The sequence below is a fragment of the Hoylesella timonensis S9-PR14 genome, assembly GCF_000762405.1.
Taxonomy (GTDB): domain Bacteria; phylum Bacteroidota; class Bacteroidia; order Bacteroidales; family Bacteroidaceae; genus Prevotella; species Prevotella timonensis_A.
The window spans coordinates 57,672-115,342 of sequence record NZ_JRPQ01000141.1 but is presented as its reverse complement, the minus strand read 5'-3'; the positions used below and the strand labels follow the sequence as shown (position 1 = coordinate 115,342).

General features: G+C 41.1%; 48 protein-coding genes and 2 tRNA genes (2 of these 50 cut by a window edge). 27 read left to right on the top strand and 23 right to left on the bottom strand.

Annotation, left to right across the window (positions count from 1 at the left end; translation table 11 throughout):
- The 6 genes from HMPREF9304_RS09150 to HMPREF9304_RS09125 form a co-directional block, all read right to left on the bottom strand.
- On the bottom strand, positions 1 to 94 hold the 5' portion of the coding sequence (locus tag HMPREF9304_RS09150) for an ExbD/TolR family protein (protein WP_036928361.1). The gene continues 527 nt to the left of window position 1, outside the view; only the first 94 of its 621 coding nucleotides appear in the window; its start codon is at positions 92 to 94; its stop codon lies beyond the left edge, outside the window.
- 31 nt (positions 95 to 125) lie between these two features.
- Positions 126 to 947 (bottom strand): MotA/TolQ/ExbB proton channel family protein, encoded by an 822-nt coding sequence (locus HMPREF9304_RS09145; RefSeq protein WP_036928358.1) that lies wholly within the window; start codon positions 945 to 947, stop codon positions 126 to 128.
- A 216-nt stretch (positions 948 to 1,163) separates the two neighbouring features.
- Complete coding sequence (locus HMPREF9304_RS09140; RefSeq protein ID WP_036928356.1) at positions 1,164 to 2,357, bottom strand: pyridoxal phosphate-dependent aminotransferase; 1,194 nt, start codon at positions 2,355 to 2,357, stop codon at positions 1,164 to 1,166.
- A 113-nt stretch (positions 2,358 to 2,470) separates the two neighbouring features.
- Positions 2,471 to 3,682, bottom strand: coding sequence for a bifunctional 3,4-dihydroxy-2-butanone-4-phosphate synthase/GTP cyclohydrolase II (locus tag HMPREF9304_RS09135; RefSeq protein ID WP_036928355.1), 1,212 nt, complete (start codon positions 3,680 to 3,682; stop codon positions 2,471 to 2,473).
- A gap of 22 nt (positions 3,683 to 3,704) precedes the next feature.
- A complete protein-coding gene (locus tag HMPREF9304_RS09130) occupies positions 3,705 to 5,612 on the bottom strand; it encodes an LptF/LptG family permease (protein ID WP_036928353.1) in 1,908 nt (635 codons plus the stop codon).
- A gap of 181 nt (positions 5,613 to 5,793) precedes the next feature.
- Positions 5,794 to 6,192 carry an START-like domain-containing protein gene (locus HMPREF9304_RS09125; RefSeq protein ID WP_028900946.1) on the bottom strand — a complete coding sequence of 133 codons (399 nt, stop codon included), beginning with the start codon at positions 6,190 to 6,192 and terminating at the stop codon, positions 5,794 to 5,796.
- Between the two features lie 132 nt (positions 6,193 to 6,324).
- Between HMPREF9304_RS09125 and HMPREF9304_RS09120 the strand changes: the two genes are divergently transcribed.
- Positions 6,325 to 6,401, top strand: a tRNA-Met gene (locus HMPREF9304_RS09120).
- A 1,087-nt stretch (positions 6,402 to 7,488) separates the two neighbouring features.
- Positions 7,489 to 9,636, top strand: a complete 2,148-nt coding sequence (locus tag HMPREF9304_RS09110; RefSeq protein WP_036928349.1) for a M3 family metallopeptidase — start codon at positions 7,489 to 7,491, stop codon at positions 9,634 to 9,636.
- 166 nt (positions 9,637 to 9,802) lie between these two features.
- On the opposite strand, the gene HMPREF9304_RS09105 is transcribed toward HMPREF9304_RS09110, so the two are convergent.
- Genes HMPREF9304_RS09105 through HMPREF9304_RS09090 form a run of 4 tightly spaced genes read right to left on the bottom strand, consistent with a single transcriptional unit; the run spans position 9,803 to position 12,952 of the window.
- Entirely contained in the window at positions 9,803 to 11,032 is a 1,230-nt protein-coding gene (locus HMPREF9304_RS09105; protein WP_036928348.1) for an acyloxyacyl hydrolase, read from the bottom strand.
- A gap of 60 nt (positions 11,033 to 11,092) precedes the next feature.
- On the bottom strand, positions 11,093 to 11,671 hold the full coding sequence (gene rsmD, locus HMPREF9304_RS09100; protein ID WP_036928346.1) for a 16S rRNA (guanine(966)-N(2))-methyltransferase RsmD: 579 nt from the start codon (positions 11,669 to 11,671) through the stop codon (positions 11,093 to 11,095).
- Complete coding sequence (locus HMPREF9304_RS09095) at positions 11,671 to 12,489, bottom strand: DUF3822 family protein (protein ID WP_197061666.1); 819 nt, start codon at positions 12,487 to 12,489, stop codon at positions 11,671 to 11,673. Before HMPREF9304_RS09095 ends, rsmD begins: the two co-directional genes overlap by 1 nt.
- A complete protein-coding gene (locus tag HMPREF9304_RS09090; RefSeq protein WP_036928343.1) occupies positions 12,470 to 12,952 on the bottom strand; it encodes a hypothetical protein in 483 nt (160 codons plus the stop codon). Before HMPREF9304_RS09090 ends, HMPREF9304_RS09095 begins: the two co-directional genes overlap by 20 nt.
- Before the next feature lie 186 nt (positions 12,953 to 13,138).
- On the opposite strand from HMPREF9304_RS09090, the gene HMPREF9304_RS09085 reads away from it, so the two are divergent.
- The 3 genes from HMPREF9304_RS09085 to HMPREF9304_RS13815 all read left to right on the top strand — a co-directional run bounded on the left by HMPREF9304_RS09085 (position 13,139) and on the right by HMPREF9304_RS13815 (position 16,523).
- Complete coding sequence (locus HMPREF9304_RS09085; protein WP_036928341.1) at positions 13,139 to 14,593, top strand: ATP-dependent DNA helicase; 1,455 nt, start codon at positions 13,139 to 13,141, stop codon at positions 14,591 to 14,593.
- Between the two features lie 37 nt (positions 14,594 to 14,630).
- Positions 14,631 to 15,293, top strand: coding sequence for a SprT-like domain-containing protein (locus tag HMPREF9304_RS09080; protein ID WP_036928339.1), 663 nt, complete (start codon positions 14,631 to 14,633; stop codon positions 15,291 to 15,293).
- 657 nt (positions 15,294 to 15,950) lie between these two features.
- The gene (locus tag HMPREF9304_RS13815; protein WP_197061665.1) at positions 15,951 to 16,523 is read left to right on the top strand and encodes a WG repeat-containing protein; all 573 of its coding nucleotides are present in this window, start codon (positions 15,951 to 15,953) and stop codon (positions 16,521 to 16,523) included.
- A 315-nt stretch (positions 16,524 to 16,838) separates the two neighbouring features.
- On the opposite strand, the gene cls is transcribed toward HMPREF9304_RS13815, so the two are convergent.
- Entirely contained in the window at positions 16,839 to 18,263 is a 1,425-nt protein-coding gene (gene cls, locus HMPREF9304_RS09070) for a cardiolipin synthase (RefSeq protein ID WP_008122877.1), read from the bottom strand.
- 145 nt (positions 18,264 to 18,408) lie between these two features.
- On the bottom strand, positions 18,409 to 20,385 hold the full coding sequence (gene dnaG / locus HMPREF9304_RS09065) for a DNA primase (RefSeq protein ID WP_036928338.1): 1,977 nt from the start codon (positions 20,383 to 20,385) through the stop codon (positions 18,409 to 18,411).
- A 561-nt stretch (positions 20,386 to 20,946) separates the two neighbouring features.
- On the opposite strand from dnaG, the gene HMPREF9304_RS09055 reads away from it, so the two are divergent.
- The 3 genes from HMPREF9304_RS09055 to HMPREF9304_RS09045 all read left to right on the top strand — a co-directional run bounded on the left by HMPREF9304_RS09055 (position 20,947) and on the right by HMPREF9304_RS09045 (position 24,758).
- Positions 20,947 to 21,816, top strand: a complete 870-nt coding sequence (locus HMPREF9304_RS09055; protein WP_036928335.1) for an electron transfer flavoprotein subunit beta/FixA family protein — start codon at positions 20,947 to 20,949, stop codon at positions 21,814 to 21,816.
- Between the two features lie 122 nt (positions 21,817 to 21,938).
- Positions 21,939 to 22,961 (top strand): electron transfer flavoprotein subunit alpha/FixB family protein, encoded by a 1,023-nt coding sequence (locus HMPREF9304_RS09050; protein WP_008122873.1) that lies wholly within the window; start codon positions 21,939 to 21,941, stop codon positions 22,959 to 22,961.
- Between the two features lie 69 nt (positions 22,962 to 23,030).
- Positions 23,031 to 24,758 (top strand): acyl-CoA dehydrogenase family protein, encoded by a 1,728-nt coding sequence (locus HMPREF9304_RS09045; protein ID WP_036928333.1) that lies wholly within the window; start codon positions 23,031 to 23,033, stop codon positions 24,756 to 24,758.
- A 76-nt stretch (positions 24,759 to 24,834) separates the two neighbouring features.
- Here HMPREF9304_RS09045 and HMPREF9304_RS09040 read toward each other — a convergent pair whose 3' ends face one another.
- Together HMPREF9304_RS09040 and HMPREF9304_RS09035 are read right to left on the bottom strand one after the other, a co-directional pair.
- Positions 24,835 to 25,770 carry an endonuclease/exonuclease/phosphatase family protein gene (locus HMPREF9304_RS09040; protein WP_036928332.1) on the bottom strand — a complete coding sequence of 312 codons (936 nt, stop codon included), beginning with the start codon at positions 25,768 to 25,770 and terminating at the stop codon, positions 24,835 to 24,837.
- Between the two features lie 185 nt (positions 25,771 to 25,955).
- Complete coding sequence (locus HMPREF9304_RS09035; protein ID WP_036928331.1) at positions 25,956 to 28,118, bottom strand: helix-turn-helix domain-containing protein; 2,163 nt, start codon at positions 28,116 to 28,118, stop codon at positions 25,956 to 25,958.
- A gap of 269 nt (positions 28,119 to 28,387) precedes the next feature.
- Between HMPREF9304_RS09035 and HMPREF9304_RS09030 the strand changes: the two genes are divergently transcribed.
- Both HMPREF9304_RS09030 and mutY read left to right on the top strand, forming a co-directional pair.
- Positions 28,388 to 28,870, top strand: coding sequence for a ferritin (locus HMPREF9304_RS09030; protein WP_036928329.1), 483 nt, complete (start codon positions 28,388 to 28,390; stop codon positions 28,868 to 28,870).
- Positions 28,871 to 29,457: 587 nt separating this feature from the next.
- The gene (mutY, locus tag HMPREF9304_RS09025; RefSeq protein WP_036928367.1) at positions 29,458 to 30,480 is read left to right on the top strand and encodes an A/G-specific adenine glycosylase; all 1,023 of its coding nucleotides are present in this window, start codon (positions 29,458 to 29,460) and stop codon (positions 30,478 to 30,480) included.
- On the opposite strand, the gene HMPREF9304_RS09020 is transcribed toward mutY, so the two are convergent.
- From HMPREF9304_RS09020 to HMPREF9304_RS09010, 3 genes are all read right to left on the bottom strand, one after another.
- On the bottom strand, positions 30,426 to 30,899 hold the full coding sequence (locus tag HMPREF9304_RS09020) for a hypothetical protein (protein WP_036928328.1): 474 nt from the start codon (positions 30,897 to 30,899) through the stop codon (positions 30,426 to 30,428). The two genes, mutY and HMPREF9304_RS09020, sit on opposite strands and share 55 nt — an antisense overlap.
- 318 nt (positions 30,900 to 31,217) lie before the next feature.
- On the bottom strand, positions 31,218 to 32,324 hold the full coding sequence (locus HMPREF9304_RS09015) for an AI-2E family transporter (protein ID WP_036928327.1): 1,107 nt from the start codon (positions 32,322 to 32,324) through the stop codon (positions 31,218 to 31,220).
- Positions 32,325 to 32,394: 70 nt separating this feature from the next.
- Positions 32,395 to 32,976 carry a thymidine kinase gene (locus tag HMPREF9304_RS09010; RefSeq protein ID WP_036928326.1) on the bottom strand — a complete coding sequence of 194 codons (582 nt, stop codon included), beginning with the start codon at positions 32,974 to 32,976 and terminating at the stop codon, positions 32,395 to 32,397.
- 157 nt (positions 32,977 to 33,133) lie between these two features.
- Between HMPREF9304_RS09010 and rsmI the strand changes: the two genes are divergently transcribed.
- Together rsmI and HMPREF9304_RS09000 are read left to right on the top strand one after the other, a co-directional pair.
- Positions 33,134 to 33,835, top strand: coding sequence for a 16S rRNA (cytidine(1402)-2'-O)-methyltransferase (rsmI, locus tag HMPREF9304_RS09005; protein WP_036928324.1), 702 nt, complete (start codon positions 33,134 to 33,136; stop codon positions 33,833 to 33,835).
- A complete protein-coding gene (locus tag HMPREF9304_RS09000; RefSeq protein ID WP_036928323.1) occupies positions 33,832 to 34,689 on the top strand; it encodes a Cbp1 family collagen-binding glycoprotein adhesin in 858 nt (285 codons plus the stop codon). The genes rsmI and HMPREF9304_RS09000 overlap by 4 nt, the downstream gene beginning before the upstream one ends.
- 150 nt (positions 34,690 to 34,839) lie before the next feature.
- Here the strand turns inward: HMPREF9304_RS09000 and HMPREF9304_RS08995 are convergent, their stop codons facing one another.
- Positions 34,840 to 35,295, bottom strand: coding sequence for a nucleoside deaminase (locus HMPREF9304_RS08995; RefSeq protein ID WP_036928322.1), 456 nt, complete (start codon positions 35,293 to 35,295; stop codon positions 34,840 to 34,842).
- Between the two features lie 97 nt (positions 35,296 to 35,392).
- Here HMPREF9304_RS08995 and HMPREF9304_RS08990 point away from each other — a divergent pair, with 97 nt between their 5' ends.
- The 3 genes from HMPREF9304_RS08990 to pyrH are packed head-to-tail and all read left to right on the top strand — an operon-like array spanning position 35,393 to position 37,246.
- The gene (locus HMPREF9304_RS08990; RefSeq protein WP_008122860.1) at positions 35,393 to 35,767 is read left to right on the top strand and encodes a YraN family protein; all 375 of its coding nucleotides are present in this window, start codon (positions 35,393 to 35,395) and stop codon (positions 35,765 to 35,767) included.
- A 5-nt stretch (positions 35,768 to 35,772) separates the two neighbouring features.
- The gene (locus tag HMPREF9304_RS08985; RefSeq protein WP_036928321.1) at positions 35,773 to 36,522 is read left to right on the top strand and encodes a biotin--[acetyl-CoA-carboxylase] ligase; all 750 of its coding nucleotides are present in this window, start codon (positions 35,773 to 35,775) and stop codon (positions 36,520 to 36,522) included.
- Between the two features lie 13 nt (positions 36,523 to 36,535).
- The gene (gene pyrH, locus HMPREF9304_RS08980) at positions 36,536 to 37,246 is read left to right on the top strand and encodes a UMP kinase (RefSeq protein WP_028901284.1); all 711 of its coding nucleotides are present in this window, start codon (positions 36,536 to 36,538) and stop codon (positions 37,244 to 37,246) included.
- Positions 37,247 to 37,416: 170 nt separating this feature from the next.
- Here the strand turns inward: pyrH and HMPREF9304_RS08975 are convergent, their stop codons facing one another.
- The 3 genes from HMPREF9304_RS08975 to HMPREF9304_RS08965 all read right to left on the bottom strand — a co-directional run bounded on the left by HMPREF9304_RS08975 (position 37,417) and on the right by HMPREF9304_RS08965 (position 39,245).
- On the bottom strand, positions 37,417 to 37,707 hold the full coding sequence (locus tag HMPREF9304_RS08975; protein WP_036928319.1) for a DUF4834 family protein: 291 nt from the start codon (positions 37,705 to 37,707) through the stop codon (positions 37,417 to 37,419).
- Between the two features lie 21 nt (positions 37,708 to 37,728).
- Complete coding sequence (gene pssA / locus HMPREF9304_RS08970; protein WP_036928317.1) at positions 37,729 to 38,484, bottom strand: CDP-diacylglycerol--serine O-phosphatidyltransferase; 756 nt, start codon at positions 38,482 to 38,484, stop codon at positions 37,729 to 37,731.
- Positions 38,485 to 38,552: 68 nt separating this feature from the next.
- Positions 38,553 to 39,245 (bottom strand): phosphatidylserine decarboxylase family protein, encoded by a 693-nt coding sequence (locus HMPREF9304_RS08965; RefSeq protein WP_036928316.1) that lies wholly within the window; start codon positions 39,243 to 39,245, stop codon positions 38,553 to 38,555.
- Between the two features lie 128 nt (positions 39,246 to 39,373).
- Here HMPREF9304_RS08965 and dnaE point away from each other — a divergent pair, with 128 nt between their 5' ends.
- Positions 39,374 to 43,081, top strand: a complete 3,708-nt coding sequence (gene dnaE / locus HMPREF9304_RS08960) for a DNA polymerase III subunit alpha (protein WP_036928315.1) — start codon at positions 39,374 to 39,376, stop codon at positions 43,079 to 43,081.
- Positions 43,082 to 43,156: 75 nt separating this feature from the next.
- Complete coding sequence (trxA, locus tag HMPREF9304_RS08955; RefSeq protein WP_036928313.1) at positions 43,157 to 43,471, top strand: thioredoxin; 315 nt, start codon at positions 43,157 to 43,159, stop codon at positions 43,469 to 43,471.
- A 102-nt stretch (positions 43,472 to 43,573) separates the two neighbouring features.
- On the opposite strand, the gene HMPREF9304_RS08950 is transcribed toward trxA, so the two are convergent.
- Together HMPREF9304_RS08950 and HMPREF9304_RS08945 are read right to left on the bottom strand one after the other, a co-directional pair.
- Positions 43,574 to 44,713 (bottom strand): acyltransferase, encoded by a 1,140-nt coding sequence (locus HMPREF9304_RS08950; RefSeq protein ID WP_197061664.1) that lies wholly within the window; start codon positions 44,711 to 44,713, stop codon positions 43,574 to 43,576.
- A gap of 666 nt (positions 44,714 to 45,379) precedes the next feature.
- Positions 45,380 to 45,452 (bottom strand) — tRNA-Pro (locus HMPREF9304_RS08945).
- Positions 45,453 to 45,618: 166 nt separating this feature from the next.
- Here HMPREF9304_RS08945 and HMPREF9304_RS08940 point away from each other — a divergent pair.
- The 10 genes from HMPREF9304_RS08940 to HMPREF9304_RS08895 all read left to right on the top strand — a co-directional run.
- Positions 45,619 to 46,770, top strand: a complete 1,152-nt coding sequence (locus HMPREF9304_RS08940) for a zinc-dependent metalloproteinase lipoprotein (RefSeq protein WP_036928309.1) — start codon at positions 45,619 to 45,621, stop codon at positions 46,768 to 46,770.
- 10 nt (positions 46,771 to 46,780) lie between these two features.
- Positions 46,781 to 48,034 (top strand): 3-phosphoshikimate 1-carboxyvinyltransferase, encoded by a 1,254-nt coding sequence (locus HMPREF9304_RS08935; protein WP_036928308.1) that lies wholly within the window; start codon positions 46,781 to 46,783, stop codon positions 48,032 to 48,034.
- Positions 48,035 to 48,051: 17 nt separating this feature from the next.
- Complete coding sequence (locus HMPREF9304_RS08930) at positions 48,052 to 48,444, top strand: hypothetical protein (RefSeq protein WP_036928307.1); 393 nt, start codon at positions 48,052 to 48,054, stop codon at positions 48,442 to 48,444.
- A gap of 2 nt (positions 48,445 to 48,446) precedes the next feature.
- Positions 48,447 to 49,277 (top strand): metal ABC transporter permease, encoded by an 831-nt coding sequence (locus HMPREF9304_RS08925; RefSeq protein ID WP_036928305.1) that lies wholly within the window; start codon positions 48,447 to 48,449, stop codon positions 49,275 to 49,277.
- Positions 49,258 to 52,629, top strand: a complete 3,372-nt coding sequence (gene porW, locus HMPREF9304_RS08920) for a type IX secretion system periplasmic lipoprotein PorW/SprE (RefSeq protein WP_036928304.1) — start codon at positions 49,258 to 49,260, stop codon at positions 52,627 to 52,629. The genes HMPREF9304_RS08925 and porW overlap by 20 nt, the downstream gene beginning before the upstream one ends.
- A 2-nt stretch (positions 52,630 to 52,631) precedes the next feature.
- The gene (gene porX / locus HMPREF9304_RS08915; RefSeq protein ID WP_036928303.1) at positions 52,632 to 54,215 is read left to right on the top strand and encodes a T9SS response regulator signal transducer PorX; all 1,584 of its coding nucleotides are present in this window, start codon (positions 52,632 to 52,634) and stop codon (positions 54,213 to 54,215) included.
- A gap of 12 nt (positions 54,216 to 54,227) precedes the next feature.
- Positions 54,228 to 54,641, top strand: a complete 414-nt coding sequence (gene tsaE, locus HMPREF9304_RS08910) for a tRNA (adenosine(37)-N6)-threonylcarbamoyltransferase complex ATPase subunit type 1 TsaE (RefSeq protein ID WP_036928301.1) — start codon at positions 54,228 to 54,230, stop codon at positions 54,639 to 54,641.
- A 463-nt stretch (positions 54,642 to 55,104) separates the two neighbouring features.
- Positions 55,105 to 56,649, top strand: a complete 1,545-nt coding sequence (locus HMPREF9304_RS08905; protein ID WP_036928300.1) for an endonuclease — start codon at positions 55,105 to 55,107, stop codon at positions 56,647 to 56,649.
- Between the two features lie 183 nt (positions 56,650 to 56,832).
- Positions 56,833 to 57,339, top strand: coding sequence for a DUF4251 domain-containing protein (locus HMPREF9304_RS08900; RefSeq protein ID WP_036928299.1), 507 nt, complete (start codon positions 56,833 to 56,835; stop codon positions 57,337 to 57,339).
- A gap of 212 nt (positions 57,340 to 57,551) precedes the next feature.
- On the top strand, positions 57,552 to 57,671 hold the start of the coding sequence (locus HMPREF9304_RS08895) for a glycoside hydrolase family 25 protein (protein WP_036928297.1). The gene runs 564 nt beyond the window's last position; the window shows 120 of its 684 coding nt (coding positions 1-120); its start codon is at positions 57,552 to 57,554; its stop codon lies beyond the right edge, outside the window.

The window sequence follows — 57,671 nt, the reverse complement described above, 5'->3', positions numbered from 1 at the left end:
TCAACATAAAGAACGTCAGCAAGAGCACCATCACGTCTGACATAGGAGTCATGTCAATCCAGACGTCATGTTTCTTAACTTTTAACTTACCCATAACTGAATAATTTTTAAAGGGTTAGCAAAAATTAAGCTTCTGTATGCTTTTCTTCGAATGTGTGAGCTATTGTATAACCAATCTCGTCCATTGCAAATGTTAACTTATCAATCTTGTTGGTAAAGTAGTTGTAAGAAACAACAGATACCCAAGATGTAGCAATACCAGATGCTGTATTTACCAATGCCTCTGAAATACCAGTAGAAAGCTGCATAGAGTCAGCACCACCACCAGCAGCCAAGGCTGCGAACGAACGAATCATACCAAGCACAGTTCCGAACAAAGCTGTCAGAGTACCTAATGTTACGACAGTTGCAATGATAGGCAAGTTCATCGTCATGGTTGGCATTTCCAATGCTGTTGCCTCATCGTGTGAGTTCTGGATAGTATTGATTTTCTCTTTCAGTTTGATAGAAGAGTTTTCCATCTCTCTGTAAGATTTCAAGTCAGCCAATACTACATTAGCTACTGAACCTTTTTGCTTGTGGCAAAGTTCTTCAGCTTTAGCGATGTCACCGTTTCTAAGAGCTGCTTTTACGTTTTCTGTAAATTTAATAACACTTCCTTTACCAGAGCAAGCACTGATAGCAAGTAAACGCTCAACAGACATTGCGATAACGGTACACAGCAAACCAAAGATAATAGGCACAACCCATCCTCCTTTGTAAACTGTACCCAACATGTTCAATGGGTGTCCTTCACGGTCGCCGTTAGCGAAGTTAGAGGGGTCTCCAAGGATAAAGTTGTAGAAAGCCCATCCTACAATGAAGGCCAAAATGATGATAATAAACGCATGTCTAACGCCCTGAAATCCTTGTGACTTCTTCTGAGGGGCTGCTTTTGTTGTTGCCATAATTTGAAATTTTAATTTTTGGTTATTAATAATTTAAGTTGTTATAGTTCTTTTGTTTTTCTGGAAGTCCATGTAGATTTGAATTTTCTTGTGGACTTTGTTCTTTATCAACAACGCAAAGATATATAAATTATATATAAATTCTTGTTGAATTAAGAAGTTTTAACGAGTATTCTTTTTAAATGATTGCGCTTTTTAATGCAGAGCTTTGTCATTTTATTGTAGCTGCTCAAGCGCATTTTTTATTCTTCGAAAAGCTTCTTGAATATTCTCGTCGCTTGTTGCATAGCTCATTCTCAAGCAGTTGGGCTCTCCGAACGCATCTCCACCAACGGTTGCAACATGCGCTTTTTCTAATAGGTACATCGATAAATCGGTTGAATTTTTGATGTAATAGCCATCTGTAGATTTGCCAAAGAAATAGTTGCATTTCGGGAAGATATAGAAAGCTCCCTTTGGTTCGATGACTTCCAGTCCATGAATATCCTTTGCTAATTTTACAATAAGGTCTCTTCTTCGCTGAAAGGCTTGTCGCATTTCTTCTACGCACGCTTGACTCTGCGTATAAGCAGCGATTGCTGCTCGTTGACTAATGGAACAGGGTCCACTGGTGTATTGACCTTGCAATTTATTACATCCCTTGACAATCCACTCAGGCGCTGCAATATATCCAATCCTCCATCCCGTCATAGCGTAAGCTTTCGAAATTCCATTAACAATGATGGTGCGCTCTTTCATTCCTGGAAATTGCGCAATACTCTCATGTTTTCCCACATAATTAATATGCTCATATATTTCGTCAGCAATCACATACAAATCCTCATGCTTTAGAATTACATGTGCCAAACCTTCGAGTTCCGATTGAGAATAGACACTTCCTGTCGGATTACTGGGAGAGCAAAGGATAATCACCTTCGTCTTAGGAGTGATTGCTGCCTCTAATTGTTCGGGTGAGATTTTAAACTCTTGAGCAAAACCAGTTTTCACAATGGTAGGATTTCCCCCTGCTAATTTGACCATCTGCGGATAGCTTACCCAGTAGGGTGCAGGTATAATTACTTCATCTCCCTCGTCAACAAGTGCCATAAGCGTATTGCATACACTCTGCTTGGCACCGTTGGACACCAATATCTCAGCAACTTCATAGTCCAGTTGATTCTCCCGATGTAACTTGTCTACAATAGCCTTGCGTAAATCTGGGTATCCGGGAACAGGTGAGTATTTCGAATAGTTTTCGTCAATTGCTTCTTTGGCAGCTGTTTTAATATGGTCGGGCGTGTTGAAGTCTGGTTCTCCAACGCTCAGGTTAATCACGTCAATTCCTTGCGCTTTCATCTCACTGCTCTTTTGTGACATTGCGAGCGTTGCGGATGATGCTAAACGGTTGAGACGTTCTGATAGCTTTGCCATATTATTTTGCTTTTTATTGAGTTGATGTATGCAAAAGTAATATTTTTATTCTTTTATCTGAAATAAAAGTGACATTATTTCATTTATTGTTTTACAATTGTAATATTTTCACACTATTTAATGTGCAATGTGTGTCCCATTCTGTCCTGTTTGGTTTTCAAATAGCGTTCATTATATTTATTAGGTGTGGTTTCGATAGGTACAATTTCTGTAATTTCCAGTCCGTAGGCTTCCAATCCTACTCGTTTCACAGGGTTATTTGTCAATAATCGCATCTTTCTTACCCCCAAATGGCGCAGCATCTGTGCACCGCAACCATAGTCACGTTCATCTGGTTTGAATCCTAAGTGGATGTTTGCGTCCACTGTATCGTAACCTTCTTCTTGCAACTTATAGGCTGCCATCTTATTCATAAGGCCAATGCCCCGACCTTCTTGCTGCATGTAGATAACAACACCTTTCCCCTCTTTCTCAACCAGTTCCATCGACTTGTGCAGCTGCTGTCCGCAGTCACAACGCAAACTTCCCAGGATGTCGCCCGTTGCACAAGACGAATGCACGCGAACCAGCACTGGTTCGTCCCGTTCCCACTTGCCTTTCACCAAAGCCATGTGCTCCAAACCGTTGCTTTGTTGCCTGAAAGGTATGAGGTGAAAATGTCCGTATCGGGTGGGCATGTCTACTTCGACGCCCACTTCGATGATTGATTCCTTTTTCAGTCTGTAGGCGATGAGCTCAGCGATGGTGATGATTTTCACTCCCCATTCCGTGGCTAACTTTTGCAATTCGGGCATGCGAGCCATGGAACCATCTTCGTTCATGATTTCCATCAGGGCTCCGGCGGGGTAAAGTCCAGCCAGCCTGCATAGGTCTATGGTTGCTTCGGTATGTCCACTTCGTCTCAGTACACCGTTGTCTTGTGCATAGAGAGGGTTGATATGTCCAGGACGTCCAAAAGTTTGTGGAGTTGATTTCGGGTCTGTCAGTGCTTTAATGGTGGCAGCTCTATCATGTGCCGATACGCCCGTTGTGCATCCTTCCAGTTTGTCAATGGTAACAGTGAATGGGGTGCCCAGCACAGAAGTGTTGTTAACAACTTGTCTCGGCAGGTCTAACTCTTCACAGCGGGAGAGCGTAATGGGCGCACATAGCACGCCTCTGGCATTCTTCAGCATGAAGTTCACCTTCTCTGGAGTAATCATCTCTGCTGCCATAATGAGATCACCTTCGTTTTCTCTATCTTCATCGTCAACAACTATGACGAATTTACCTTCCTTAAAATCTTTGATAGCTTCTTCAATCGTAGCTAATTTGAAGTTTTCCATATCGCGTATATATTATGATTAATTATTTCTTTTGTAACATTCTGTCAATGCTGTCTATCATGCGATTGTTTGTTTGTACTATCTGTTTTAAGTCTCGCATGAGAGTAAGTCTGAATCGCCACATTCTTAGATAGAAGAACAATCCCAATGGTACGATTACTGCTGACAACACATTGAGCCATTGACGGTCAAAGGGACGTGTGTGAGCTTTTGTCATCAATATGGGATAGTTGTTCAGTTCGTTCAGTATATACTTGTCTCGGGTATTGCTCAAATCCTCTATAATGTTCTCCAACAATTCGCTCAAGTGTTCAATCTCATGATCGGGTTCATACTTAAAGAACACCTTTTGCACATTTGGCGCTGTTCGTAGCTTGTGTTGGCTCACATAGTTTTCAATAGCCTGAGTCATCATTTGCAGTTGATTCTTTGCTGCTATATAGTCAGGGTCATGAATAATTACTTCCTTACCAGTGATGTGACGCTTGGTTTTAATTCCGAAGGCTTTCCTTAGCACACTCTTCCATGTATCAATATTCAGTACCATGGAGTCGTTGTTCGCTTTATAAGTAACGAAGGCTGCTAAAGGAATGAGTACCGCAGGTGCCAATCCTTTGCCAAAATTCACAGTCCATATACCACTTCGAGCCATTCGATATCCTGTGTTTTCAAAAATATAATATATGATAAAGACCAATACGGAGATGATGATAGGAAAACCTAATCCTCCTTTTCTGATAATAGCACCCAAGGGAGCACCGATGAAGAAGAAGATGAGACACGTTAGTGCCAACGTAAACTTACCAATCATTTCTATGCGATGTTCTCGCAGCATCTTATCTCCGTCACTGGTAATCATGCTTTGGAAGTTCAGCTCGCTGATTTCAGACTGAATATTACTCAGTGCCATATTCATCACATTTATCTTCTGATCGTTAGAAAGCTTATTATATATGGTGTCGAATACAAATGTTTTCGCTAATCCTGCTCGAACTGCTTTTACGGAGTCCCGCTTATCAATAGAAGGAATGTAGTAAAACATGCGTTGAGTTTCTTTATAGATGCTCCGCCCAACACTGTCGTAAACGCCGTTCAGTGAATCGATACCAGCAACGAGTTGCGTAAGACTTTTCGAGCGTGCATCTCCAGAGAGAGCGGCAACATCCGTCAAATTGAACCCTCCGTCGTAGTCAAGAACAATCTTTTTGCTGGCAAAAGTCTCTCTGCGATAAGGTATGGCAGCACTACCTCCCAATTCTTGCGATTGCATGTTTTCGAACCATTCGCCACTCCAAAGGCTCAACAGCAAATGTTTCTTGTCGGCTGTAGATTGGAGCATGCCAGAATCTGCCAGTATAATGGCTTGGTCCTCATAGCTTCCTGTCATTCTATAAATCATGATGCCGTAGAGCTTGCCTGTTTCTACATCTTTCTTTTGTACGTACAGGTTGCTGTTAGGAATGCCATCGTAAAAGATACCTTCTGGAATTTCCAACTCCGGACTCTTCTGTTTCATAGATAGTATGAGTTGGGCGAGCTTCATATTGGCTTTAGGTCCTATATAATTCTGAAAGTAAAAGGAACTGAAGCTGATAAAGATAGTAAGAAAGATGAGTGGCTGAAATGTTCTGAACATCGAGATGCCCGACGATTTGATGGCAGTCAATTCGCTGTTCTCTCCTAAGTTTCCAAAGGTGATGAGTGAAGATAATAGTACGGCAAGCGGTAAGGCTTGAGGAACAAGGAAGAGTCCCATGTACCAAAAGAATTGTGCCATGATTTCCATGGACAATCCTTTGCCGATTAAATCATCGACGTAACGCCATAGGAATTGCATCATCAGCACAAATTGACAGATGAAAAATGTGCCAGCGAACAATAATCCAAACTGCTTGGCTGTAAATATATCTAATTTCTTAATTCGAAACATGTAGACTTCTCATTTTGTACGAGTGTACATACAAAATGCAAAATTAGCACAAAAAAACAAGAAAAGGCTCTATTTGTAATTTTTTATATTCCGTAATCGCCCTTCATTTTCTTTCGTCTCCCTTGTCTATGAGGTGTTAGAAAGTAAATCTCCATGAGGGCTTGTGCAAGACCTCTTCGCCCTAAAGCCCACTAAATTGATGTAATCTGTCCAGATTATCAGCCCATAAATCTTCCATGGTATCAATGTCGTCAGGCTCCGCAAAGTCGGTAATGAACAAGACATAATTGTCGGAAATGCTACTTTTCTCCATGCGAAGTTCCAAGAAAGCATTGGGATCTTCTTCGTCTGTCCACTTCAAACGGATATAGTGATATTTCACTTTCTTGGCAATAGTCGCCATCCTACTATCATGGCTGCTCTGTAAGTCTCCCCAAATGAAGTGTAGCTTTTTGCCTTCTTCCTGTATCTCATCGGCTATCCAGCGTGACAGCTTGTCGGTATCACTGATGATGCTCCATATTCTGTCTTTTGAATTGGACTGCAGTTCTCTCTCAATTAGGACTTGTTGTTTTGACATTTTTCGTTGCTTTATAGATAAAAAGTTCACTTGGTACAAATATACTAAAATAATTTGGGATAAAATAAAAACTTATTTTTTTTGTGAGATTAAAAAGATTGTATTATCTTTGCAGCCGAATTGAAAAGACATGGCGGGATAGCTCAGCTGGTTAGAGCGCATGATTCATAATCATGAGGTCACCGGTTCAATCCCGGTTCCCGCTACCAAGTCATAAAATTTATCGTCAGAGGTGTTGCAACAATGTTGTGAACACCTTTATTTTTTTTCTACACTCATCTTCTCTTCTTGCCACGGACACTTGGGCTGCTTGCACTCATTTTATTTGTTCTGCTTGAACATTTCCCTATTTTGTACCCATGACGTACTTTTAACCTGCTCAAAACAACTTGCTAATTGTAATGTTCGACAGTTACTTTTTATGGCATAAAAAGGCTCGATGAATTTAAGAAAATGTAAATATAATATCATAAAAAACGCCTTCTCAAAATCTTTGAAATAGAAAATTTTAGTCCTTTGAAAAGGCACTTCAACGGGTGAATTTGACGAAAAATAGTCCTTTTCTGCGTTACTATCATGCTATAAGTGGCTTGATCCATTGACTTAATCGGCTTGAAACAAACAGTTAGTGTGGCAAAGTTAATGTAACAAGCGGCTTATCTCCATGACTTAATACGACTAAGTAATGCTTTTAGTGTCTTTCTTCGTGCGATTTTTAAGTAGGATTTCTATAAGTTTCTGATATTCAGATGTTTGCTTTCCTTGCTCATTTCTCGCGTATTTGGAGGCGATGGACGTTGTCGTGGAAAATATTTGAGTTTTGAAAGGGCATTTGTCCGTATTTTTCGAATTTTTTTTCTTCTGTTTTTTCGTGATAACGTTGATAGTTTTTTCTTATGAAACAATGCTGTCTGGATGTTTCATCATTAGCCTCGTTGTCATGGACTACTTGCTTTGCTGGTGGTCTTTTCTCTCTCAATGATAGGGAGGATATGTAATAGGTGCAAAAATCAGATGATGCGTAAATGGTGTGGGCATCCAAAAAATATGTTAGTATAAGGGCTGAAATGGCAAACCTAATTTCATTGATGAGCCGTTGTATCATGTTTTTGGTGATTACTTTTACAACTTTTCCTGTAAAAAGTACTTAATAGTTTGAAAAATATAAAAAAGAAAGATTTATTTTCGAATATTATACGTATATTTACCATTCATAAGACTTGCAGACGAGTCATGCTATGCTCATGATTTTTCGAGACATTTACAAGCATTTTTTTACAACTAATAATATCAATTATGCATCACCATTTTAAGAAATCAATATTAAGAATTGGAATGTTATGTGCAGCTGTGTGCGTTGGCACGTTGATGAGCTGTAACGACAAGAAAGGAGCCGATTTGGAAAACAACCCATTGATGACTGAGAGCACACTACCTTTTGGTGCTCCAGACTTTAGTAAGATTAAGGCAGAACACTACTTACCTGCCATAAAAGCTGGTATTGAAGAGCAGCGTAAAGCAATTAAAAGCATTGTGGAGAATAAGGACAGTGCCACATTTGAGAACACTATCTTGGCATACGAAAAGAGTGGCGTTCTTTTAGATCGTGTGACGAGTATCTTCTTCGCTTTGACAAGTGCTGACAAAACGCCCGAAATAGAAAAAGCGGAAGACGAAGCAATCCCATTGTTGACAGCTTTTGAAAATGAAGTCTCATTCAACCAGCCCTTCTTTGAGCGCGTTAAATATGTGTACGATCACGAATACAACCAGCTGAAGGGTGAAGATAAAAAGCTTTTAGAAGAAACCTACAAAGGTTTTGTACGTTCGGGAGCTCTCCTGCCAGCAGATAAGAAGAAGCGAATGGAGGAAATCAACAACCGTATCGCAAAACTTCAGCAAGATTTTGGAAATATGTTGCCCAAGTCTACCAATGAGGCAGCAGTCTGGGTAGATAAGAAGGAAGACTTAGCAGGATTGAGTGAAGCCGACATTGCACAGTGCAAAAAAGATGCAGAAAGTCGTGATAAGAAATCTCCTTATTGTATTGTGATCACCAACACTACGCAACAGCCTATCTTGACCAATCTTGAAAATCGCGCATTACGCGAAAAGGTGTATAACGCATCTATCCATCGTGCGGACGGTACGAACGACTTCAACACGCTGCCGTTAGTTGTCGAAATTGCAAAGTTGCGTGCTGAAAAGGCTGAACTAATGGGGTATAAGAATTATGCAGCCTATTCTTTAGACAATACCATGGCGAAGAATACGGCTCAAGTAGATGCGTTCTTAAAACAACTGATTAGTGCTTATAAGCCGAAGGCAGATGAAGAGACGAAAGCGATAGAGGAATATGCGCGCAAGACACAAGGTACCGACTTTCAATTGCAGCCTTACGATAGATTCTTTTACTCTGCTAAGATGAAGAAAGAGAAGTTTAACTTCTCGGAAGATGAGGTGAAACCTTACTTTAACATCGATAGTGTATTAGTAAACGGGGTGTTCTATGCCGCTCACCGCGTCTACGGCATCTCTTTCAAAGAGCGTACAGATTTGCCTACCTATCACAAGGACATGAAGGTTTTTGATGTGCTTGACAAAGATGGAAAGCAACTTGCCCTTTTTTATGTTGACTACTTCCGCCGTCCAACCAAGCGAGGAGGAGCATGGATGAGTTCATTTTCAAAACAGAGTAAATTGAGAAATCAGTTACCTATTATATATAATGTGTGCAATTATGCTAAAGCTCCTGAAGGAAAACCAACCTTGCTTAGCTGGGACGAAGTAACGACAATGTTCCATGAGTTTGGACATGCCTTACATGGAATGTTATCCAACTGTGAGTATAACACGCTGAGTGGCACTGCCGTGACACGTGACTTTGTGGAGATGCCTTCACAGTTTAATGAGTTTTTTGCGGTGGTTCCTGAGGTTTTTGCCAACTATGCAAAACATTATAAAACTCAACAGCCTATGCCAAAAGAGCTGAAAGAGAAGATGCTCAACTCTATTACTTTCCATTCGGCATACGCATTAGGAGAAAACTTAGCCGCAACCTCTTTGGATTTGGCATGGCATCAGTTAGCTTCCAATCAGATTCCAACTGCCGACAAGGCTTTGGCGTTTGAAACAAAGGCTTTAACTGATATAGGTTTGTTGAATCCGCAGATTCCTCCTCGTTATTCAACTTCCTACTTCAATCATGTGTGGGGTGGCGGCTATGCAGCTGGCTACTATAGTTATCTGTGGTCTGAAGTCTTAGCAGCTAATATTGCAGATTACTTTGAGTCGCATGGTGCATTGAAACCAGAAGTAGGTCAAGCTTTCCGTGACAAAGTGTTGAGCAGAGGTAACACTGGCGACTTGATGCAGATGTTTTGTGACTTTACAGGGTTGAAAGCTCCAGACGCAAAAGCATTGCTCAAGGCAAGAGGTTTGTAACCATTAAAGTTGATATGATAAAAATGAGGTGTGTTCCAGAAAAGAATACACCTCATTTTTATTGGTACGATGAATGGCTTAGTCTAACTCTTCTTGTGAATTGCCTTCTTCATAGAAGATTTTGCTTGTAATTGTTTGAGTTCTGTGTAGAGCTACACTTCGAAAATCAATGTTGTCTCTTCTTTTTCTGGAAATGATAGCCAAGTCCGAGCATTAAATGATTAGGTGTTTGGAAGTTGTAAAGACTGTACCCGATGTTTAGAAACAGTCTGTTCGTGATGTTAGTCTTGAGAGCAAGAACTTGATACCATCCATTTAGTTCGCCTTTCGCATAGATAGTATTTCTACCGATACCTGCTTGAATGGTGAAATACGGCATAACAAATTCGGCTCTTCCTGAAAGTCCTAAAGCGATTTGCTTTGTAAATGTTGGTTGCGCCAAGTGTTCAAAATCATTAGCTGGCTGACCAGCCTCAACGATATAATCTTCTATATATAAATTTGCACTGCTGTCATACACCCCATCGAGCGAAATTCCCACATTCAGCCACGGATTTAGATGATATAGAGGTGTGAAAGAGAAGCCTCCCACTTGATATGTTTTGGGAAGAGCAACCGTTTTATCTCCCAGCATCAACCCTTTTTTGCGCCATGCTCCGTACAACATGAAGTCATAGGTGATATGTCTTTGGAAAGTAGGGCGTGGTATGAGGATGGCTGTCTCTTCAGTTGGGCGGTGAATATAATAGGCTAAACTGATTCTACCGCCTGCAATATTTAAGCCACCGTTAGGTATCGTGGTGTTTCCATTCGAGAAGTGACTCAAAGAGAGTCCTGTATTAAGGTCGAATTGTTTAGATAATTGCCATTTCAAATAAAGGTCTGCGTTCAGATAGGCGGTAATTTTTGAGCCAATGACTCGATTTTCAGGATTGTCTGTTTCATGGTAAGGATGCCAGCCAGCCGTGAGACCAAAGTTCCATTCATAGTTTAACGATAAAGCATTTGTCAGTTGTTTAACTTTAGCACCCTGAAAAATAAAAACAGAAAGTGGATTTCCTAATTGCGGATTGAAATTATGATAAGCCACCCCGATACCTTGGTACACACCTTTGTACATCTGTGCTTGCTGACTTGTTGCCGGGGGCTGAAACGCATACTTCAATTGGGTGGTGAAAGCGTGGTTCATGGTTCGCTTTTCTATATTATCCCCTTTCAAAAAGGCGTTGGTGTGAAGTATGGTGGAAGGGACAACGTCTAATTCTATGCGATGAATGACTTTGCTCTTTTCTTGCAAAGTATCTATCTGGTTTGCAGATACATCTACAAAGGAGAACATCAAGACAAAGAGCGCCAAACATTGCTTGGTTTGTGCAGTAAAATGCCAACTCATCATAAGATTAATGTACTTTAAGTAATTGGCAACGGTTATGATACTGGGAGAATGGAGCGGTTGTCATGGTTGAATCTCATGATTATTTTCTTTTCCTTCAATGTTTTGTACGCATTGAAAGATAGAAAAATTGACACTGCCATAATGACGATGTTCTACAAACTCTGGCAAATTGGTAAACTCGTCCTTTTTCCCATGTTCAAAAACAAAGACGCCATTTTCTTTTAACAGTCCATGTTGTAAAACAAGTTTTGGTATTTCTTTAAGCTCAGGCAGTGCATAAGGTGGGTCCGCAAAAATGAAATCGAATGTCTGATGACAGCTCTTGATGAATCGAAAGACGTCGGTTCTAATCAAAACGTCTTGCTGTGTACCCAGTTTCTCCATACATTGCTGAATAAATTTCGCATGGTCACGGTCTGCTTCTACACTCACAACTTGTGCGCAACCACGAGAGAGTAATTCCAAAGAGATGCTGCCAGTACCAGCAAAAAGGTCAAGTGCTGTCTTTCCCTCTAAGTCAATGTACCTATTTAGCACGTTAAAAATACTTTCTTTAGCAAAGTCTGTGGTTGGACGAGCTTTGAAAGTGTGAGGAATCTCAAAGTGTCTTCCTTTATATTTTCCTGTGATGATACGCATTATTTTCCTTTTAGAAATAGGGTGATTAAGTCAAATGAAATCCCTTTAATCATGGTGATTGGTGTACGATTAAATTCTGCAACGGGGTTCACGTAATACACTTTTTGTAGATATCGTCGTAAGGATTCGCTCAATCTTTCACGTTCGGGAATATCTCCAACAAGGTGTAGCTCATCTTTCTCGCTGTCCAACGCTAATATTTTCCATGTATATAAAATGAAATAGATAGAGTCATTGGCATTCGGAACATGGAACGTGTTGGAAAACTTAAATCTGTTTTGCTTGAAGCAAAAGATGTCGACCTTCTTGTCGTGAAAGTATACATAAAGTTTTTGATGCGAACCTGTGAAGCTACGCTTGTGAAGATAACTCCAAACGGGTTGTGAAACGGGAAAAAATCTCACATCATTGAAATGGTCGGTCATGACCATTTTCAAGTCTTTGTTGACGGAGAAGACAGCTACAGCATTGAGATTAGGTAGTACAGCGTGCAACACAGCCTCGTCTTCACGACCTGTAAAAGTGTGTTGGTACATACATTCCATCTCTTCTTGACGAAACTCTTCGGTGGGAACAAGCATCACTGGCGCATCAATCATCACTTGTGCCCGTTGATAACCTCGATTAAGAAGGTCACTCTCAATGAAGGCTTCACGCAAATTAGCTGCCAATGATATTCCACTTTTAATGACGTATGGCTCAAATGCCAACTGACTTTCTTCGGCATTGTCAACGACTGAAAAACTTAGCGATTGTGGACTGATTCTGAAAACCAATCGTGCTTTTGATATAAGTGTGTTATTCCCAGTTTCCTGCATTGTTATTTGGTGTTTGAAGGTCGCCTATCTTTAATCCTGGATAACGTCCAGCAGAAAGTTCATTCTCTATTAGTTCCTGAACAAATGACTTGTTAAGACCTTGTAAAAAGTCAGTATATTTAGCTCTACATTCCATCAGTGGTATTTGTTTCCCTGATGGAGAGAGCTGCATTGATGTTTCCAATTCAAACTTTTGACGATTTGTAAATGGAATAAATTGTAGTGAGTCTGCCAAATATCCGTACTGTATCAGAGAGTCGAATGAAGCGGTATAGCTGCCTGTCTTCGCACGGTACTTTTCTTCTGCCAGTCTTATTTGCACTAAATAGTGCTTTACGCTGGTTTCTCTTTCAGTCTGTTGGTTGCTGAAAGCAATAGGACTGTAAATGCTCAAGACACAGATAAGAGCAAGGACTCCTACACAGCAGGTCAGTATATAATTATGCTTAATTTTGACTTTCATAGGTCAGCCTTTTATTGTATCTTTGCAGAAGCTGCGATGTCTCTCGATTCAAACAGCGTGAGTTGTAAGTTACATTGCCTGCATCTTTTTTACATCACATGTGGTGTTCATCCTTGCAAAAGTACAAAATACTTTCCAATAAAGAGATAAATCGGTTAAATTCTCATATTTTCACTGTTCGAAATCATGCTTATAGACGAACTCATTTTCCAGATAATCCAACAATTTGAACTTCAGCCCACCACTGAACAAACACATGTTTTAACGCAATTTGCTCATTTTATGATGGATGAAGACCCACGTGTGGTAATGATTTTTTGTGGAAGTGCTGGTACTGGAAAGACTTCTTTAGCAAGTGCTATCGCTCGAACCATGGTGAAATTAGAGCAAAGAGTAATGCTGTTGGCTCCTACTGGGCGTGCTGCCAAAGTATTCTCTGTTCATAGTGGTCAACCTGCTTATACCATTCATCGGCAAATCTACAGACAAAAATCTTTCGACAGTGATGGTGGTGTGTTCAATCTCAATTTTAATCGGTACTGTGATACGTTGTTTATGGTAGACGAAAGTTCGATGATTGCTAACCAAGGTCAAATGGAATCCTCGTTTGGAAGTGGTTGTTTGCTCGATGATTTGGTGCAATTCGTGTACAGCGGACGCAATTGTCGAATGATTTTAATGGGAGATGCTGCCCAATTACCACCCATTGGGGAAGAACAATCGCCTGCGCTATCGTCCGATTTTATGGAAGGATATGGACTAAAAGTGTACGAGTGCCGTTTAGATAATGTGCTCCGTCAAAGCGAAGAAAGTGGGATATTGTACAACGCTACGCTTATTAGAGCCCATATCATGCGAGATGAATTAACACAATTACCCCAAATTCATTTCAATACGTTTGCTGATATTGTGGTTGTTCCCGGCAACGAGCTCATCGAAACGCTCAACTCAAGTTATTCGGAAGTAGGCGTTGACGAGACCATGGTTATTACACGAAGTAACAAGCGGGCGCACATTTACAATCAAGGAATACGCCAAACCATCTTGGGGAGTGAGGAAGAATTGTCAACAGGCGACATGTTGATGATTGTGCGTAATAACTATCATTGGGTGAAGCTACCAACAAACAATGAAGAACAGGACACGACAAGCATGACCTTTTTGGCTAATGGAGACCGTGCCATGGTGCAACGAGTGCGTAATATTCGTGAGTTGTATGGCTTCCGATTTGCAGATGTGTGGTTACAGTTTCCTGATTATAATGACTATGAACTTGAGGCAACCATTATCTTGGATAGCTTGCATACGGAAGCCCCTGCTTTGTCACGTGAACAAAACGAACGTTTGTTTAATGAAGTGCTGGCAGACTATGCGGATATTCCTCGAAAACAAGACCGTGTCAAGAAGCTTCGTGAAGATATTTTTCTTAATGCCGTTCAAGTTAAGTACGCTTATGCCATTACCTGCCATAAAGCACAAGGCGGACAATGGGCTCATGTTTACGTGGATCAAGGATATATGACGGATGAGATGTTGTCGCCAGATTATTTGCATTGGCTGTACACTGCCTTTACACGAGCTACAGAAAAGTTGTACTTGGTGAATTGGCCAAAGTCTCAAACCTTTGAAAACAACGTTTAATAGATATGTTGATGTTTTTTATAAATTGTAGGTAACAATGGTAGATGAGCTTTGGTTAGAGAAATGGTTTCACATCTTCAATCATTCTTATTTTGAAGATATATTACCGCTACCACGTTTGCAGGTGTCTTCATCTCGAACGCAGTTGGGGAGTATGTCGTGTAAGCGAAAGCTCACTTGGCGTGGCATCACGACCTGTGATTACGTGATTAGAATCAGCAACTATTACGACCAAACAGAACGACAATATCAGAATGTGCTTCTGCACGAGATGATACATTATTATATCTCCTACAAAGGAATTTGCGATACGTCACCCCATGGCAAGGTTTTCTGTCAGATAATGCACAAACTGAATCAGACATATGGGTGGGAGATACACGTGAGTTCTAAACGTAAAGCAATGATTTCTGCTACCAAAACAAACAAGAAACGGTCGTATCTAATACTCTTTACGGAGGTAGACAGTCGTGGTTGTTACTTATCTGTAGTGCATCCTCATTATTTTGGGACACTTGTTCAAAGTCTAAGTCGAATACCTGCGGTCAAGAAATATTGTTGGTACACATCGTCCGATTCGTATTTCTCTGACTTTCCCGCTGTAAGAACGTTGAGAGGACGGAAAATATCACGAGCTGAATGGGAAAAAATAGAAGGAAAGTTAAAGCCGCTTGACATCCATTCATGCCACGCAGGGTAGGGCTGTCCCAGTTTTTCATGCCAGTTTGTGCTTATTGCTGGTTTCTTTACAATAAAATTACAAAAGAAACAACTCATTTAACCAACTTTTACGAGTACTTATTTTATTGATTTTAATATGGTTAGACGATGAATCTGATATATCATAAAACGTGAGTTTCAACAGCCAACTTCCATACAATCATGGTCGTTTTTTAAGAAAAGAACAGCTTTCACCGTGTCATTAGTACGCTGCAACATAACAGTATTTATAAAAAGAACCATGATTTCATAAATGAAAGAGCTGCGACATATCTTGATTTAAAGATTCATATAGCTTTTGTCAGAATAGATATAATTTGTATTTTTGTATTTGGAATAAACCAAATAACCATTTACCAGCATTAATATAAATACTCTTAAAGATAGTACAAGGTCGGAAAGGATTTCTTTATTGTGGCGCTTGCGAATGGAGAAAAGGAGCATGTGAGTAGGTGAACAAATAGACCTTTATGATGGGACAACGGTTGAGAGCCATGACTATAGCAATAGATGTAATGAGATATATTTTGTGGAAATAAAGTAAAATGTATAGAATATGAATAACTTAAAGCTTTTGATACTCGCTCTGTCATGCAGTTTAGTATTGTCTTGTTCGTCAACGAAAGACGTAAAAGACATGTATTTAGTTTTAAAGGTTGATACGACCGCAAGATATGAGCAATATGCATACGTTAATCAGGATGGGCAAACCGTTGTGCCTTATAATCGATACTTGCTGTGTTATACCGACACAATCCGTACTATTGGCTTTGTTTTTAAACCGAATGTCGGCTGTGTAGCTATCAACAATAAGGGCAAAGAATTATTCAATGTATTTATGGCTAATAATGGGAATGACTACCCAAAGGATGGACTCTTTAGAATCTTAGATAAGAGTGGTACGAAGATGGGCGTTGCCAATATGAAAGGACAGGTTATTGTCAAACCGAAGTATGATGCTATCTTCCCATACTATGAGGGATTGGCTGCTGTGGCAGTAGGCTGCAAGACAGTGAGACCACAAGACGACCCAGAGCACGAGTATGTTGTTGGTGGTAAGTGGGGATTTATTGATAAGCAGGGAAACGAGGTTATTCCTTTGGAGTATGATAGTATCGCCAACTATCGTCGATTTAAGAATGGTAAAGCCCTAGTCTTAAAGGGTGAAAAGTTTTTTCAGATAGACTCTAAAGGCAGAACTTTAAAATAGATGAAGTGAGCCATACACCTTTTTTAAGCAACATTTTTTATCTAAATCTTATCCTATTCATGATAGAGTGGGATGTATTATCATGCACAAGACTCTAACAAGGAACATTACGGTTAACTTGTTAAAATAGGTTGGGGTTTATCTCGAACTGAAGTAGGTGATATACAAGAAGAGAAGATGTAAATGGGTCAATATCATTAAACTATCAGCTATAAACGTCAGATAGCCTTTCATTGATATAAAAACAAAACGGATAGACTGAACCGTCTAAAAGAAAAAATTAGACGATGAGGCTACCTCATGAAGCCCTTTGCTTTATAGTAGTGGTGACAACAAGCGTACTATCGATTCCCACAGGCGGTTGATGAAGGGACGATGGGTAAGGTCACTCAGCTTTTCTATCAGTACGCAAGCCTCCTGATCCTTGAAAAAGACCTCCTTCATGCGTAAAGCTAATGACTGATCATAAAAGAAAATATTTGCTTCAAGATTGTTTTCGAAACTACGAAAATCGATGTTTGTCGACCCACAAGTACACAAATTGTCATCTGCCACTAACAACTTGGAGTGGTTGAAGCCTTCGGTGTACAGGTACACTTTTACTCCTGCTTCTATCATAGTGGAAATATACGACCTACTCGCCCATTCCACAATCTTTACATCACTGTGCTTGGGAAGCATGAGCCGGACGTCAACACCAGCCACAGCTGCTGTCCTTAGGGCAAAAAGCACTGGCTCCGTGGGCAAGAAATAAGGCGTTTCCATATACACGTAGTGTTGGGCTTGTAGCAAAATGCGTACATAACCTTGCATAATTTCGGGCCAAGGAGAGATAGGACTGCTGGTAACTACTTGTGCGATACAGTTGTTGGAGATAGACGTGTCTAATGGGGGATAATACTTCTGACTACTTATAAGGGTGCGATTAACAAAATACCAGTCTACCAAGAAAGCCCGCTGAATGCCATAAACAGCACCTCCTCGAATACGAAGATGGGTGTCTCGCCAAGGTTGAGATTTACTGCCACGCACATATCGCATCGCAATGTTCATTCCTCCAATAAATCCTATCTTACCGTCAATCACCGCTAACTTACGGTGGTTGCGATAGTTTACCTTCCCAGTGAAAGCAGGAAAGTGAACAGGCATAAACGAACGAACGTCAACTCCACCAGCCCGAAGGCGTTCAAAATATCGTGACGGTACTTTCCAGCAGCCCACATAGTCATAAATCATGCGCACTTCCACGCCCTCTGCGGCTTTGTCTATCAGTGCATCTGCAATGAGATTTGCCAATGCATCGTCTTCAATGATATAGGATTCGATGTGGATATGGTCTTTTGCCTGCCCAATGGCTTTAAGCAAAGCCAAGAAAAAGTCGGCTCCTTCGACAAAGATATCCACCTCATTGTCTTTGAAAGGGAGGGCTGTGTTCTGATTTGTGAAGAGCTGTATCAGTGGTTGGTAGTGTGTAGGAAGTTTCAAATCTTTCTGAACAACAAACTCCAACATCGAACGTTTGGTTAGTTCATCCATGCTGCGCTGGCTCATGGAGCGTTCTTTGCGTGTGTTTTGACCAAAGAAGAAATATAAAATAATGCCAACAATGGGGACAAATATCAAGACTAACAACCATGCCATTGTTTTGGATGGTTGTCTATTGTCTAATAAAATCGTGATGATAGTTCCCAACACGATGACAATATAAATGGCAAGGATAATCCAATGAACGTAAATCATGATTTGTTCATTTGAAGATAAAATAGATTGATAGGTCTTAAGTTCATTATTTTAGTGATATTTCTAAATTGGCATTGGAGTATTTATCCTTTTGCCCAAATTGAAAGATGCCCCACAACAAGGTTGCTTATAATACATACGTCGCTTACACAATGATGTGACTACCTAATTTCTTTGCCAGCGCATTACGAATTTGTTGCATATCCTTGTATTCTGCTACTAATTCTTGTAGTCGTTCCGGGTCATTAGAGACCTGTCCAATCTGTTGCATCAAATCTTTCAAGTGCTGCTCCACATAATCCATGCGGAAGTCCATTAGCAGATGTATCGTATGGTTGCGTAGTGCCTCTTGGGCTTCTGTTGCCAACTGTGCCTCGTCCATGTACTTCATATCAGATGTGGGTTTCTCCTCTGCTATCAGCTGATAGCGATCCGTACTCATCTCCGTAGCCAGTTTGCTGATTTCAATATCTTCATGATGAATGAAATACGACTCGGCAACAAAACCCTCCTCACCGCTATGTTCTACAGCTTCGGTCAATATTCGATTTGAAATTTCATGGTCAAAATGCAAATTATCTTCCCGCAGGGAGTAGTCAATGAATTGGGCAACCGTTAGGTCGAAGAGTTGATGATTCTCATCTTCAACTTGCTCCAAAACCAATTGCTCGCCTTTTCTGATGATGAGTTGTACCAACATTTTTTCCACTTGTGACGCTTGCTCCATGGGTTGAGCCGTTGGTAGTTGAGGCGTTGGTTTGGAAGTATTGAGTGCTTCTATTTGTCGCCTTTCCTCTTTGGACATTTCTTCCCTGTAATTTCTGATGTATCGGTTCATGGTATTAATCAGCGTCTCTTCTTTCATACCAATGCGTCTGGCACAGTCTTGCGCATAGGTATCTCTTAAAACCTGATTGGGAACCACTGCAATGCTTTTTATAATAGAGTTGATTCCTTCCGATCGCTTGTAGGGGTCGGTCTCATTTTTCACCAATAAATCGGTCTTAAACTGTATAAAGTCTGTTTGGTGTTGTTCGATATAAGTCTTCAAGTCTTCTGCTGTATGTTTCCGTGCAAAGCCATCAGGGTCTTCTCCGTCGGGCAGCAACAGTATTTTGATGTTCATTCCTTCGCTTAGCAGCATGTCCATTCCTCGAAAGGCGGCATGGATTCCTGCGGCATCACCATCGTAGAGCAGGGTGATGTTCGATGTGAAGCGATGCAAAATGTGTATTTGATGCAGGCTGAGTGCTGTTCCTGAGTTGGCTACCACGTTCTCAATGCCGCATTGGTGCATGGAGATAACATCGGTATATCCCTCTACCATGTACACCCAATCTTCTTTGGCAATGGCTTTTTTGGCTTGATAGATTCCGTACAGTTCACGGTCTTTCTGGTAAATCTCTGAAGCTGGAGAGTTGACATATTTCTGGTTCACCCCTTTGGTGCGTGCATCAAGTACACGACCGCCAAAACCTACCACTTTTCCATTGAGCCCTATCCAAGGAAAGATAACCCGACCAGCGTACCTGTCGATAAGGTCACCACGGTCGTTTTGGTAACAAATTCCAGTCTTTATCAAGAATTCCTTTTGATATCCCTTGCCAAGAGCATTTTGCGCCAAAGCAAGTCGGTTGGGTAGGTCGTAACCCAACTGAAACTTTTGAATGATGTCGTCTCTGAAACCACGATTTCTAAAATATTGCATTCCGATGGCTTGACCGTCAGGATGATGATGCAACAAGTCACTGAAATAGCTGGCAGCCCATTCGTTGACAATGAACATGGATTCGCGTTCGCTTTGTTCTCGACGCTCTTCATCGCTCATTTCACGTTCTTGTATCTCGATATGATATTTGCGAGCTAACCACCGCAAGGCTTCGGGGTAGGTCATCTGTTCGTGTTCCATGATGAAACTAACAGAATTTCCTCCTTTTCCACAACCAAAACAGTGACAGGTGCCACGAGCTGGCGATACGAAAAACGAAGGTGTCTTTTCGTTATGGAATGGGCATAAACCTTTGTAGTTGGCTCCACTCTTGCGGAGAGTGACAAATTCGCCAACAACATCTACAATATTTGCAGCATCCTTAATTCGTTCAACCGTAACTCTGTCTATCATATCTTTAATAAAGTGTCGCTTTCAAATAATTCCTTAGGTTCTTTAGAGACGGAATCGTGTCTAAATTTGATGCAAAAACGCTGCTGCAAATCTTTGGTATGTTTGCTGTGCTTGTTGCGTTAATGCCTATTTACTGCAAAGATATATATAAAAAAGTAATAAAGGAAAAAATGCGTGATAAAACATTTCTCGTTTGCTCTTTTCGTGGGATAGTGGTAAAAATGGTTTTGATGGAATGCGCTTGGTGACAGTAACATATTGTTTGTGGGTATGCCATTGGGCAAGGAACTCATATCATTAGGACACCAAAACAGACTGTTTTGATGAGGAAAACAGTCTGTTTTCCACTACAAAATAGGCTGTTTTGGTGTGTTGTAGGAATGAGTTAATGCGACAATCTTTTTGGTTTGTCTTTGTGGAGAAATGCGCATTTCTTTCTTATTTGTGCAATTAAATAATCATTTATTTTGCGGACACTTAAAAAGTTCGTATTTTTGTGACGAGCTATTACCTTTACGGGGGTGTATTTATCAATAAAATTTATCACATAAAATAAAATCTATGAAGTTGAAAATTGTCGTACTTGCCAAGCAAGTACCAGACACAAGAAACGTGGGAAAGGATGCTATGACAGAGGCAGGAACAGTGAATCGTGCCGCTCTACCAGCTATTTTTAACCCCGAAGATCTGAATGCCTTGGAGCAGGCACTGCGCCTAAAAGAACAAAATCCAGGCTCTACGGTGGGTGTGCTGACGATGGGACCTCCTCGAGCAGGTGAAATTATACGTCAGGGGTTGTACCGTGGTGCAGATACGGGATGGTTGTTGACCGACCGTTTGTTTGCGGGTGCTGACACATTAGCCACTTCTTATGCGCTTGCCACTGCAATTAAGAAAATAGGTGATGTAGACTTAGTGATAGGAGGTCGACAAGCGATTGATGGCGACACGGCACAAGTAGGGCCGCAGGTGGCACAAAAGTTAGGGCTTCATCAGGTTACTTACGCAGAAGAAATCATAAAAGTGGAGAACGGAGTGGCTACCATTCGACGCCAAATAGATGGTGGGGTAGAAACGGTTGAGGCTCCTTTACCAGTCGTAGTGACGGTGAATGGCAGTGCAGCTCCTTGTCGTCCTTGTCATGCAAAACTGGTGATGAAGTACAAATATGCCACTTGTCCGTTAGAGCGTAAAGGCGATGAAGCTTGGAGTGCACTGTATGAAAAGCGTCCCTATTTAACGCTTACCCAATGGTCTGTGGCAGATGTGGACGGTGACCCAGCACAATGCGGTCTCTCTGGTTCGCCTACGAAGGTGAAGGCAGTACAAAATATTGTGTTTCAGGCAAAGGAGAGCAAGACGCTTACGGCAGCAGATAAGGATGTAGAAGCGTTGATGAAAGAGTTGATTGACGAAAAGATTATTGGGTAAGTTCTTAGTTTGTCAGTTTTTTAGTTTTTAAGTTGAAAAACAAAATTGCCTCTTGCTAAGGTTTTTTGTACTTAGAGAACTTAAAAACTCATAAACTCAAAAACTTATAAACTTAAATGTATATGAACAACGTATTTGTATATTGTGAGATAGAAGGTACAACTGTTGCCGAGGTATCTCAAGAATTGCTCACCAAAGGGCGCAAGCTGGCTACCCAATTAGGTGTAGAGTTGCATGCCATGGCGATAGGTACTGGAATTAAAGGTAATGTAGAATCGCAAATTTTGCCTTACGGTGTCGATAAATTATTTGTGTTTGAGGGCGAAGGATTATCACCTTATACCTCAGCACCTCATACCGATATCATGGTAAAACTGTTTGAAGACGAGCAGCCACAGATTTGTTTAATGGGCGCTACCGTGATAGGTCGAGACCTTGGACCACGCGTATCCTCCTCGTTGACCAGTGGACTGACAGCCGACTGTACAGAACTTGAGATTGGTGATTACGAAGACCGCAAAGCCAAACGAGTATATAAAAACTTGCTGTATCAAATTCGCCCCGCCTTTGGAGGAAACATCGTAGCAACGATTGTCAATCCAGATCATCGGCCACAAATGGCTACTGTTCGTTCGGGGGTGATGCAAAAAGCACTCTATGATGGTAAGGCGAGGGGTGAAGTGGTTTACCCCGTGGTGACAGAATATGTGTCTCCTGCCGCTTATGCCGTACAAGTGATTGAGCGACATGTCGAAGAACCGAAGCATAACCTCAAGGGCGCTCCCATCGTAGTAGCAGGAGGTTATGGCGTAGGAAGCAAAGAGGGATTCAATCTCTTGTTTGAATTGGCAGACGTGTTGCATGCCGAGGTAGGAGCGAGTCGTGCTGCCGTGGATGCTGGCTGGATTGATACAGACAGACAGGTGGGACAAACTGGTGTTACGGTGCATCCCAAAGTTTATATTGCTTGTGGCATCTCAGGGCAAATTCAGCATATCTCGGGTATGCAAGATGCAGGAATCATTATCTCTATCAACACCGATCCAGACGCGCCTATCAATAAGATAGCCGACTATGTGATAACGGGTTCGGTAGAGGAAGTGGTACCCAAGATGATGAAATATTATAAAGAAAACAGCAAATAATTAAGAATAGCCTCTCCCCTTACCCCTCCCTTTTGGGGAGGGGTAAGGGGAGAGACTGATTATCAAACTATGTCAAATTACTATACCGACCATCCGGAGATAGCGTTTCATTTAGAACATCCGTTGATGAAGCGCATCGTTGAGCTCAAAGAGCGCAACTATGAAGATCAAGAGCATTTTGAGGATGCTCCAGTAAATTATGAAGATGCCATCGAGAACTACAAACGCATCTTAGAAATCACAGGCGATGTGGCTGCTAATATCATAGAACCCAACTCGGAAGCGGTCGACTTGGAAGGACCACACTTGGAGAATGGGCGCATGAAGTATGCCAGTAAGACGATAGAAAATATAAAAGCTACTCGTCAGGCAGGATTGTGGGGTTTGTCAATGCCACGTAGATATGGCGGATTGAACTTGCCTAATGTCACCTTTTCAATGTTGTCGGAGATGATAGCCGCAGCCGATGGCGGATTTCAAAATATATGGTCATTACAATCGTGCATTGATACCTTATATGAGTTTGGAACAGATGAACAAAGAGAACGATTCATTCCTCGTGTCTGTGAGGGCGCAACCATGTCAATGGACTTAACAGAACCCGATGCTGGTTCGGATCTTCAGCGGGTGATGTTGAAAGCAACGTTCGATGAGAAGAATGATTGTTGGAGGCTCAATGGTGTAAAACGTTTTATTACCAATGGCGACTCGGATATTCATCTGGTGTTGGCACGCTCGGAAGAGGGAACAAAAGACGGTCGTGGCTTGTCAATGTTCATCTATGATAAGCGAGACGGAGGCGTTGATGTGCGCCATATTGAAAACAAATTGGGAATACATGGCTCGCCAACTTGCGAGTTGGTGTACAAGAATGCCAAAGCCGAACTTTGTGGTTCTACAAGGTTAGGACTTATCAAGTACGTCATGGCGTTGATGAATGGTGCTCGTTTGGGCATTGCGGCGCAGTCTGTAGGTGTGGCGCAAGAAGCATATAACGAAGCTGTGGCATACGCCAAGGAGCGTCAGCAGTTTGGGCAGCCCATTATAGAGTTCCCTGCTGTGTATGATATGCTATCGCGCATGAAAGCCAAACTGGATGCTGGTAGGTCTTTGTTGTATCAAACGGCAAGGTATGTTGATATTTATAAAGCACTTGAGGATATTCAGCGAGATCGGAAACTCACACCCGAAGAGCGTGCAGAGATGAAGAAATACACACGTCTGGCAGATGCCTTTACACCTTTAGCTAAGGGAATGAACTCAGAATATGCAAATCAGAATGCTTATGATGCCATTAGTGTACACGGCGGTTCGGGCTTTATAATGGAATACAAGTGCCAACGTTTGTATCGTGATGCACGCATCTTCTCTATCTATGAAGGTACAACGCAAATGCAAGTAGTGGCTGCCATTCGTTATATTATGAACGGTACCTATCTCAATATTATGCGAGAAATGATAGAACAGCCAGTGAGTGAGGCCTTGACTCCTTTGCGTCAAAGAGTTGAAGTGATGCTCAGTCAGTACGAAGAGTCTATTGCTTTTGTGAAAGATGCCAACTGTCAAGAGACACAAGACTTCTTAGCACGCAGACTTTACAATATGACTGCCAATCTTGTGATGTCGCTGCTGATACTCGATGATGCCACAAAAGCAGAGAACTTGTTTGCTAAGAGTGCTCATGTGTTCGTGCGTCATGCCGAAGAAGAAAATGCAGGACACAGTCTCTTTATTAAGAACTTCACTCCGAGTGCGCTCTCTTATTATCGTACCAATGAGAAAGAAGTAACAGAATAATAATGTCTACTTATCAAAAAAGGCTGCACATCTTTACATGTTGCAGCCTTTTTTGATAAGTAGGATAAATGACGAATTAGAATTTGCAGGTGCCATACTTCTCGTACCTTATCTTAGCAAGTACAGGATAGTGGTCAGAAGGAAGACGATGCGTGTACTGTTGGAATTCTAACTCTTTAGGTGCATTTCCCGATTTCAACTTAGGCATCTTCTCATTTGCTGTCCAATAAGCGTCTGTGTGAATGGCATAATTGTTCACTTCAAACTTGTTTGATACGAAAATATGATCGATTCGGCTTTCTGATTTCATACTCGAATCAAAATCTTGGAATGTTCCATTCTCTGCAAATCGATGTTTCGCTGCCACATATGAATCTTTCAAGATGCCTGACTCGCTGAATATTTTGTAAATTTCATCATGCTGATCGACGTTAAAGTCGCCTGTAAGAATGACAGGGGCATTGTTTCCAGCAATCTCTTTGATTTTTTTAATCACCAATTTTGCAGCCTCACGCCGTGCAATGACACCCACATGATCCATGTGAAGATTAAAGAAATAGAAGGTAAGATTTGTTTTCCAGTCTCTAAACTTTCCCCAAGTACAAATCCGAACACATGCGGCATCCCAACCGAGAACAGGCTTCTCTGGCGTTTCATTGAGCCAAAAGTTGCCCTTGTCCAAGCATTTTAACTTGTCTTTCTTATAGAAAATAGCCGAATGTTCGCCTTGTTCCTTTCCATCTTCACGACCAATACCGATATAATCGTACTGATCTAAGCCTCTTTTTAGATCTTCCAATTGATGTTTCAGACCCTCTTGAGTGCCAAATATGTCAGGCTGTTCAAAGTTTAGAAAGTCACATATCACTTGACATCTCTTAGTCCAGCCATTGCCTTCCTGTCGATCGTCCTCGTTGTCATAACGTAGATTATAAGTTGCTACGAATAGATTTTGTGCTTGAATGCACAATGATGCAGTCAAAATGAAAACTGTAAGTGCGTATTTCTTCATTGTTTTATGATTTAATAATTCTGTTTGATGAATACAAAGGTAAATAATCTTCTTGAAAGGTACAAAGGGATAGTTTTCTTTTTCGATAGGGTGAAAGCATCTCAACACAGCGAGTTCTTATGTTAGCGTGTTTCCTTATCCAGTCTTCTAACGGCTTTTAATATCTCTTATTCTTTCACTTGTCTTCATGAGTGATGAGAAGCAGCAATCATGAGGTTAATCTCTTCATAAGTAACTGTTGGTAAGCAAAGTGCTTTAATCGCAGTCCTCCCGTTGTCAACTCCTATCTTTTGAATTACTTGCTGAATATTTTGTATATGTTCTTGCTTCATGAAATCGTTGATATCGATGACTCCTTCTTTTACAAAATATCCCAAATGCGTATAAATAGTAGAAGTAGTAAGCTGCCTCTCTGTCGCAATCTGTAAGGGTGTGAGTCCACTCTTAAGAAGTTGAAGCGTAATATCCTTTGTATTTTCTTTTTTCTCTTTTTTCTTTTTGGTGCTTTTCGACCGTCGCTGGGGAGTTGGCGAAAGTTCGTCTAATGCCATGAGCAGTGCCTCTTGTTTGGCGCGTAAATAGTTTTCTGTGGTAAATCCGTTGGTGATGACCGTTTGCAATAGGTATTTTTTAGCTAAATACATTTCTCTCAAATCTGTGAGGTAGTTGTCCAAACGGCGCATGGCAACTTTATTGTTCGACTTTACTTCCAAGGTTTGTTCAATCAAGTCCTCTAAATAGTGCTTTAGCGTTTTCTTGAAATAATTGGCACTGGCAACTACTCTTTCAAGGAATTGTGGGTCGTGAATCTGTTCAATCGTTAATTGACTGATATACGTTGTCCATTTGTATGCAATGATATTTACTTTCTCCTGTAGCTCTTTGACGGTGGATTTGTGGATTAAGACGAGTTTAGAATAGCTGTGGAAGAACTCTATGAGCAAACGACAAAGCATCTCTTCAGCTCGCCATATATCCATAAACTGAAACAATTCAATGAGTTGGAAACGCTCATAATCATCCTTTAACCTTGGCAATTGTTCAATACTTTTGCGTGCTTCCTCGTCTTGTCGGTTAATATAATCCGCCACCCCTTGGTCGCTTATAATGGCTTCTGCTGTAATGGGGGAGGCCAAAACCAGCCCTTCTAATGTCTTACATCTACTTAATGCCACATATACCTGCCCAGATGCAAACGATGAACCTGCATCAATAATGGCACGATCGAAGGTAAGTCCTTGACTTTTGTGTATGGTAATCGCCCATGCCAAGCGCAAGGGATACTGACTAAATGTTCCCTGCACCGTTGGTTCTATCTCCTTTGTCGCTTCATTAATCTTATAAGTAGTGTTTTCCCACGTTTGTTTTTCCACGACAATAGAATGCTCATCGCCAGGGCAGAGAACCTCAATATGATTGTCGTCTAAGTAGATAATGTGTCCAATCTTACCGTTATAGAACAAATGCTCTGCTGAGCTATCGTTCTTAATGAACATCACTTGCGCGCCCACTTTGAACACTAACGACTCACTTGTAGGATAGGAATACTCTGGAAATGTTCCTTTAATGCTTGCCATGTAATGATAGGCTTTAGCGGGCAACTGTTCCAATCGCATGTCATTATAGCTATCAGCCTTGTTGTTGTGAGTGGTCAGACGTATATATCCCTCTTCCTGCCGGGGCTGAAAGTGAGGTTGATAACGATCGTTCAGCACCTGTAAATCAGTAGATGACAACGTGTTCTCGCGTAAATGATTGAGGATGTTCAGGAAAGTCTCATCTTGTTGTCTATATACCTTTTGAAGTTGAATGGTCACATACGGAGTTTGTTGTAGCGCATGGCTGCCAAAAAAGTAAGGGGTATCATAATAAGGGCGTAGCAAGGCTTCATCTGCTGGTGTTACCACAGGTGTAAGCTGTTGCAAATCGCCAATCATGAGCAGCTGTACCCCGCCAAAAGGACGGTCGTGCTGCCTGTATCTTCGTAATACCGCATCAATCGCATCCAGCAAATCACTGCGAACCATACTAATTTCATCGATAATCAGCATGTCAAGTGTTCGAATAATTTTGCGCTTCTCTTTGCCAAAATTATATCTCTCACGCACGGTTGCATTGGGTACAAAGGGAGATAGTGGCAACTGGAAAAACGAGTGAATGGTAACACCACCAGCGTTAATGGCAGCAACACCTGTAGGAGCAACCACGATTAAGCGTTTGCCACTGTGCTTTTTCACCATCTTCAAAAAGGTTGTCTTGCCTGTTCCTGCCTTACCTGTAAGGAAAATGCTTTGCTCGGTATGCTCTACAAACTCCCAAGCAAGCTTTAGTTCTGTATTTTCTTCCATCGTTTTCTGTTGCCACCAACGTCTTTTGACTGTGAATCGTGATAATGCAAAGGTACAGAAAAATAATGATGTCTGCCAATCGGTTGCTTATCTTTCTTTCAATAGGGCATTGACACCTTGTTGCGCAGCATTTTCCAAAGAAACAATGTTAATAACTTATAATTAGATTTACAAATGTTACAAAAGCTCAAAAATAGCGGCGAAGCCATACAGTTCTGCATTTTTTTTGTAACTTTGCAATAAATACATTACATATAAATATTAAACTTATGATTTCAAAAAAATTACAAGATGCTCTCAATGAGCAAATCGTTGCTGAGATATATTCAGCCAATCTATATCTTTCTATGTCTTTCTATATGGAGAAAGAAGGCTTTGAAGGTTTTTCTACTTGGATGAAGAAACAATCTGCTGAAGAGATGGATCACGCATACCAAATGGCAAGCTTCATCATTAAGCGTGGAGGCGAGGCTGTAGTCAATCAGATACCTGCCGTAAAGCAAAAATGGACTACTCCATTAGAGGCTTTTGAAGACACTTATAAGCATGAGTGCCAAGTTAGTAGACTGATTGATAATTTGCTTGATTTGGCAATTTCTGAGCACGACAATGCCAGCCAAGACTTCTTGTGGCAGTTTGTTCGTGAGCAAGTAGAGGAGGAAGCGACAGCCAGTGGCATTGTAGATAGGATTAAGCGTATGGGCGATTCCGCTATTTTCAACCTTGACCAGCAATACGGTTCACGTGCTTAAATAAGTGAATTATTCACCTATATAGCAATAATATGTAGGGGGAATTGCGATTGGCAACACAATCCTTTTCCTCCTTTTCTTTTGTTTTTTCAGCGAACAATTGTAAAGTAAAATGACAAAAAACAGCCACTTTTATTTTTGCGAAATAGAATCAGAATTTCATTAAATGAGCAAAAGAATGGTTGAAAATTTGGGAAAAACTTGCTGTAACATTACAATAGAGTGGTTAATGTAATGACTTTCTGTCGTTAACTCATTAACTTAAGCTTGTTATTCTCATGCTTCAGTACGATTAAAGCATGCAAATAGGGAGGGAAAATAAACTATTTTGCCCTTATAAGATAGCTCTAATGCGAGTGAAAATGTGTGGTATTACGCTAACGTGTTGATTTATAAAAAATTATGTTTCTCGCTCAAAACTCGCGTATTTCTCACTGACAACAGGTTTGGTTCAAAATATTGAAGTTATGAGCGTGCTGTTGTTAAGATTTTTCACAATAAAACGGTTCGTCTTTTCCACTGTCATTGGTGAACTTTTGAGCTTGTTTTCCTGTGTTAGAAAAATATGACGGATCATGAATGATTCCATGGAACATAAAGATGTGATAAGTACCAATCCTTTTGCGGTAACCCTTTTGAAATGGTTTGAGGAGTACGGACGTAGTTTGCCGTGGCGTGAGACCACCGACCCTTATGCCATTTGGCTCAGTGAAATCATCCTTCAACAGACACGAGTGCAGCAAGGGTGGGAGTATTGGGAGCGATTCATGCACCGCTTTCCTCGTGTTGAGGACTTGGCAGCAGCCACTCAAGACGAGGTGTTGCGGTTGTGGCAAGGTTTAGGATATTATAGTAGGGCACGTCATCTCCATGAGGCAGCCAAGCAAGTGGTAGCCTTGGGGCATTTTCCGAGTACCATGAGCGAACTCAAAGCGATGAAAGGTGTGGGCGACTATACCGCAGCGGCTATTGGCTCCATTGCTTTTGGATTGCCAGTAGCGGTAGTCGATGGGAATGTTTACCGGGTTTTGTCTCGCTATTTTGGTATCTCGACACCGATTAATACGACTGAAGGACAGAAAGAGTTTGCCGAGTTGGCACAGTCGCTCTTGCCAACGTCAGCCCCTTCGGCATATAATCAAGCCATTATGGACTTTGGAGCTATACAGTGTACCCCCACTTCTCCCCGCTGTTTAATCTGTCCTTTGGCAGATAGCTGCGAGGCTTTGCGAAGCGGTAAGACAGCCGAACTACCTGTGAAGCTAAGAAAATTGAAAATCAAGAAACGTCATTTTTCATATATCTATCTCAGGTGTCAGGGCATGACAGCCTTTCACAAGCGTCCAGCTGGAGATATTTGGCAAGGGTTGTGGGAGCCTTTACTCATAGAAAATGCTGATTTGCCCGTATTTTCAGCACCCCTATCGTTAATTAAAAAAGGGGTGAAACATGTGTTGACGCATCGAGTTTTGACAGCCGACTTTTATCTGGTGGAGTTGAACCAAAGGCCTTCGTTGCCAGAAGATTATATTTGGATTCCAGAAGATGAGTTGGATCAATATGCCTTGCCGCGGCTCATAGAAATATTGTTGGCATCGCTTCCTGCATGATGAGCGTGGCTTTTCTTAGTTTCTAATGAGTCTATTTGAACCTCCTCTACCGTCTTTACCAATTTTACACTGTCTTTTCCGAACATGAAACCAATCCGAACGATACGTCCAAATTGCGCACTTCCTTTAACTTTCAGTGGGCGATGTTTGGCGTATGTCATGGTGTCACGTCGCGAAGGGTAGGAAATTAACTGGAGGAATTGGCGCGTAGACCCCTCGCCAATCACAAAAATATCGGCACTGTCTACCGTCTTCGACGCGTTCTTTGATAAGTTTTTGTGCGACAAAGTCGTATCTTCTGGTTCGAAAACCGATGCGGCTACCGTGTCGCCGAGGTCAGAAGATGGTGCAAATTTGCAGGAGGTTGAAAGCGATAGGACAACCCATAACAGGGGAAAAAATAATACGAGTTTCTTCATTTTGTTGGATTCTGTGGCGTGGAACTAACTTTTTTAAGCACTGTGTATCACTACTTAGGTTCTACACAAGGGCTGACTGTCATTGACGGCATGCAAATATAGTTAGTTTTGGGTAGACTAGCAAATATAAAAACACAGAAGTTACGGTTGCTATTTCATTCTCTAAATGCTAAAAGTTTGCCTTCCTTCCAAGAAAAGCTTGTCGTTGCTGCTTTGATGGGAGCGTGGTTCAAGGCAGCTTTTGTTATGCCAAAATAGTGGATAACAACTGTAGAGTGAGCTTTCGTGTGCTGTAACTCGAACACTTACTCGCTCCTACTAATCGGTTGTTTCTTCATTTTGTGGCGACACCTCCTGTTGTTTCTCTTGCGTCACATATTTTTTCCAATAAGCTATCAATAAGGTTGTCAACGGCAGCGCAACAATCAAACCAATAAATCCAAGCAGTGTTCCCCAAATGGAGAGCGACAGCAGTAAGATAGCAGGATTTAAGTTCATGGCCTTTCCCATGATTTTTGGGGTAAGAACAGTATCGCTAATCACCTGTACAATGAGGAAAACAAGGAGAGAGAGACCAAATACAATCAAGTAATTCTGACCTGTATCTGCAGCTTTTAGCATGGCAAGGAATGCCATTGGTATGAGAGCTAAGGTGTGTAGATAAGGTACCAAATTCATCAGACCCATCATAATGCCCAATGCAATGGCCATAGGAAAATCAATAATGGTTAGACCTATTCCGAAAAGGATACCCAAACAGAGGGAGACTAAGCCTTGTCCACGGATGTAATTGTTGAGCTCTCGTTCAACATCTTGCATCAACTCTGCCCAAAATGGTCGATTCTTTTTTGGAAAAATGCGAATCCAATTATCCGTTAGGAATTCATAATCTTGTAAGATAAAGAACGTATAAAGTAAGGTAATCAGTGAGGCTATCACGCTGATGATAATGCTTGCCGTTTGTCCTACGATGATAAATAGCTTGGGCATGGTAGTCTTTACTATCTCACTAAAGTCTTTACTCTTCATGAATTTCTCGATTCCAGCTTGGTTTTTTTCTACCCATTGTGAGATATAGGAGCCGAAATCGCTGCTATGAGTTGTCTGGCTAATCCAATTATTTAGAATATTATTGAGTTTATCTATCTGCTCAATCATCGAAGGAATGATAGCATAAACCACACCAGCCATGATTCCAAGCACACCTAACATGGTGATGATGATTGCCAAGGATCTCACCTTGACATGCATTTTATATTGCACAAATTTTACAAGTGGATATAAGAGATAAGCAAAAAGCCAAGCAATAAAAAAGGGAAGTAATACACCGCTAAGGTAATTGACAAGGTAGAAAACCACTATGATTAGTAATATGGTGGCTGAAATTCTGATAAACCTATCAAAAGTGATTTCTTGTTTCTTCATTATATAATAATGTATACGTATTGACTTCCTAACTACAAAAGGTAGCAAGCCACGGGTTAGTCATGAAATATTATTGTTCTTCCTGCAAAGCTCTTTGATAACACTCTCTACAAAGAGGTTCGTAGGTTTGCTTCTCACCTAAGAGTACCCTTTTATCATTGTCCACTAATCGGTGGCTAATGTATGCCAAAGCTCCACACTTCACACAGATGGCGTGTACTTTTACAACCTCGTCGGCAATTGCACATAATCCAGGAATAGGACCAAAGGGCTTCCCTTGAAAGTCCATATCAAGACCTGCCACAATCACTCGAACGCCTTTGTTAGCCAACTGATTGCAAACATCGATGAGTCCTTGGTCCAAAAATTGTGCTTCATCAATCCCGACGACATCAATGTTTGATGCCAATAATAAGATAGATGATGAGGTATCTATGGGTGTGGACGGAATAGAATTCTGATCATGACTCACTACATCTTCTGCAGAGTAGCGTACATCCATTGCAGGTTTGAAGATTTCAACTCGTTGTTTTGCAAACTTAGCACGTTTCATACGCCGAATCAATTCTTCTGTCTTACCAGAAAACATCGATCCGCAAACAACCTCTATTCTTCCAGGGCGATGAGATTCGCCAGTCACATAGTCTATCATTATAAATATTAATAAGCAAAACTACTGCTAATCAGTCAAAAATTCTTCTTAGGAGCGTACTTATTTTATTGCAAAAATACGAATAGGATTTAAAAAATGCAAAGAAATTGACCGTTTTTTTGCTCGTGTTGATTATTTAACTATATTTGTCCCATATATGGGAGTATTGTATATTGTACCCACGCCAGTTGGGAATATGGAAGATATGACAATGCGAGCAATTCGTATTCTGAATGAGGTAGACCTCATTTTGGCTGAGGATACTCGTACGTCGAGCAAACTTTTGAAACATTATGATATTCAGAATCGTTTGCTGTCACACCATAAATTCAACGAACACGGCACCACTGGAGGTATTGTGGAGCGTCTGAAAGCGGGTCAAACTATTGCTCTCATTAGCGATGCAGGTACACCGGGGATAAGCGATCCTGGCTTTCTGCTGGCTCGAGAAGCCTCTAAAGCAGGTATTACCGTCCAAACATTGCCTGGAGCAACAGCGTGTATACCAGCCATAGTGTCATCAGGATTGCCCTGTGACCGTTTCTGTTTCGAAGGCTTTCTGCCACAGAAAAAAGGTCGACAGACGCATTTAGAATCTTTGAGAGATGAGGCTCGAACGATGATATTTTATGAATCGCCATACCGATTATTGAAAACGTTGCAACAATTCTCCGACCTCTTTGGTCCTGAGCGTCAGGTCAGTGTCGCTCGAGAAATCTCTAAGGTGCACGAAGAGAGTGTCAGAGGAACCATGGAAGAAGTAATTAACCATTTTAAGAATACTGCGCCACGTGGCGAAATTGTCATTGTAGTAGCAGGTAAAACAAAAAATAAGAAATCAAAAACAGAAGAGATATGAAAAAATTATTAAGTGTAACCCTTATTGCCATACTGTCTTTGGCTTTCGTAGGATGTCAAGGCAATAAGCAATCTGCAGAATCAGTAGATGCCGCACAATCAGATTCATTGAGACAGGTCATTAGTCAAAAGGACAATGAAATTAACGACATGATGGGAACTCTCAACGAAATTCAGGACGGTTTTAATGAGATTAATGCCGCTGAAAATCGTGTCACCATCGCCAAAGGTGGAGAAGGAGCCAACAAAGAGCAACAAATTCGAGAAAACATTCAGTTCATTGCTAAAACGATGAAGCATAATCGAGAATTAATTGCTAAGTTGCGCAACCAGTTAAAACAGAGTTCTGTGAAGGGAGATGCCCTTAAAAACACTCTGGAAAATCTTTCAAAGCAGTTGGAAGAAAAAGACAAACAACTTCAACAAATGCGTGCCGAGCTTGATGCCAAAGATATTCACATTACTGAATTGGATGAGGCCATTAACAATTTGCACACGAATGTGAACAATTTAGCTAACGAAAATTCAAAGAAATCGCAGGTTATCAACAGTCAGGACAAGCAATTGAACACGGCTTGGTTTGTCTTTGGTACTCGTAAAGAGCTGAAAGAGCAGCGCATTATTGAAGGTGACAAGGTGTTACAATCCAACTTCAATAAAAATTACTTCACTAAAATTGACATTCGAGTTGATAAAGAAATCAAGTTATACTCTAAGTATGCAAAGGTGTTGACAATGCATCCTTCAAGCAGTTATCTCTTGCAACGTGACGCTAATAAGCAATATACATTGAAAATTACCAATCCAGAGATTTTCTGGAGCACCAGTAAATATTTGGTTATCTTAGTGAAATAGTACTTCCTTGATGAGCATTTCTCCCGAATAGAGTAGTGTCTTTCATACAAAACAAATCCTCTTCATCTGTTTGACCAGTTGGAGAGGATTTGCTTTTTCGTACACATATAATAATAGGTGTGTGCATCAACGTTGGTAAGTTAAAGATTTTCAATCTCTCCTCCTCTTAAAAAAAAGTTGCATGAGTGCCATACAATCTTCTCTGAGTACGCCATTTGTAATTTCAGCTTTGGGATGTAACACTTTCGGAGCATATCGTTTGAATCCCCGTTTGTCATCGCTGGCACCAAACACGACACGAGATAATTGTGCCCATCCACACGCACTTGCACACATAGGACATGGTTCAATGGTCACATATAAGGTGCAATCGGTGAGATATTTCCCTCCTAATTGGTTGGTTGCGGCTGTAATGGCGAGCATCTCTGCATGTGCCGTCACATCGTGTAGCCTCTCTGTGAGGTTGTGTGCTCTGGAGATGATTTGCCCTTTGCACACAACAACAGCACCAATAGGAATTTCGCCTTCATCGAAAGCGGCTTGCGCTTCGATTAAAGCTTTTCGCATAAAGTATTCATCTCGTTTCAGTTCTTCTTCTGTTGCCATAGTGTATCATGATTGTTTGCATACAAATTTAATATAATCTTTTTGATGTGAACCAGAAAAAGCGTATTTTTGCAAATAAGACAATGATTACCTTGATATGGCACAGCATAATGAATTAGGTAAATGGGGGGAAGAGCAAGCCGTTGCTTTCTTGCATCAGAAGGGATATACCATTCGTGAATGTGATTGGAAGCAAGGAAGTCGTGACATCGATATCATTGCGCTGACACCCGATGGAATCACGTGTGTCTTTGTAGAAGTAAAGACACGGCGTGACGATGAGGTTACCTTGCCTTCAGAGGCGGTTGACCTGAAAAAGATGAGAAATATAGGTTTTGCAGCTGATGCTTATGTCAAACTCCATCATATACAAGAGGAATTAAGGTTCGATATTATCTCCGTGGTAGGAACGAGTGATACTACCATGCAAATAGAACATCTTGTGGATGCTTTTAACCCTGTTCTTCTGTGACGATAATGACCCGCAAACTCATTCAGTTGGATACCATTGGCTCTACCAATGTTTATCTATCCGAGCATGCCTCGATGTTTCAAGAAGACATGGTGGTTGTGGTAGCGGATTATCAAACCAGTGGTAAGGGCCAAGGTCATCACTCTTGGGAGAGCGAATCAGGTAAAAATCTACTGTTCTCAATCTTAATTCATCCGCATCACGTCCCCATTCATCACCAATTTTTGTTGTCTATGGCAGGTGCATTGTCCATTAAACGGGTCTTGGATGAGTATGTAGATGATATTTCATTGAAGTGGCCAAATGATATTTATTGGCGAGATAGCAAACTGTGTGGAACCTTAATAGAGAATACTGTTGATTCGCAAGGCATCAAAAATAGCATCTTTGGTATTGGATTGAATGTCAATCAAGCCAGATTCTTGAGCGATGCACCTAATCCGATCTCACTTTTTCAGATTCTGAAGCATGAGATGAATCGAGAAAAATTGTTAGATCGGCTCATTGATTCATTTGCAAGACAGCTCGATTTGCTTTCAATCGACCCTCAAAAATATGTAGTCAAGCCCTATCATGAAGCGCTGTATCGAAAAGGGGAAGCGCATCTCTACCAAGATTCTAATGGAATCTTTATGGCTATTCTTGAAGGGGTGAATGAGCAAGGGCAATTACTTTTAAGAGATGAGCAAGGGCATTTGCGTACTTATTCGTTCAAAGAAGTAGCATTTATTCATACGAAGAAGAAAAATTATTAATTTATTAAATGATATGGTAAAGTTCAAACGAATCTTGTTAAAGTTGAGTGGAGAGAGCCTTATGGGCAAGCAAAACTATGGTATTGATGCAGAACGTCTGTCGGACTATGCTCGACAAATCAAGGAAGTTCACGACATGGGCGTGCAAATAGGTATTGTGATTGGTGGAGGTAACATATTCCGAGGGTTGAGTGGATCGCAAAAAGGCTTCGATCGGGTAAAAGGTGATCAAATGGGAATGTGCGCTACGGTCATCAATTCTTTGGCTTTAAGTTCTGCATTGGGTGCTATTGGAGTGAAAACAAAAGTGATGACTGCCATCCGTATGGAGCCTATTGGTGAGTTTTATAATAAGTGGAAAGCCATTGAGGCTATGGAGAACGGTACTATTTGTATTTTCTCTTGTGGCACAGGTTCACCTTATTTTACTACTGACACGGGTAGTTCACTTCGTGGAATAGAGATAGAAGCTGACGTGATGCTTAAGGGAACTCGCGTAGATGGTGTGTACACGGCTGATCCAGAGAAAGACCCAACGGCTCAGAAGTTTGATGAAATAACGTTTGATGAAATTTATCACCGTCATCTCAAGGTGATGGATTTAACGGCAACCACCATGTGCAGGGAGAATCATCTGCCCATTTATGTCTTTAATATGGATGTATATGGCAATTTGAAGAAAGTCATCAGTGGCGAAGCCATTGGCACTTTGGTGCATGATTAAAGTGTTTTTTTTATAATGTCTATGAGGTGTATCGTCTTGGATACATCTCATAGTCTTGACAGAAAGCTACAGTTTTTCTTAAAGTGTCGAACTTTTGAAGCAGAAGCGAAGGATTTTTGAAGCAGAAGTGCGAGACTATTTTGGAAAGAATGCGTAACTCCGCTTATGCATCAGAGTTGTTGTTCTTTCTCGTCATGGATGGGTTCTTCTTGAAAGTCAACATACTCACCTTCGTTCTTCTTAAATATTTTTTTATTTGCCTCTTCTGCATTGCGGTGGTCAACCACAACTTGTCCGTTGGAATATCTATGTTGTTGCTGCCGTTGCTGTGTATTTTGCTGTTGAGTTTGCTGCTTAAATTGTTGCATACCTTTTCTAAAAAAGGCGATTACTCTGATAGCTGACAAACTTATAAAGAGCAATCCTAAAAGAAATAGGATAAGAATGATTTTGAAAATCATAAGGATGCGTTTTGTTGAGTCTTATTTGGAGATACGTTTAGATTTGCCTGTGATATAAAGATATAGAGAGATAAGGAAATAGCAGGCAATGACTATCCACCAGCCTTTCAATACACCAAATAAGCAAAGTACGATGATCGTGAGAATCATGAAACTGTATCGAATGGTGTTACCCTTCCAAGTCCAGTGCTTAAATTTCAAGGCAAACATGGGAAGTTCACAAACCAAAAGATAACAACTCGTGAGCATGAGTGCTAAAATGCAAAAGAGTGACCATGAATTATTTTCTATCCAATAGGGATTAGTCAAGATGAGTGCTCCCCAAAAGAGCGCATTGGCTGGTGTTGGCAAGCCGATGAACGAATCGGTCTGGCGTTGGTCAATATTGAATTTTGCAAGTCGCAAGGCAGAGAAAGCTGCCATGAGAAACGCCAAATAAGGAATCACAGTTCGATAAACGTCAAACGAATATTGCGGTGGAGATTGTAGGAAAGAGGGATAGTCAATAACACTTAGCGTGTAGTAAATCATTGTTGATGGGGCTACACCAAAGGTCACGACGTCTGCAAGCGAATCAAGTTCTTTCCCAATGGGGGAGGATACTTTGAGTAGTCGTGCAGACATGCCGTCAAAAAAGTCGAATGTGGCACCAATCAGTATCCATATCAGTGCCATCTGTGTGTTGCCCGAATAAGCACAAAGTGTAGCGATGCAGCCTGAAATAAGGTTGCTACAGGTAAGTGCATTGGGAATATTTGAGGCTATAAAATGATTCATATTTTTTCAATCTATTAAAAATTGATGATCCAATCCTTTTGTACAAAACTGATTTGGGTATGGATAGTTTACTTCAGTTTGGCTATTATGGTTTGATCTCCTACGGTCTTTTGTCCCATCTTCACGCAAACTTCTGTGCCAATTGGAAGATAGACGTCAACGCGCGAGCCAAACTTGATGAAGCCTAAATGTTCGTCAATATAACAATCTTCTCCTTCTTTTGCGTATGTTACAATGCGGCGTGCCATTGCTCCTGCTATTTGGCGACACAAAATGTCTTTCCCGTTTGGTGTGGTAATGATGACATCACTGTGTTCATTCTCTTCACTGGCCTTGGGTAACCAAGCTTTATGATAATTTCCATCTTGATGGTGTACAAGTTTTACATGTCCATCGACAGGAAACCAGTTAGCATGAACATTGAAAAGGCTCATAAAGATAGAAATCATGAGACGTCGCTCGTGGAAATAAATATTTTCTTCTACCTCTTCAATGACGACAATTTTTCCATCTGCAGGTGCTACTACAATGTTTTCTGTATCCTCCGAAGGGAAGAAACGCACAGGACATTGGAAAAAATTGAGTACGATACCGTATATAATACCGAAGACAGCAGTAAAGACATAAAAGGGAATTTTTGTGTCAAATGCTCGCCACAAGAGCAAATCTATGGCTGCAATGGCGATGAAACCCCAAATAAGTGTGTCGGTTCCCTCTCGATGTATTCGGATTTTCTTTAATTTCTTAATTCTCTTTATCATGCGGTGATAGATGAATGGAATGTATTGGCAAAGGTAAATGTTTTTTGTAAAATCCACAAATAATAAAGTTATTCTTTTGGTCAGTTCTGTGATATTGAGTATCTTTACGCTTCAAAAATGATGAGCAGATGAATGATTACGTACACCTTCACGTCCATACATATTACTCTATTTTGGATGGTCAATCCCCTATCAAACGCCTTGTAGATAAGGCAGTTGCCGATGGTATGCAAGGTATGGCAATTACCGACCATGGAAATATGTTTGGCATTAAGGAATTTTTCGATTATACCAATAGTGTCAATAAAAAACTCAAAGCTGAAGGAAAGCAACCCTTTAAGCCCATCTTTGGCTGTGAGATGTATGTCGCACGTCGTACCAAGCAGGATAAAGTCAAAGAAATGGGCGATATGAGTGGCTATCACCTTATCGTATTGGCGAAGAATTACAACGGCTACAAAAATCTTATTAAGTTGGTAAGTCGTTCTTGGGTTGATGGTTATTACATGCGTCCACGAACGGATCGTGCAGATTTGGAAAAGTATCACGAAGACTTGATTGTTTCCTCGGCATGTCTTGCTGGTGAAGTTCCTCGTAAAATCTTAAAAGGCGATATGGAAGGAGTGCGGGAAACGATAGAATGGTATAAGCGTGTTTTTGGTGAAGACTATTATTTAGAGATACAACGACATGAAGTAAAAGACCCGCATATCCGTGCCAATAGGGAGGCTTATCCGTTACAGCAACGTGCTAATAAGGTGATATTGGAGTTAGCTAAAGAGTATGGTGTTAAGGTAATTTGCACCAATGACGTACACTTTGTCGACCAAGACAATGCAGAAGCGCACGACCACCTGTTGTGTTTGTCTACTGGAAAAGATTTGGACGACCCTACTCGTATGCTGTATTCTAAGCAAGAGTGGTTTAAGACTCGGGCTGAGATGAACCAAGTGTTCGATGATTTACCAGAGGTTTTGACGAATACTTTAGAAATTCTTGATAAAGTTGAAGCCTATTCTATCAACCATGATCCCATTATGCCTAACTTTCCCATACCAAAATCATTTGGTACCGAAGAAGAATGGGAACAGAAGTTTAGCAAAGAAGACTTGTATCGAGAGTTTACCACCGATGAGAATGGCGAGAATCCGCTATCGGAAGCCGATTCACTAAAGCGAATAGAACATTTAGGTGGGTATGAAAAGATGTACCGCATTAAGTTTGAAGCTGATTATTTGGAGCAGTTGACTTATGAGGGAGCCAGAAAAATTTATGGAGATTCTTTTTCAAAAGAGATAGACGACCGTATTCGTTTTGAACTACATGTCATGAAGACGATGGGTTTCCCTGGCTATTTCTTAATCGTTTCGGACTTTATTCGTGCCGCTCGTGAAGAATTAAGCGTGATGGTTGGTCCGGGGCGAGGCTCGGCTGCTGGTTCTGTAGTGGCGTACTGTTTGGGAATCACCAAGATAGATCCGTTGAAATATGATTTGCTGTTTGAACGTTTCCTCAATCCCGACCGTATTTCATTGCCTGATATAGATACCGATTTTGATGATGATGGGCGAGGCAAAGTGCTAAAATGGGTGATGGACAAATATGGACACGAGAATTGTGCGCATATTATCACCTATGGTAGTATGGCGACCAAAAACTCGATTAAGGATGTGGCTCGCGTAGAAAAACTTCCTCTCAATCGTTCGAATGCTTTGTGTAAAGCTATTCCTGACCGTCTTCCTGATGGATTGAAAATGAACTTAATCAATGCCATTAAGTGTACACCAGAGTTGCGAGATGCGGAGGCGTCTACCGACATACGTGAGAGCAACACGATAAAATATGCCAAAATGTTGGAAGGAACGGTGCGAGGAACAGGTATCCATGCTTGTGGATTTATTATTTGTAGAGACCCTATAAGTGATTGGGTGCCTATCTCAACAGCCGATGATCCTGATTTTAAGGATGAAAAGACGAACTGTACTCAGTATGATGGCCATGTGATAGAAGAAACAGGTCTCATTAAAATGGACTTCTTGGGGCTGAAAACACTTTCTGAGTTAAAAGAGGCGGTAAAGAATGTTAAATTAACAAGAGGCATTGATATTGATCTTGACAACATTCCGATTGATGATGAGCTGACGTATCAATTGTATCAAGAAGGACGAACTATTGGTACATTCCAGTTTGAGTCGTCTGGTATGCAAAACTATCTGCGGCAACTGTGTCCTACGAAGTTTGGTGACTTGATAGCGATGAATGCCCTTTATCGTCCCGGACCTATGGACAATATTCCTTCGTTCATTGCTCGTAAAAAGGGTCTTGAGCCTATTTCCTATCCCATTCCTATTATGGAAAAGTATCTGAAGGATACTTATGGCATTACTGTCTATCAAGAGCAAGTGATGCTTCTGTCCCGATTGCTTGCTAACTTTACACGTGGTGAGAGTGATGCACTGCGTAAAGCGATGGGTAAGAAGAAGAAGGCAATAGTAGATGCCATGAAACCTAAGTTTATTGAAGGAGGGAAGAAGAATGGTTACGACCCTAAAATACTCGATTCGATATGGGCAGATTGGGAAAAGTTTGCATCTTATGCGTTCAACAAATCCCATGCAGCATGCTATTCTTGGGTAGCATTTCAAACGGCTTACCTTAAGGCACATTATCCTGCGGAGTTCATGGCAGCCATTATGAGTCGTCGTAAGGATCAGATTACAGAGGTGTCTAAACTCATGGATGAGTGTAAGTCGATGAACATAGCAACGCTTGGACCCGATGTAAATGAGAGTTACGAGAAGTTTGGTGTAAATCATCATGGCGAGATTCGCTTTGGGTTAGCAGCTATCAAGGGTATGGGTAATGCTGCCGCCAAAGCCATTATTGACGAGCGTGAAGCACATGGAGCTTATAAAGACATCTTCGATTTCGTGCAGAGAGTGGACTTTACGAATGTGAACAGAAAGGCTTTTGAAAGTTTGGCATTGAGCGGTGGCTTTGATAGCTTTGGTCTTCCTCGTGAAAGCTATTTTACCGCAAACGCCAAAGGTGAGTTGTTCGTGGAGACGTTGGTGCGCTATGGACAGCTGTATCAGACGAAGAAATCGGAATTGGAACATTCGCTCTTCGGTGGTGAAAATGCGGTTGAAATAGCCACACCTGCCATTCCAAAGCCCGAATTGTGGAGTAATATAGAAAGATTAAATAAGGAGCATGAACTCGTTGGCATTTATCTGTCGGCGCATCCCTTAGACGAATACAGCATTGTCCTGAAGACAATGTGTAATACACAGTGCTGTGAGTTGGCAGATAGGGCAGAGTTGTCCAAAAAATCCAATATCGTTTTTGGAGGAATGATAACAGACGTAAAGGACAAATTCACTAAGACGGGTAAGCCCTGCGGATTTGTTACCATTGAGGACTTCAGTGGTTCGGGAGAATTAGCGTTCTTTGGAGAAGAATGGGGAAAATGGAAGGGCATGATGATTGTGGGTAGTACTATTTATTTAATAGGTAAGTGTACACAGCGTTTTCGCGACAGTGACTTCTATGACCTCCGTATTCAGGACGTGCAATATCTACAAACGGTGAAGGATAAGCGTATAGAAAAGTTTACTATTGTGATGAATAGCGACACGATAGATGATGTCATGGTCAGCGACATTACCGCCATGTTGGCAGATAGTCCAGGAAGTACCCAACTATGTTTCCAAATAGTCGACAAGAAACGCAATGCAAGTGTACTGCTGCACTCTAATATAAGAAATATCAGTCTCAGTCATGAATTGATACGATATGTTGAAAGTCATCCAGATATGAGCTATCTGGTAAATTAATATGCTGTATTATTTGCAGGTTTCAGTATAAACATCTATTTTTGTAAATAATAACCGAACATAAAAAGAAAACAAATGGAAGTAGAAATTACATCAAAAAACTTTGAGAATTATAAGAATGGTGATTTGCCATTAGTTGTAGATTTATGGGCAACATGGTGTGGTCCTTGTCGTGCAGTGGGTCCAGTGATCTCTGAATTGGCAGAAGATTACGACGGAAAAATTGTAGTTGGCAAGTGCGATGTAGAAGAAAATGACGACTTAGCCATGGAGTTTGGCGTGCGTAGCATTCCCACTATTCTTTTCTTTAAGGGAGGAGAACTGGTTGATAAGTTTGTGGGTGCTGCATCAAAGGCAACCTTAGACGCAAAGTTCAAGGCGCTGTTGTAAACCATATCTCAAGTTTCCTACTTTCTTAAGGTAGGAAACTTTTGTCTTTAGGACATCTTTGTTTTTGTTTCGAATAGAGAAAGCAGGGTAGCAAATGTTTTCTCAACTTGTCATTGTTACATTGCTATCATTGCTCACACATCGTTTTATAAGCTGTTCTATTCTGTCCGAACAGGTCTTTACCCCACGCTCAATTCTTAACCATTTAAATGCTTTGTTACGCAAGTAGTCAATCATGATGCATGTAAGGAAAATGACCATACAGGTAAACAGCATTTTGGGAAGAAACAACACTTGACTGAAATTATCATTCCATGTTCTGCAATATTGCCATAATATCTTTCTAACCATAGGGTTGTCGCTAAGCAAATACACCGCAAGTGTGTAAGGAGTAATTTGCGAAAGTCGTTTTGCTATCTTGTTACTTTGCATATTGATACCTCTTATCCAAAGAAAAAAGTAAAGACTAAAGAAAAATACAAGCCCATTGTAATGAAAGCCAAATGCTTTTAGCCCATTTTTATGTTGTATCAACAACCAAAGGGCAGGTAGCCCATGCACTATCATTGTAATGCTTGCAGCAATTATAGCTTTACAACCATAGTGTCCCTTAGCACGAGTATGCAGTTTAAGATATCCTGCTGTGAGGTATAAGTAGACAAACCATAGCAAACCATAACTCCCACCATAAACATCGCCAAGTGGAAATTTGTAAATGGTTATACTAATTGCACCCATGCCAATGAGTACGTATATATATTGATTTCGGTTTGTTTGACGAACAAAAGCGTTGAGTATGGGAGCAAAAATGAGCAGTGCAACGTAATTGGTAATAAACCAATACATTTGTGATGTAATGGGAAATAGAACCTTGTTCATGCTACCGACATTCCATTTCTCTAATCCAAAGTAAACAAATATTAGGAATATGGCAACAGAATAGAAAAACACTTTTATCCATAATAGGGACAAACGACTTAACTTAAACGATTTGTCTATCATAAAATAGCCTGTCACAAGTACATAACAATTTACGGCAATATGGCTGAAGAGGTAGAATATCTCCGAAAAGATGTAGTTGAGAACTAAGGGAGGAGTTAAATAATCAGTAGACACTGCAAAGTATGGATGTACTTTGAAAACATAGTGACTATAATAGTGAATCACAATAATGGAAAACATGGCCATTACTTTCAGTAGGTCGAAATTGACAGAACGTCTGGTGTTATGTTCGCTTGCCATAGCTTTTAGCTGCATGGGATGATAGGGTTTATAGGGTGTTTGGTGTTCATAAAATTCTTGCAAATATATAAATTAAAACATTAATGTGACAACAATGTTCTTTTTTTTATAGCATATAGTGTGTAAACTGCCAATATTAAGATGCTGCATCCAAAGATGTGTTGCTTGTTATTCCATTCGTTTTGATATTTTGTTGTGTCAATAAAAAGTCACAAAAACAAGCACTTCAAAATCTTGAAAATAGAAATTCAAGGGGTAGTGTAAAAGGGTGAAAAGGCAAATTGTACCACCAAAAGATGCTAAACCATGTTGCAAAAAAGCAAAAAACAATGACTTTTTTGCGTTTTTTCATCTCTTCGCCGTGTTATGTCATGATAATAGAGCGGTTGTTTGCACCATTTAGTCTGCCAATCTCCATGGGTTAATGCCCTTATCCCAATGCTCTAACTTCGAAAGGAGCATGGCATAAAAGTGGAAAACAATGAAACTGATTGAAATACAACAATTTATCTAACTATTAAAAATAAGGCGATATTTCCGACAAAAGATTTGGTTGTCGAAAATACTCGAAGCATTTAACGCCATTTGTCAAGATAATTCAAAATAATATCAAGTGTTTATACAACAAAAAAGCTGTGATAATTTTATCACAGCTTGTTGCTTTTGTCGGGATTACTGGACTCGAACCAGCGACCTCGCGCCCCCCAGACGTGTGCGCTACCAACTGCGCCAAATCCCGAACTAACTCTTAAAGTGCTGCAAAGATATATACTTTTATGGATATCTGCAAATATATGTTTTGATTTTTATTCTAAAAAGGATTATTTAACGAGATAACTTTGAATTCCTCTTGTCATTCGTTGATAATTTCGTAACTTTGCATTCAACCAAATGTACCCACGTTCATGAAATATTATATCTATCTATTTCTACTGCTTTGCAGCGTCTTGGGGGCTTGTAATGATGACAATGACGGGCTTGCAAAGAAGGATTATTCGCAGGTGGTAGATGAAGACGATGATGATACAAAGGCAACGCTCAATGATGATTATATCTATCAATTGCCCCTTATATTTCATGTTCTTTATCAAGATATTGATGACCCGACCCAGTATGTACCTGTGTCTCGCATCCAATCGTTGGTTGTTTATCTCAATGAGTTGTATCAGGGGCAGATTTATGGAGAGAGTGAAAATATTCGTGTCCGCTTCTTTCTTGCTCAATATGATGAGAAGGGGCACCGTTTGAAGACACCCGGTGTTGATTATATCAAATACACAGGGAAGTATCCCATTGATGTCCAAGAGTTTATGAACGACAATAATAGGAAGTATGTCAAATACCTTTGGGAACCCAATGAGTACATCAACGTATTTTTGTATCATTTCAGTTCTGAAAAAAATGCGCAGATATTAGGCATTAGCCATCTACCTTATGTTGTCAAGGGTAGTACTTCGTTGGAAGGTTTGGAAACAATTCAGCGTTCTTACCTTACAAAGAAGAATCTTAGCTTTGCCTATTGTACTTCTATCAATAGCACCTTTATCAATTCAGAGTCTACTCGTTATCAGTTAAGCGATAAAGGCAAAAGTGGCTATCAATATCTATCTACTGATGTGAATGTTACTTTAGCGCATGAATTGGGGCATTACTTGGGGCTGCATCACACTTTCACGGAGAAGAAAGTAAATGGAAATTATGAGGCTATCGACGAATGTTTCGATACAGACTACTGTAAAGATACGCCTTCATACAACAAAGTGAACTATAATGAGTGGCTTAATAATTACCTTCGTTTTATGCACAAGCGGCAGGTGGACATGAAAAGATTGGTGATGAGGAATAATTGTGCGGGCGAAACATTCGATGCCGACAACATCATGGACTATGCCATTGGGTATGGATTTCGGTTTACAAAGGAACAGAAAGACCGTATTCGACAAGTCTTGTATTACAGTCCATTGATACCAGGTCCAAAGAAAAATCGTTCTAAGAGTCGAGCTTTGAGATACGAGGACGACGAGGTATATCAATTGCCTATTCAAACGATACGATAAAAAAGACAAGATGACACAATATAAGATTACGGCTCCGAGCTATTTTAATCATACCGTTCAATTGCCACCCTCGAAGAGTGTGAGCAATCGAGCTTTGATTATCCATGCTTTGTCGGGTGGAAAGGTTCAGCCACATCATCTTTCCGACTGTGATGATACGCAAGTCATCATGAATGCGATCATGCACATGCCAACAGTGATAGATATCAAGGCGGCGGGAACTGCCATGCGTTTCCTTACTGCATTCCTTTCCATATCCGAGGGGGAACATGTGCTTACAGGAACAGAAAGAATGCAACATCGTCCCATAGGACCTTTGGTAGATGCCCTTCGCTATTTAGGCGCCGATATCGAATACATGGGCGAAGACGGTTATCCTCCTCTTCGCATTCATGGAAAGCAGTTGGCTGGTGGTGATATCGAGATGCCTGGCAATGTGAGTTCGCAATATGTATCCGCCTTGCTCATGTTAGGTCCTGTCCTTCCGAAAGGCTTAAACATCAAGTTGACCAATGGCATGATTTCGCGCCCTTATATAGATCTCACACTTTGGGTGATGCAACAGTTTGGGGCTGAAGTTGAGTGGACCGACATAGATACCATTGCTGTGCGCCCTAAGCCTTATGCTCCCTGCACCTATTACATAGAAAGCGATTGGAGTGCAGCATCGTATTGGTACGAGATATTGGCACTTTCTACGCATCGTGACAATACCTTTTTTCTGCCAGGCTTATTGGATGGTTCTAAACAAGGCGATTCTGTGTTGCGCTATCTCTTTTCATTGTTAAGCGTCAAGACAGAAGTGGAGGAGGCCGATGATACTCACTCGGCAGGAATGCGGATTACACGACATGAACGAAATCTGCCAAGATTGGAATATGACTTTGTGAATTGTCCTGATTTGGCACAGACTTTTGTGGTCTGTTGTGCCGTTTTGGATATTCCTTTTCTATTTACTGGACTGTCAACACTGCTCATCAAAGAAACCAATCGACTGGAGGCATTGAAGGTAGAAATGCGTAAGTTGGGGTATGTCATCAAAGAACAAAATAAGAGTGAACTTGTCTGGAATGGGGAAAGGTGTGAACCTTCTTTCGAACCCATAGACACCTATGAGGATCATCGAATGGCGATGGCTTTTGCACCAGCGGCAATTAAGTTCCCCGGGTTGCGCATCAATCATCCAGAAGTGGTCTCCAAATCTTACCCACAGTTTTGGAATGATTTGCGAAGTGTTGGGTTTGAAATCGAAGAAAGCAAGTAATTCTAAAAATTAACCACATGATTTTTCTCGTTCTTTTGTTAATAGGAATAGGCGTTGTTGCTGCTTTGTTCGGCTTTTTTGCTTCAAAGTCGGGCGACCATCACGAAGAGGTGGCATTGCCTGCACATTCGTGTGCTACCTGTGATGGCATAGACAATCGTTGCGAGCAAGTCTGCATGATGGAGGCAGCCACTAAAGAAATAGAATATTTTAATGACGAAGAGTTGGATTGTTATCAGGGAAGGGCAGCGGATGCTTATACGGATGAAGAGGTGAAGGAGTTTGCAGAAATACTGGAAACGATGCGACAGGAGGAGGTAAAAGATTGGAATAGAAGTCTTATCCTGCGTGGTATCAATCTTCCTAATCAGCTCAAAGATGAGGTAATAATGTTGATGAGCAATAGTTAAGAATGGAAATATTGAGCTATACTTTCTTTCAAAATGCACTGATTGGCGCTCTCTTGGCAAGTGTCTTATGTGGTTTTATCGGAACTTACATTGTGGCACGTCGATTAGTCCTCATTAGTGGTGGCATCACTCATGCCTCGTTCGGAGGAGTAGGAATGGGAGTTCTGTTGGGAGTCAACCCTATTTTGTCTGCTTTGGCATTTGCTATTTTTAGCGCATGTGGCATTCAATGGATGTCCAACCAGTACAATGTGCGCATTGACTCTGCCATTGCTATGTTTTGGACGCTTGGGATGAGTGTAGGAATCATTTGTTGTTACCTTACACCGGGGTTCCTTCCCGACCTTCCTTCTTTTCTGTTTGGTAGCATCTTGTCGATAGGTTCTGCTGATATTTTGTTTCTGTTGGTACTCACGGTTTTTGTGATAGTTGTGTTTACCTTACTTTTTAGAGCCATTCTTAGCGTTGCTTTCGACAGCCGTTTTGCACAATCGCAGCAATTGCCAGTAACAGCCATTGAATATCTCATGATGATTTTAATTGCCATGACCATTGTTGCCACCCTCCGAATGGTGGGCATTGTGCTGGCTATTAGCTTGCTCACCATCCCACAGATGACTGCTAATCTGTTTACATATCGTTTCAAACGAATGATTTTGTGGAGTATCTTCTTTGGTTGGATAGATTGTTTGATAGGACTAAGCATTAGTTACATGCTGAATATTCCGTCAGGTGCCGCTATTATCTTTGTGAGTATCTTGATTTATGGTTTGCTCAAAGCAATAAAAGTGTTAAGGAATAAGTTTATTAATAATGAGGTTATGGCAGCTTAGATATGTCGCTTTCCTGATTCAGATAATAATACTTTTATTCTTAGTATCAGGTTGTTCCACGCAGAAGAACACTGCGCGGAGCAGGTGGTGGCATGCTTTTAATGCGCGCTATAACACGTATTACAATGGAACTGTGGCTTATATTGATGCCTCTTTAGAGAAAGAGAATGGTCATCAGGACAATTTTACAGAACTTCTTCCGCTTTATCCTGTGGGAAGTAAAAGCAGTAGAGAGCTGGGAAAGGCGAACTTTGAACGTGCGGTGGAGAAAAGTAAGAAGGCTATCAAACTGCATAGCATCAAGAAAAGACCCGAATGGCGGTCAGGAAAGCGTAAGACTGCAAAGGACAAAGAATGGCTCAATCGGAAAGAGTATAATCCGTTTTTGTGGAAAGCATGGATGTTGATGGGGCGTGCTCAATTTCATTCTGGGGCTTTTGATGAAGCTGTATCTACCTTTTCTTACATGAGTAGACTTTATCAAACGCAACCTTCTATTTATGGAAGGGCACGTGCATGGTTGGCAAAAAGCTATATAGAACAAGGATGGTTATACGATGCGGAGGATGTTATTCGCAATATGGAGCGAGACTCAGTGCATTGGCAAGCCCAAAAGGAATGGGATTATACTTATACCGATTATTATATCCATACGAAGGAGTATGCAAAAGCCATTCCCTATCTTCGTAAAGTTATCAAACATGAGATGCGCCGTCGACAGAAAGCACGACAGTATTTCTTGTTGGGACAGTTGTACGAGGCTATCAATCAAAAAGAACTTGCCTATCAGGCTTATCGACGAGTCATCAGGTTGCATCCACCTTATCAGATTGAGTTTAATGCACGGATAGCCATGACCAAAGTGATGGCTGGAACACAGGGGCATCAAATGATTCGTAAGCTGCACCGCATGGCTGCCAATGACAATAACAAAGATTATTTAGATCAGGTGTATTATGCCATAGGTAACATCTATTTGGGACAAAAGGATACGTTAAGAGCCATTGATGCGTTCGAAGAAGGCAACAAACGTGCTACACGTTCTGGCATTGAGAAAGGCGTGTTACTGTTGAAATTGGGTGATTTGTATTGGAATCGTGAGAAGTATGACGATGCCAAACGGTGTTATGGAGAGGCAATAGGTCTTTTAGATAAGGATCGTGAAGACTATGGACAAATGGCTCGACGCTCCGAAATACTGGATGAGTTGGTGCCATATACGAATGCAGTGCAGCTGCAAGATTCATTGCAAATCTTGGCTAAAATGCCCGAAGCGCAACGTAATGCGGCAATAGACAGGGTAATCAAGGCGTTGAAAAAGAAAGAAAAAGAAGAAGCAGACTTGTTGGCGATGCAATCAACAAGACAGGAATCACAAGACGATTTCAATACTCCCTTTGACCCACAGGAAAGGATGACGAAGCGTAACACATTGCCTAATGTCAACGGACAACGGTCTGGAGAGTGGTACTTTTACAATCCCATGGCAGTTAACCAAGGCAAAACGGCATTTCAACGTTTGTGGGGAAAGCGAGAAAATGTAGATAATTGGCAGCGTATCAACAAGACTGTTGTCTCTTTAGGGCAGCAACAAGAACTATCAGAATTGCAACTTGACTCCATTCGGCAGCAAGAGAGTATGGAAGACTCTTTGCAACAGGTTCCCGATAGTGCGCAAAGCGACCCTCATCAGCGTGCTTTTTATTTGGCTCAGATACCCTTTACCCCAGATCAAGTGGCTGCCAGCAACCAACTGATTATGGATGGTTTGTATCATGCAGGGGTGATATTCAAGGATAAATTAGATAACTTACGCCTTGGAGAGAAAGCCTTACGACGATTGGTAGAGCAATATCCAACGTACGAGCACATGGATTTGGCTTACTATCATTTATTCTTGCTCTATTCGAGGCTACATCAACCGGCTGTGGCAAACGGTTACGTGCAACGCTTAAAGACGCAATTTCCGAAGAGTGAGTGGACTGTTTTGCTCACTGACCCCTATTTTCAGGAGAATGCAAAGTTGGGTGTACACATTGAAGACTCGATTTATGCTGCCACATACAACGCTTTCAAAGCCGACCGATACGATGAGGTGCTGGCGAATACGCACATTTCCGAGACACGTTTCCCACTGGGTGCAAACCGTGATAAATTCCTTTTTATAGGTGGATTGGGTAAGTTGAATCGTGGTGATGCTACTCAATGCTTGGCAGATCTTCATACGTTGGTGAAAAAATATCCCGAGAGTAAACTCAGTCCTTTGGCGGGTATGATTATCAACGGTGTGCAGGCTGGTCGGAAGTTGCGTGGAGGTAAGTTCGATATAGGTGATGTGTGGTCGCGTCGGGCAGCTGTGTTAAGTGATAGTGACTCGATTGCCAAGCGAACATTTAGCAACGAGCGCAACACCAATTTTACGTTTATGATCGCTTATCATCCTGACTCTGTGAATGAAAATCAGTTGCTATATCGTGTCGCCAAATACAACTTTACCCAGTATGTGGTTCGTAATTTCGATGTCGTCATAACGCAAGACGATTTTGGTTTGCATCTCATGAAGATAGCAGGATTTCTCAATTTCGATGAAGCCTTGCAATATGCACGTGCTTTTCATAAGCAGAGAGAGCTGGCATCCCTATTGAAGCACGCCCGTACTTTTGTCATCAGTGATGTGAATCTTGAACTGTTGGGAACAAATTTCAGTTACGATGATTACGATAAATATTATACCAAGCACTTTGCTCCATTAAAGATTAGTACTTTCCAGTTATTGACCGAGCCCACAGAGGTAAAGACACAGGCACAACCTAAGCCCACTCTTGAAGAGGTAGATAGGTTGCTCGATGATGCTACCTTTATTGACAACGGTTTGGAAAGCAAGCCTTTGGACAGCGGTACTTATGTTCTTCCAACGGAAAATGACAAGTCATCGAATCATCAAGGCGGTACAATCATTCCAGTAGAACAACCTAAAAAGGAAAGCAACAGTGGAGAAACGGTGATTCCATTGGCTCCTCGTACAACTTCAAAGACGCCGCTGCCAGCCGATTCTGCTAAAACAAAGTCGACAAAGCAGTTGCCAGCGAATGCGAAAAATTCGCCCCAAAAGGTGCCAACCCAACCTGTTCAGCCTGCTAAAGCAAAGTCTAAGCAAGAGCCGAATAAGCAACAACCACAACGAGTGGGTGAGACGATTATCTATTTTGAGGATGGCAAAACTGCTAAAGACAAGACAGCCAAGCCCAAGACCGTAGATAAAACTACGGATAAGAATAAAAAGAAGAAGAAAAAAGCAGAGCCTAAAGTGATAGATTTTGGTGATGAATATTATGATTTAGAAGGATTTTAGAGATGAGTAACGGATTATTATTGTGGGTAGATGATGAGATTGACTTGCTTCGTGCGCATATTCTCTTCTTGGAAAAGAAAGGTTACGAAGTGGTCACAGTGAGCAATGGTGCGGATGCCATCGAGGCTTGTCAGGAACAGACCTTCGACTTGGTGTTGCTCGATGAAATGATGCCCGGTCTTACAGGGCTTGAAACCTTACAGCAAATCAAGGAGATTCATCCGGCAACCCCTGTGGTAATGGTGACGAAGAGCGAAGAGGAGAATATCATGGAGCAAGCCATCGGGTCGAAAATTGCTGATTATCTGATTAAACCTGTTAATCCAAACCAAATTCTTCTAACGCTTAAAAAGAACATCCATCGGCGAGAAATTGTAACAGAGGTCACACAATCAGGGTATCAACAAAGTTTTCAAGCTATTGCCATGCAGATGATGGACTGCCAAACGCTTGAAGACTGGAAAAGTATCTACAAGCGATTGGTACATTGGGAACTGGAGTTGAGTGCCGCAAATAGTAACATGACAGAAATGTTGCAAATGCAAAAGGAGGATGCCAACCAAGGTTTTGCCAAATATATAAGCAAACATTATCTGGATTGGGTAGCTCCTCATCAAGCAAATCGTCCACTACTCAGCCCAGATATCTTTAAGACAAAGATATTCCCTCTGCTCGATCAAGGTGAAAAAGTGTTCCTTATAGTCATAGACAACTTTAGATATGACCAATGGCGAGCTATTGCCAACGATTTGAGTGATATGTTCGAGATAGACGATGACCTATACTGTAGCATCCTACCCACGGCAACACAGTACGCGCGCAATGCTATTTTCAGCGGATTGATGCCACAACAAATTGTTGAAATGTTCCCCGATTTATGGGTTGATGAAGATGAAGAGGAAGGCAAAAACCTGAATGAAGCACCGTTGATAAAGACGCAGATAGAGCGTTATCGGCGTCATGACAGTTTTAGTTATCATAAGGTGAATGATTCGGGCGGTGCAGATAAGTTTTTTGACCAACTGCACGAACTGTCCAAAAACGATTTGAATGTCTTGGTAGTCAACTTCATCGACATGCTCTCTCATGCACGTACGGAATCTAAGATGGTGCGAGAATTGGCAAACAACGAATCTGCTTATCGGAGTATCACGAAGAGTTGGTTTCGACACTCCATGATGTCAGAGCTGATGAAGCTCTTGGCACAGGCAAATTATAAAGTCATTTTAACGACCGACCACGGCAGTATCAGGGCTTCAAAACCTGTTAAAATTATTGGAGACCGTAATACGAATACGAATTTGCGCTATAAATTAGGCAAAAACCTCAATTATTCAGCCAAAGAAGTGTTTACAATCAAAAAGCCAGCTTTAGCGCAATTGCCGTCACCGAATATTAGCACAACTTATGTATTTGCTACGGGTGACACCTTCTTGGCTTATCCCAACAACTATAATTATTATGTAGCTTATTACAAAGATACTTTTCAGCATGGAGGCATTAGTATGGAAGAAATGTTGGTGCCACTCATTACGTTGACACCGAAAAAACGAGTTAAGACCAAAGAACAGACAGTAAAAAATTAAAACAATAATGATATGGATATTAAAATTGAATCATTAGATCATATTCATGAGGCTGCACAGCAGTTTATTGATAACATGGGTAAAGGCAATGTATTTGCTTTTTACGGAAAAATGGGTGCAGGGAAGACCACTTTTATCAAGGCTATTTGTGAGTGTTTGCAGGTAGACGATGTCATTACGTCGCCCACTTTCTCCATTGTGAATGAGTACTATTCAAACAAGTTAGACGACTCGATTTACCATTTCGATTTTTATCGGATAAAAAAGGTAGAAGAAGTGTTTGATATGGGCTATGAAGATTACTTCTACAGTGGGCGACTTTGTTTCTTAGAGTGGCCCGAATTGATAGAAGACTTGTTGCCAAAAGACGCCGTAAAGGTACACATCATGGAGCAAGAGGACGGTTCTCGACTCATCACCTTTTAGTATTTAGCGAAGAGTTAGCATTCCTAACGTTGTGTTCTCGTAGGGCTTAGGCGGATTGTTTCTCCTATTTTGAGCCTACGGAATAAGCACAACGTTAGGATTTTTTTTTGTCGTTTTGGACGCATGCTTTTTGTAGATACGACCTCAGAACATCGTTGCACCCTTGTTGTCCGAAGCATCTATAGGTACGAAAGAAACACATGAAGCATTCAAAACAGACTGTTTTGTGGTGTAAAATAGACTGTTTTGTTCACCAAAACAGTCTGTTTTCCCTCAAGTATGTGTGCTTTCAGCTGCACAAACGGTTTACCTATAAGGAAGAAAAAGTATGCAGTAATGTTCCGTAAGCGTAAAAATCTTTGTATTTTTGTCGTAGACATGACTTATACTTTGTTCGTATCGGGCAAATGTGACAACTTTGTTCTCGTTCATATCATCAATATTTACATATCTCAGATTCGTGATGCAATTAAGAAACATAAAAAGACAGATATTTGTAGGTGTACTTGTATTCACATCCTCTGTTATCTGGGCGCAGGGTCCAAATGGTACTGGAACTTATTATCAGCGTACAGATGGGTTGAAAGGTGCAGCATTGAAAACCGCATTTCATCAGGTAATCATGGCTCCAAAGGTCAAGACGTATAAAGAATTGTGGACGGTTTATCGTACAACGGACAAGCGTCCAGACGGAAAATTGTACGATATCTACTCGAATACCACCAATTATGTGATAGGTAGCAAATCGCAAGGTGCCAATTACAGTGGTGAGGGTGATGCGTACAACCGTGAGCATACCATGCCAAAAAGTTGGTTTAATTCTGCCTCACCCATGTTATCTGATGCTTTCCATGTGATGCCATCGGATGGTTATGTGAACACTCGGCGGAGCAATTTTCCTTATGGAGAGACGAAAGGCGAGAGGTATCAGTCTAACAATGGGTATAGCAAGTTAGGAAAGTGTACACTACCAGGGTATTCGGGAACTGTCTTCGAGCCGAATGATGAATACAAAGGAGATTTGGCACGCGTGTATTTTTATATGGCGACCTGTTATGAAAGTCAGATTGCCAATTGGAACAGCGACGTGATGTCACACAACAAATACCGCCCATATGTAAAATGGCAGATGGATATGCTCATGAAATGGGCTAAACAAGACCCTGTGAGTGAGAAAGAAAAGGCAAGAAATGAAGCCGTTTACAAAGTGCAAGGCAATAGAAATCCCTTTGTAGATTATCCCGAATTGGAGGATTATCTGTGGGGAGATTCTGTGTCTGTAGCTTTTAGTTATAATCATTATCAAGGCGGTCATGCACCCGTTGTTCCTTCACCTGCCCCTCAACCGGGTGTGGATCCACAGCCTTCGGTAACAGAAGAGACCGTATTGCAAGAGTCGTTTGCAAGTGGACGTGGAGCGTTTACGGTAGATGATAAAAGATTGTCTGCTCACATGCGGTACGTGTGGTCATCCTATAAAAACAATTATGTGTCGTGCATGAAAGCTTCATCCTATGTACAGAGTCAGAATCAGGCAGCAGAAAGTTGGTTGATATCTCCTGTCATCGACTTAACTTCGTACACCCAAGCCGTTTTAACCTTTGAACAAGCATGTAATTTCTTAAAGACATATAAGAATAGAGCGAAGGAATTCTTGTCCGTTTGTGTGAGTGACGACGGTGGAAAGCATTGGAAGAATTGTTCGGTGGATATTCCTCACCAAGATAAGTGGACCTTTGTGCCGACAGAAGTTGATTTGACCGAGTTTGCTGGAAAGCAAGTACAGATAGCCTTTGTTTATAAGAGTAAAACGGCTTGTGCGCCTACTTGGGAGATTATGAATTTGAAATTGACGGGTAAGAAAACGTCAACATATATCTATCGAGTAACGACGGATAGAACTCAGTTGGATGTTTTGAAGCCGATGTACGACCTGTCAGGAAAGCAAGTGAATCGTCATCATCATGGTGTGGTGATTCAAAATGGGCATAAATATCTCAAAAGATAAGTGATGAAAACCTGCACAAGATAACAGCTGTAATTGCGGTAGACTCATAAGAAGATGTTTTTTCTTGTGGGTCTATCTCTTTTCAACTGAATGAAATACGAACGGAGAGCAGTCTAAATATTGTTCAGCGATGTTTTCAAAGTCTTAGATTTTTTGTATCTTAGCCGAAAATTGGAGGCAACTATGATAAAACAATGTTGGATATATCTACTCTTATTGATAGTGAGTGGATGCAGTGTGACGCAACAGAGTAGTCGTCAAAAGGCAGCACAACGTTTGGATGCGGCATCAACAGTTGCTCATGTCTTGGAGAGTAGAACATGGGAAGCAGAAATGACCTATGTGATGCCGCTCCGCATGCGTATGAGGTATTTACAAGATCGCTATGGGTTGAAGCTTTCGGGTGATACTTTATATTCTAATCTTCCTTACTATGGGCGAGCCTACAGCATTCCTTATGGGGGTGGGAAAGGTTTGGCTTTTCAAGCACCCATACAGGATTATCAGTTAAACTATTCCAAAAAAGGATTTGCCAGACTAAGCATTGATGTACGGAATAATGAAGATCGGTATACGTATCAGCTTGATGTTTTTATGAACGGTCATGTAGATTTGGTTGTAAGGTCGCAACAACGCGACCCAATTTCCTTTAGTGGGAAGCTGGTTCACACAAATAAAACTCAAAAATAAATGTCTCCATGTTATGAAGCATGTGCGGCATTGCGAATAATTGTGAGTGTAATCGTTAGGTAATCATGCCCATTTCACCGTTAAATAAGCATCATCATCACGAGTCATCCAAAAAGAAAAGGTGGCTAAGGGTAGGGGGAATCACTGTTTCCGCCCTGTTTATTCTATTCTGTTTCTTGATTATTTTATTTCCAGAACAATATAGAAGTTTATTGTATAGATGGAATTTAGGAAGTCATGGTGGAGTAATGGCAGGCCATGTGCGCAGTCGTTATCATTATGACGGAATAGACGTTTCACATTATCAAGGAGAAATTGACTGGGCTTTGGTG

Bases quoted from the DNA above. Each gene is read 5' to 3' on its own strand.
- rsmI (WP_036928324.1), top strand. From the start codon at position 33,134: ATGGGAGTATTGTATATTGTACCCACGCCAGTTGGGAATATGGAAGAT.
- HMPREF9304_RS09110 (WP_036928349.1), top strand. From the start codon at position 7,489: ATGCATCACCATTTTAAGAAATCAATATTAAGAATTGGAATGTTATGT.
- tsaE (WP_036928301.1), top strand. From the start codon at position 54,228: ATGGATATTAAAATTGAATCATTAGATCATATTCATGAGGCTGCACAG.
- HMPREF9304_RS08900 (WP_036928299.1), top strand. From the start codon at position 56,833: ATGATAAAACAATGTTGGATATATCTACTCTTATTGATAGTGAGTGGA.
- HMPREF9304_RS09105 (WP_036928348.1), bottom strand. From the start codon at position 11,032: ATGATGAGTTGGCATTTTACTGCACAAACCAAGCAATGTTTGGCGCTC.
- porW (WP_036928304.1), top strand. From the start codon at position 49,258: ATGAGGTTATGGCAGCTTAGATATGTCGCTTTCCTGATTCAGATAATA.
- pssA (WP_036928317.1), bottom strand. From the start codon at position 38,484: ATGAATCATTTTATAGCCTCAAATATTCCCAATGCACTTACCTGTAGC.
- HMPREF9304_RS09045 (WP_036928333.1), top strand. From the start codon at position 23,031: ATGTCAAATTACTATACCGACCATCCGGAGATAGCGTTTCATTTAGAA.
- HMPREF9304_RS08935 (WP_036928308.1), top strand. From the start codon at position 46,781: ATGACACAATATAAGATTACGGCTCCGAGCTATTTTAATCATACCGTT.
- HMPREF9304_RS09035 (WP_036928331.1), bottom strand. From the start codon at position 28,118: ATGGAAGAAAATACAGAACTAAAGCTTGCTTGGGAGTTTGTAGAGCAT.
- HMPREF9304_RS08950 (WP_197061664.1), bottom strand. From the start codon at position 44,713: ATGGCAAGCGAACATAACACCAGACGTTCTGTCAATTTCGACCTACTG.
- HMPREF9304_RS09000 (WP_036928323.1), top strand. From the start codon at position 33,832: ATGAAAAAATTATTAAGTGTAACCCTTATTGCCATACTGTCTTTGGCT.
- trxA (WP_036928313.1), top strand. From the start codon at position 43,157: ATGGAAGTAGAAATTACATCAAAAAACTTTGAGAATTATAAGAATGGT.
- HMPREF9304_RS08930 (WP_036928307.1), top strand. From the start codon at position 48,052: ATGATTTTTCTCGTTCTTTTGTTAATAGGAATAGGCGTTGTTGCTGCT.
- HMPREF9304_RS09090 (WP_036928343.1), bottom strand. From the start codon at position 12,952: ATGAAAGTCAAAATTAAGCATAATTATATACTGACCTGCTGTGTAGGA.
- HMPREF9304_RS08990 (WP_008122860.1), top strand. From the start codon at position 35,393: ATGGCACAGCATAATGAATTAGGTAAATGGGGGGAAGAGCAAGCCGTT.
- porX (WP_036928303.1), top strand. From the start codon at position 52,632: ATGAGTAACGGATTATTATTGTGGGTAGATGATGAGATTGACTTGCTT.
- HMPREF9304_RS09020 (WP_036928328.1), bottom strand. From the start codon at position 30,899: ATGAAGAAACTCGTATTATTTTTTCCCCTGTTATGGGTTGTCCTATCG.
- cls (WP_008122877.1), bottom strand. From the start codon at position 18,263: ATGATTTACGTTCATTGGATTATCCTTGCCATTTATATTGTCATCGTG.
- HMPREF9304_RS09140 (WP_036928356.1), bottom strand. From the start codon at position 2,357: ATGGCAAAGCTATCAGAACGTCTCAACCGTTTAGCATCATCCGCAACG.
- HMPREF9304_RS09055 (WP_036928335.1), top strand. From the start codon at position 20,947: ATGAAGTTGAAAATTGTCGTACTTGCCAAGCAAGTACCAGACACAAGA.
- HMPREF9304_RS09015 (WP_036928327.1), bottom strand. From the start codon at position 32,324: ATGAAGAAACAAGAAATCACTTTTGATAGGTTTATCAGAATTTCAGCC.
- HMPREF9304_RS08905 (WP_036928300.1), top strand. From the start codon at position 55,105: ATGCAATTAAGAAACATAAAAAGACAGATATTTGTAGGTGTACTTGTA.
- HMPREF9304_RS09130 (WP_036928353.1), bottom strand. From the start codon at position 5,612: ATGTTTCGAATTAAGAAATTAGATATATTTACAGCCAAGCAGTTTGGA.
- HMPREF9304_RS08940 (WP_036928309.1), top strand. From the start codon at position 45,619: ATGAAATATTATATCTATCTATTTCTACTGCTTTGCAGCGTCTTGGGG.
- HMPREF9304_RS08925 (WP_036928305.1), top strand. From the start codon at position 48,447: ATGGAAATATTGAGCTATACTTTCTTTCAAAATGCACTGATTGGCGCT.
- HMPREF9304_RS09125 (WP_028900946.1), bottom strand. From the start codon at position 6,192: ATGTCAAAACAACAAGTCCTAATTGAGAGAGAACTGCAGTCCAATTCA.
- rsmD (WP_036928346.1), bottom strand. From the start codon at position 11,671: ATGCGTATCATCACAGGAAAATATAAAGGAAGACACTTTGAGATTCCT.
- HMPREF9304_RS13815 (WP_197061665.1), top strand. From the start codon at position 15,951: ATGTATTTAGTTTTAAAGGTTGATACGACCGCAAGATATGAGCAATAT.
- HMPREF9304_RS09010 (WP_036928326.1), bottom strand. From the start codon at position 32,976: ATGATAGACTATGTGACTGGCGAATCTCATCGCCCTGGAAGAATAGAG.
- HMPREF9304_RS08965 (WP_036928316.1), bottom strand. From the start codon at position 39,245: ATGATAAAGAGAATTAAGAAATTAAAGAAAATCCGAATACATCGAGAG.
- HMPREF9304_RS09030 (WP_036928329.1), top strand. From the start codon at position 28,388: ATGATTTCAAAAAAATTACAAGATGCTCTCAATGAGCAAATCGTTGCT.
- dnaG (WP_036928338.1), bottom strand. From the start codon at position 20,385: ATGATAGACAGAGTTACGGTTGAACGAATTAAGGATGCTGCAAATATT.
- mutY (WP_036928367.1), top strand. From the start codon at position 29,458: ATGGAACATAAAGATGTGATAAGTACCAATCCTTTTGCGGTAACCCTT.
- HMPREF9304_RS09145 (WP_036928358.1), bottom strand. From the start codon at position 947: ATGGCAACAACAAAAGCAGCCCCTCAGAAGAAGTCACAAGGATTTCAG.
- HMPREF9304_RS09095 (WP_197061666.1), bottom strand. From the start codon at position 12,489: ATGCAGGAAACTGGGAATAACACACTTATATCAAAAGCACGATTGGTT.
- HMPREF9304_RS08985 (WP_036928321.1), top strand. From the start codon at position 35,773: ATGACCCGCAAACTCATTCAGTTGGATACCATTGGCTCTACCAATGTT.
- dnaE (WP_036928315.1), top strand. From the start codon at position 39,374: ATGAATGATTACGTACACCTTCACGTCCATACATATTACTCTATTTTG.
- HMPREF9304_RS09080 (WP_036928339.1), top strand. From the start codon at position 14,631: ATGGTAGATGAGCTTTGGTTAGAGAAATGGTTTCACATCTTCAATCAT.
- pyrH (WP_028901284.1), top strand. From the start codon at position 36,536: ATGGTAAAGTTCAAACGAATCTTGTTAAAGTTGAGTGGAGAGAGCCTT.
- HMPREF9304_RS09050 (WP_008122873.1), top strand. From the start codon at position 21,939: ATGAACAACGTATTTGTATATTGTGAGATAGAAGGTACAACTGTTGCC.
- HMPREF9304_RS09040 (WP_036928332.1), bottom strand. From the start codon at position 25,770: ATGAAGAAATACGCACTTACAGTTTTCATTTTGACTGCATCATTGTGC.
- HMPREF9304_RS09085 (WP_036928341.1), top strand. From the start codon at position 13,139: ATGCTTATAGACGAACTCATTTTCCAGATAATCCAACAATTTGAACTT.
- HMPREF9304_RS08975 (WP_036928319.1), bottom strand. From the start codon at position 37,707: ATGATTTTCAAAATCATTCTTATCCTATTTCTTTTAGGATTGCTCTTT.
- HMPREF9304_RS09135 (WP_036928355.1), bottom strand. From the start codon at position 3,682: ATGGAAAACTTCAAATTAGCTACGATTGAAGAAGCTATCAAAGATTTT.
- HMPREF9304_RS08995 (WP_036928322.1), bottom strand. From the start codon at position 35,295: ATGGCAACAGAAGAAGAACTGAAACGAGATGAATACTTTATGCGAAAA.